This window comes from Sinobaca sp. TMA16-18, assembly GCF_059510535.1.
This window is the reverse complement of the sequence record NZ_JCAKFM010000011.1, coordinates 1-57,671: the sequence shown is the minus strand read 5'-3', so window position 1 is coordinate 57,671 and position 57,671 is coordinate 1. Positions and strand designations below refer to the sequence as shown.

General features: G+C 43.1%; 51 protein-coding genes, 16 tRNA genes and 1 rRNA gene (1 of these 68 running past the window's edge). 19 read left to right on the top strand and 49 right to left on the bottom strand.

Annotated features, from left to right (window positions below; translation table 11 throughout):
• The 7 genes from AC5W14_RS15675 to AC5W14_RS15645 all read right to left on the bottom strand — a co-directional run.
• Positions 1 to 920: the 5' portion of a zinc-dependent alcohol dehydrogenase gene (locus tag AC5W14_RS15675; protein WP_496058878.1), read on the bottom strand. Its footprint begins 79 nt before the window's first position; only the first 920 of its 999 coding nucleotides appear in the window; it begins with the start codon at positions 918 to 920; its stop codon lies off the left edge, out of view.
• Between the two features lie 18 nt (positions 921 to 938).
• The gene (locus tag AC5W14_RS15670) at positions 939 to 1,682 is read right to left on the bottom strand and encodes an SDR family NAD(P)-dependent oxidoreductase (RefSeq protein WP_496058879.1); all 744 of its coding nucleotides are present in this window, start codon (positions 1,680 to 1,682) and stop codon (positions 939 to 941) included.
• 63 nt (positions 1,683 to 1,745) lie between these two features.
• Complete coding sequence (locus AC5W14_RS15665) at positions 1,746 to 2,264, bottom strand: TRAP transporter small permease (RefSeq protein ID WP_496058880.1); 519 nt, start codon at positions 2,262 to 2,264, stop codon at positions 1,746 to 1,748.
• A gap of 31 nt (positions 2,265 to 2,295) precedes the next feature.
• Positions 2,296 to 3,630, bottom strand: a complete 1,335-nt coding sequence (locus tag AC5W14_RS15660) for a TRAP transporter large permease (RefSeq protein ID WP_496194959.1) — start codon at positions 3,628 to 3,630, stop codon at positions 2,296 to 2,298.
• A gap of 49 nt (positions 3,631 to 3,679) precedes the next feature.
• Positions 3,680 to 4,819: a type 2 periplasmic-binding domain-containing protein gene (locus AC5W14_RS15655; protein WP_496194958.1), complete on the bottom strand. Its 1,140-nt coding sequence runs from the start codon at positions 4,817 to 4,819 to the stop codon at positions 3,680 to 3,682.
• A 123-nt stretch (positions 4,820 to 4,942) separates the two neighbouring features.
• Positions 4,943 to 5,425, bottom strand: coding sequence for a 2,4'-dihydroxyacetophenone dioxygenase family protein (locus tag AC5W14_RS15650; protein WP_496058883.1), 483 nt, complete (start codon positions 5,423 to 5,425; stop codon positions 4,943 to 4,945).
• Positions 5,426 to 5,831: 406 nt separating this feature from the next.
• Positions 5,832 to 7,529, bottom strand: a complete 1,698-nt coding sequence (locus AC5W14_RS15645) for a sigma-54 interaction domain-containing protein (protein ID WP_496058884.1) — start codon at positions 7,527 to 7,529, stop codon at positions 5,832 to 5,834.
• A gap of 684 nt (positions 7,530 to 8,213) precedes the next feature.
• On the opposite strand from AC5W14_RS15645, the gene AC5W14_RS15640 reads away from it, so the two are divergent.
• Positions 8,214 to 8,654 (top strand): Ohr family peroxiredoxin, encoded by a 441-nt coding sequence (locus AC5W14_RS15640; protein WP_496194957.1) that lies wholly within the window; start codon positions 8,214 to 8,216, stop codon positions 8,652 to 8,654.
• Between the two features lie 791 nt (positions 8,655 to 9,445).
• Here the strand turns inward: AC5W14_RS15640 and AC5W14_RS15635 are convergent.
• Positions 9,446 to 10,540 (bottom strand): citrate synthase/methylcitrate synthase, encoded by a 1,095-nt coding sequence (locus AC5W14_RS15635; RefSeq protein ID WP_496058887.1) that lies wholly within the window; start codon positions 10,538 to 10,540, stop codon positions 9,446 to 9,448.
• Positions 10,541 to 10,660: 120 nt separating this feature from the next.
• On the opposite strand from AC5W14_RS15635, the gene AC5W14_RS15630 reads away from it, so the two are divergent.
• A complete protein-coding gene (locus AC5W14_RS15630; RefSeq protein ID WP_496194956.1) occupies positions 10,661 to 11,536 on the top strand; it encodes a LysR family transcriptional regulator in 876 nt (291 codons plus the stop codon).
• Between the two features lie 106 nt (positions 11,537 to 11,642).
• On the opposite strand, the gene AC5W14_RS15625 is transcribed toward AC5W14_RS15630, so the two are convergent.
• The 3 genes from AC5W14_RS15625 to AC5W14_RS15615 all read right to left on the bottom strand — a co-directional run bounded on the left by AC5W14_RS15625 (position 11,643) and on the right by AC5W14_RS15615 (position 14,818).
• Positions 11,643 to 13,133 (bottom strand): coproporphyrinogen III oxidase, encoded by a 1,491-nt coding sequence (locus AC5W14_RS15625; RefSeq protein WP_496058954.1) that lies wholly within the window; start codon positions 13,131 to 13,133, stop codon positions 11,643 to 11,645.
• 102 nt (positions 13,134 to 13,235) lie between these two features.
• Positions 13,236 to 13,601: a YlbF/YmcA family competence regulator gene (locus AC5W14_RS15620; RefSeq protein WP_496058889.1), complete on the bottom strand. Its 366-nt coding sequence runs from the start codon at positions 13,599 to 13,601 to the stop codon at positions 13,236 to 13,238.
• A 77-nt stretch (positions 13,602 to 13,678) separates the two neighbouring features.
• Positions 13,679 to 14,818 (bottom strand): DUF445 domain-containing protein, encoded by a 1,140-nt coding sequence (locus AC5W14_RS15615; protein ID WP_496058890.1) that lies wholly within the window; start codon positions 14,816 to 14,818, stop codon positions 13,679 to 13,681.
• Between the two features lie 147 nt (positions 14,819 to 14,965).
• On the opposite strand from AC5W14_RS15615, the gene AC5W14_RS15610 reads away from it, so the two are divergent.
• Entirely contained in the window at positions 14,966 to 15,193 is a 228-nt protein-coding gene (locus tag AC5W14_RS15610; RefSeq protein ID WP_496058891.1) for a DUF5342 family protein, read from the top strand.
• Between the two features lie 47 nt (positions 15,194 to 15,240).
• On the opposite strand, the gene AC5W14_RS15605 is transcribed toward AC5W14_RS15610, so the two are convergent.
• Both AC5W14_RS15605 and AC5W14_RS15600 read right to left on the bottom strand, forming a co-directional pair.
• Positions 15,241 to 16,404 carry an iron-containing alcohol dehydrogenase gene (locus AC5W14_RS15605; protein ID WP_496058892.1) on the bottom strand — a complete coding sequence of 388 codons (1,164 nt, stop codon included), beginning with the start codon at positions 16,402 to 16,404 and terminating at the stop codon, positions 15,241 to 15,243.
• 110 nt (positions 16,405 to 16,514) lie between these two features.
• Positions 16,515 to 16,961 (bottom strand): DUF948 domain-containing protein, encoded by a 447-nt coding sequence (locus tag AC5W14_RS15600; RefSeq protein ID WP_496058893.1) that lies wholly within the window; start codon positions 16,959 to 16,961, stop codon positions 16,515 to 16,517.
• Between the two features lie 898 nt (positions 16,962 to 17,859).
• Here AC5W14_RS15600 and AC5W14_RS15595 point away from each other — a divergent pair.
• Complete coding sequence (locus AC5W14_RS15595; protein WP_496194955.1) at positions 17,860 to 18,645, top strand: 3D domain-containing protein; 786 nt, start codon at positions 17,860 to 17,862, stop codon at positions 18,643 to 18,645.
• Positions 18,646 to 18,845: 200 nt separating this feature from the next.
• Here AC5W14_RS15595 and AC5W14_RS15590 read toward each other — a convergent pair whose 3' ends face one another.
• From AC5W14_RS15590 to AC5W14_RS15575, 4 genes are all read right to left on the bottom strand, one after another.
• Positions 18,846 to 19,769, bottom strand: a complete 924-nt coding sequence (locus tag AC5W14_RS15590; protein WP_496058895.1) for an aldo/keto reductase — start codon at positions 19,767 to 19,769, stop codon at positions 18,846 to 18,848.
• Positions 19,770 to 19,923: 154 nt separating this feature from the next.
• Positions 19,924 to 21,642 (bottom strand): assimilatory sulfite reductase (NADPH) hemoprotein subunit, encoded by a 1,719-nt coding sequence (gene cysI / locus AC5W14_RS15585; protein ID WP_496194954.1) that lies wholly within the window; start codon positions 21,640 to 21,642, stop codon positions 19,924 to 19,926.
• A gap of 25 nt (positions 21,643 to 21,667) precedes the next feature.
• Positions 21,668 to 23,503 (bottom strand): assimilatory sulfite reductase (NADPH) flavoprotein subunit, encoded by a 1,836-nt coding sequence (locus AC5W14_RS15580; RefSeq protein ID WP_496058897.1) that lies wholly within the window; start codon positions 23,501 to 23,503, stop codon positions 21,668 to 21,670.
• A gap of 391 nt (positions 23,504 to 23,894) precedes the next feature.
• On the bottom strand, positions 23,895 to 25,838 hold the full coding sequence (locus AC5W14_RS15575; RefSeq protein WP_496194953.1) for an AMP-binding protein: 1,944 nt from the start codon (positions 25,836 to 25,838) through the stop codon (positions 23,895 to 23,897).
• 214 nt (positions 25,839 to 26,052) lie between these two features.
• On the opposite strand from AC5W14_RS15575, the gene AC5W14_RS15570 reads away from it, so the two are divergent.
• The 6 genes from AC5W14_RS15570 to AC5W14_RS15545 all read left to right on the top strand — a co-directional run bounded on the left by AC5W14_RS15570 (position 26,053) and on the right by AC5W14_RS15545 (position 30,405).
• Entirely contained in the window at positions 26,053 to 26,673 is a 621-nt protein-coding gene (locus AC5W14_RS15570) for an NAD(P)-dependent oxidoreductase (protein ID WP_496058899.1), read from the top strand.
• A 120-nt stretch (positions 26,674 to 26,793) separates the two neighbouring features.
• Positions 26,794 to 27,318: a LemA family protein gene (locus tag AC5W14_RS15565; RefSeq protein ID WP_496058900.1), complete on the top strand. Its 525-nt coding sequence runs from the start codon at positions 26,794 to 26,796 to the stop codon at positions 27,316 to 27,318.
• Between the two features lie 348 nt (positions 27,319 to 27,666).
• Entirely contained in the window at positions 27,667 to 28,899 is a 1,233-nt protein-coding gene (locus AC5W14_RS15560) for an aminopeptidase (protein ID WP_496058901.1), read from the top strand.
• Between the two features lie 15 nt (positions 28,900 to 28,914).
• Positions 28,915 to 29,733, top strand: a complete 819-nt coding sequence (gene pdxK / locus AC5W14_RS15555) for a pyridoxine/pyridoxal/pyridoxamine kinase (RefSeq protein WP_496058902.1) — start codon at positions 28,915 to 28,917, stop codon at positions 29,731 to 29,733.
• A gap of 149 nt (positions 29,734 to 29,882) precedes the next feature.
• Positions 29,883 to 30,113, top strand: coding sequence for a hypothetical protein (locus AC5W14_RS15550; protein ID WP_496058903.1), 231 nt, complete (start codon positions 29,883 to 29,885; stop codon positions 30,111 to 30,113).
• Between the two features lie 25 nt (positions 30,114 to 30,138).
• Positions 30,139 to 30,405 (top strand): acylphosphatase, encoded by a 267-nt coding sequence (locus AC5W14_RS15545; RefSeq protein WP_496058904.1) that lies wholly within the window; start codon positions 30,139 to 30,141, stop codon positions 30,403 to 30,405.
• Between the two features lie 41 nt (positions 30,406 to 30,446).
• On the opposite strand, the gene AC5W14_RS15540 is transcribed toward AC5W14_RS15545, so the two are convergent.
• The 3 genes from AC5W14_RS15540 to AC5W14_RS15530 form a co-directional block, all read right to left on the bottom strand.
• Positions 30,447 to 32,186 (bottom strand): phospho-sugar mutase, encoded by a 1,740-nt coding sequence (locus AC5W14_RS15540; protein WP_496058905.1) that lies wholly within the window; start codon positions 32,184 to 32,186, stop codon positions 30,447 to 30,449.
• Between the two features lie 180 nt (positions 32,187 to 32,366).
• On the bottom strand, positions 32,367 to 33,995 hold the full coding sequence (locus AC5W14_RS15535; protein ID WP_496194961.1) for a glycerol-3-phosphate dehydrogenase/oxidase: 1,629 nt from the start codon (positions 33,993 to 33,995) through the stop codon (positions 32,367 to 32,369).
• A 229-nt stretch (positions 33,996 to 34,224) separates the two neighbouring features.
• On the bottom strand, positions 34,225 to 34,779 hold the full coding sequence (locus tag AC5W14_RS15530; protein ID WP_496058906.1) for a glycerol-3-phosphate responsive antiterminator: 555 nt from the start codon (positions 34,777 to 34,779) through the stop codon (positions 34,225 to 34,227).
• 172 nt (positions 34,780 to 34,951) lie between these two features.
• Between AC5W14_RS15530 and glgB the strand changes: the two genes are divergently transcribed.
• The 5 genes from glgB to AC5W14_RS15505 are packed head-to-tail and all read left to right on the top strand — an operon-like array spanning position 34,952 to position 43,022.
• On the top strand, positions 34,952 to 36,868 hold the full coding sequence (gene glgB, locus AC5W14_RS15525; RefSeq protein ID WP_496194952.1) for a 1,4-alpha-glucan branching protein GlgB: 1,917 nt from the start codon (positions 34,952 to 34,954) through the stop codon (positions 36,866 to 36,868).
• The gene (locus tag AC5W14_RS15520; RefSeq protein ID WP_496058908.1) at positions 36,861 to 38,015 is read left to right on the top strand and encodes a glucose-1-phosphate adenylyltransferase; all 1,155 of its coding nucleotides are present in this window, start codon (positions 36,861 to 36,863) and stop codon (positions 38,013 to 38,015) included. The genes glgB and AC5W14_RS15520 overlap by 8 nt, the downstream gene beginning before the upstream one ends.
• Before the next feature lie 17 nt (positions 38,016 to 38,032).
• On the top strand, positions 38,033 to 39,139 hold the full coding sequence (gene glgD / locus AC5W14_RS15515) for a glucose-1-phosphate adenylyltransferase subunit GlgD (protein WP_496058909.1): 1,107 nt from the start codon (positions 38,033 to 38,035) through the stop codon (positions 39,137 to 39,139).
• Between the two features lie 13 nt (positions 39,140 to 39,152).
• Positions 39,153 to 40,562, top strand: coding sequence for a glycogen synthase (locus tag AC5W14_RS15510; RefSeq protein ID WP_496194951.1), 1,410 nt, complete (start codon positions 39,153 to 39,155; stop codon positions 40,560 to 40,562).
• 21 nt (positions 40,563 to 40,583) lie between these two features.
• Positions 40,584 to 43,022 carry a glycogen/starch/alpha-glucan phosphorylase gene (locus tag AC5W14_RS15505; protein WP_496194950.1) on the top strand — a complete coding sequence of 813 codons (2,439 nt, stop codon included), beginning with the start codon at positions 40,584 to 40,586 and terminating at the stop codon, positions 43,020 to 43,022.
• Positions 43,023 to 43,082: 60 nt separating this feature from the next.
• Here AC5W14_RS15505 and AC5W14_RS15500 read toward each other — a convergent pair whose 3' ends face one another.
• From AC5W14_RS15500 to AC5W14_RS15490, 3 genes are read right to left on the bottom strand one after another with little or no spacing between them, the layout of a single operon-like run.
• Positions 43,083 to 44,051, bottom strand: coding sequence for a Gfo/Idh/MocA family protein (locus AC5W14_RS15500; RefSeq protein ID WP_496058912.1), 969 nt, complete (start codon positions 44,049 to 44,051; stop codon positions 43,083 to 43,085).
• Positions 44,048 to 44,716 (bottom strand): hypothetical protein, encoded by a 669-nt coding sequence (locus AC5W14_RS15495; RefSeq protein ID WP_496194949.1) that lies wholly within the window; start codon positions 44,714 to 44,716, stop codon positions 44,048 to 44,050. Before AC5W14_RS15495 ends, AC5W14_RS15500 begins: the two co-directional genes overlap by 4 nt.
• A gap of 21 nt (positions 44,717 to 44,737) precedes the next feature.
• On the bottom strand, positions 44,738 to 45,667 hold the full coding sequence (locus tag AC5W14_RS15490; RefSeq protein WP_496058914.1) for a bile acid:sodium symporter family protein: 930 nt from the start codon (positions 45,665 to 45,667) through the stop codon (positions 44,738 to 44,740).
• Between the two features lie 150 nt (positions 45,668 to 45,817).
• Here AC5W14_RS15490 and msrA point away from each other — a divergent pair, with 150 nt between their 5' ends.
• Positions 45,818 to 46,351 (top strand): peptide-methionine (S)-S-oxide reductase MsrA, encoded by a 534-nt coding sequence (gene msrA, locus AC5W14_RS15485; RefSeq protein WP_496058915.1) that lies wholly within the window; start codon positions 45,818 to 45,820, stop codon positions 46,349 to 46,351.
• Between the two features lie 55 nt (positions 46,352 to 46,406).
• Here the strand turns inward: msrA and AC5W14_RS15480 are convergent, their stop codons facing one another.
• The 3 genes from AC5W14_RS15480 to lepB form a co-directional block, all read right to left on the bottom strand.
• Entirely contained in the window at positions 46,407 to 46,916 is a 510-nt protein-coding gene (locus AC5W14_RS15480) for a small multi-drug export protein (protein ID WP_496058916.1), read from the bottom strand.
• Between the two features lie 2 nt (positions 46,917 to 46,918).
• A complete protein-coding gene (locus tag AC5W14_RS15475; RefSeq protein WP_496058917.1) occupies positions 46,919 to 47,509 on the bottom strand; it encodes a TetR/AcrR family transcriptional regulator in 591 nt (196 codons plus the stop codon).
• A gap of 153 nt (positions 47,510 to 47,662) precedes the next feature.
• Complete coding sequence (lepB, locus tag AC5W14_RS15470; RefSeq protein ID WP_496058918.1) at positions 47,663 to 48,217, bottom strand: signal peptidase I; 555 nt, start codon at positions 48,215 to 48,217, stop codon at positions 47,663 to 47,665.
• Between the two features lie 214 nt (positions 48,218 to 48,431).
• On the opposite strand from lepB, the gene AC5W14_RS15465 reads away from it, so the two are divergent.
• Both AC5W14_RS15465 and AC5W14_RS15460 read left to right on the top strand, forming a co-directional pair.
• The gene (locus AC5W14_RS15465; protein WP_496058919.1) at positions 48,432 to 49,337 is read left to right on the top strand and encodes a protease complex subunit PrcB family protein; all 906 of its coding nucleotides are present in this window, start codon (positions 48,432 to 48,434) and stop codon (positions 49,335 to 49,337) included.
• Positions 49,338 to 49,426: 89 nt separating this feature from the next.
• Positions 49,427 to 51,277 (top strand): transglycosylase domain-containing protein, encoded by a 1,851-nt coding sequence (locus AC5W14_RS15460; RefSeq protein ID WP_496194948.1) that lies wholly within the window; start codon positions 49,427 to 49,429, stop codon positions 51,275 to 51,277.
• Between the two features lie 78 nt (positions 51,278 to 51,355).
• On the opposite strand, the gene AC5W14_RS15455 is transcribed toward AC5W14_RS15460, so the two are convergent.
• The 5 genes from AC5W14_RS15455 to queG all read right to left on the bottom strand — a co-directional run bounded on the left by AC5W14_RS15455 (position 51,356) and on the right by queG (position 54,749).
• A complete protein-coding gene (locus tag AC5W14_RS15455; RefSeq protein ID WP_496194947.1) occupies positions 51,356 to 51,916 on the bottom strand; it encodes a DUF5366 family protein in 561 nt (186 codons plus the stop codon).
• Between the two features lie 54 nt (positions 51,917 to 51,970).
• Complete coding sequence (locus AC5W14_RS15450) at positions 51,971 to 52,276, bottom strand: antibiotic biosynthesis monooxygenase family protein (protein WP_252314490.1); 306 nt, start codon at positions 52,274 to 52,276, stop codon at positions 51,971 to 51,973.
• 288 nt (positions 52,277 to 52,564) lie between these two features.
• Entirely contained in the window at positions 52,565 to 53,038 is a 474-nt protein-coding gene (trmL, locus tag AC5W14_RS15445) for a tRNA (uridine(34)/cytosine(34)/5-carboxymethylaminomethyluridine(34)-2'-O)-methyltransferase TrmL (RefSeq protein WP_496058922.1), read from the bottom strand.
• A 23-nt stretch (positions 53,039 to 53,061) separates the two neighbouring features.
• Positions 53,062 to 53,601: a methylated-DNA--[protein]-cysteine S-methyltransferase gene (locus AC5W14_RS15440; RefSeq protein WP_496058923.1), complete on the bottom strand. Its 540-nt coding sequence runs from the start codon at positions 53,599 to 53,601 to the stop codon at positions 53,062 to 53,064.
• Positions 53,602 to 53,621: 20 nt separating this feature from the next.
• Positions 53,622 to 54,749, bottom strand: a complete 1,128-nt coding sequence (gene queG / locus AC5W14_RS15435) for a tRNA epoxyqueuosine(34) reductase QueG (protein WP_496194946.1) — start codon at positions 54,747 to 54,749, stop codon at positions 53,622 to 53,624.
• 72 nt (positions 54,750 to 54,821) lie between these two features.
• Between queG and AC5W14_RS15430 the strand changes: the two genes are divergently transcribed.
• Positions 54,822 to 55,529: a B3/B4 domain-containing protein gene (locus tag AC5W14_RS15430; RefSeq protein ID WP_496058925.1), complete on the top strand. Its 708-nt coding sequence runs from the start codon at positions 54,822 to 54,824 to the stop codon at positions 55,527 to 55,529.
• A 40-nt stretch (positions 55,530 to 55,569) separates the two neighbouring features.
• Here the strand turns inward: AC5W14_RS15430 and AC5W14_RS15425 are convergent, their stop codons facing one another.
• The 18 genes from AC5W14_RS15425 to rrf all read right to left on the bottom strand — a co-directional run bounded on the left by AC5W14_RS15425 (position 55,570) and on the right by rrf (position 57,664).
• Entirely contained in the window at positions 55,570 to 55,836 is a 267-nt protein-coding gene (locus AC5W14_RS15425; RefSeq protein ID WP_496058926.1) for a hypothetical protein, read from the bottom strand.
• A 176-nt stretch (positions 55,837 to 56,012) separates the two neighbouring features.
• Positions 56,013 to 56,097, bottom strand: a tRNA-Leu gene (locus AC5W14_RS15420).
• Between the two features lie 21 nt (positions 56,098 to 56,118).
• Positions 56,119 to 56,208, bottom strand: a tRNA-Leu gene (locus AC5W14_RS15415).
• Between the two features lie 25 nt (positions 56,209 to 56,233).
• Positions 56,234 to 56,308: transfer RNA gene (locus tag AC5W14_RS15410), tRNA-Cys, on the bottom strand.
• A 44-nt stretch (positions 56,309 to 56,352) separates the two neighbouring features.
• Positions 56,353 to 56,427, bottom strand: a tRNA-Gly gene (locus tag AC5W14_RS15405).
• Between the two features lie 5 nt (positions 56,428 to 56,432).
• A tRNA-Gln gene (locus AC5W14_RS15400) sits at positions 56,433 to 56,507 on the bottom strand.
• Between the two features lie 9 nt (positions 56,508 to 56,516).
• Positions 56,517 to 56,592, bottom strand: a tRNA-His gene (locus AC5W14_RS15395).
• 12 nt (positions 56,593 to 56,604) lie between these two features.
• Positions 56,605 to 56,679 (bottom strand) — tRNA-Trp (locus AC5W14_RS15390).
• A gap of 20 nt (positions 56,680 to 56,699) precedes the next feature.
• Positions 56,700 to 56,785 (bottom strand) — tRNA-Tyr (locus AC5W14_RS15385).
• Positions 56,786 to 56,788: 3 nt separating this feature from the next.
• Positions 56,789 to 56,864 (bottom strand) — tRNA-Thr (locus AC5W14_RS15380).
• Between the two features lie 10 nt (positions 56,865 to 56,874).
• Positions 56,875 to 56,950: transfer RNA gene (locus AC5W14_RS15375), tRNA-Phe, on the bottom strand.
• A 73-nt stretch (positions 56,951 to 57,023) separates the two neighbouring features.
• Positions 57,024 to 57,100 (bottom strand) — tRNA-Asp (locus AC5W14_RS15370).
• 4 nt (positions 57,101 to 57,104) lie between these two features.
• Positions 57,105 to 57,181, bottom strand: a tRNA-Met gene (locus AC5W14_RS15365).
• Positions 57,182 to 57,194: 13 nt separating this feature from the next.
• Positions 57,195 to 57,270 (bottom strand) — tRNA-Val (locus tag AC5W14_RS15360).
• A 5-nt stretch (positions 57,271 to 57,275) separates the two neighbouring features.
• A tRNA-Glu gene (locus AC5W14_RS15355) sits at positions 57,276 to 57,350 on the bottom strand.
• A 17-nt stretch (positions 57,351 to 57,367) separates the two neighbouring features.
• Positions 57,368 to 57,460 (bottom strand) — tRNA-Ser (locus AC5W14_RS15350).
• A gap of 2 nt (positions 57,461 to 57,462) precedes the next feature.
• A tRNA-Asn gene (locus tag AC5W14_RS15345) sits at positions 57,463 to 57,537 on the bottom strand.
• Between the two features lie 10 nt (positions 57,538 to 57,547).
• Positions 57,548 to 57,664 (bottom strand): 5S ribosomal RNA (gene rrf, locus AC5W14_RS15340).
• Positions 57,665 to 57,671 lie beyond the last annotated feature (7 nt).

Genomic DNA, 57,671 nt, shown 5'->3' with positions numbered 1-57,671 from the left:
AAAGAAACCATATTCCGTAAAACATCTTTATAGTGAATCAATATTTTACCAGCATCATTATAGTCTTCTGGATCACAACCATAACTTGCAATCAAAGGCCATTCATTACGGACCAGGTCTGTTAAAAATAAAGTGGTTTCTTGTTCATAGAGCGCAACCACTACCACACTTCCACCTTTTTTTAGATGTTGATAGCCACTTTTTAAAGCAGCAGATGAACCAGAACACTCAAAAATATAATCAACTTTTATATCCAGCTCTTCTTTATCTGCAATATGAGGTTTTATACCAAAACCTGACGCTTTAGCTAAACGATGCGTATAATCACTTTCCAAACCTGATAAAATAACATCTGCTTTCTTATGAGCACATACAATGCTTGTAAAAAAACCTATTATACCCGGCCCTTGAACAAGAACTTTTTTCCCTTTTTCTAAACCATGTAATTTTTTCACTGCATGAACCGCGATAGCCATCGGTTCAATGAGAGAAGCAATATCCATTGGTAACTCTTCTTCTATTTCCTGCACATACAATGCCTTTACTTTTGCATACTGAGCCATGCCGCCATTCAAATGCAGACCCATAACCTTAATTTTAGAACAAATAGAATGTCGATTTAATTTACAATTTTCACACTCTCCACAATAATGCATAGATTCTACAATCACTTTTTTATTAAGCAGTTTCTGATTGTATTCACCATGGATTTTTACTACTTTCCCTGAAATTTCATGTCCTAATATTGTACTCTGTTTGACATGTTCGTATCCTTTGGATTGTTTAACAGCATGGATATCACTTCCGCAAACTCCACAATAAGCTACCTCTATTAACACTTCGTCTTCTGACAAAATCGGCATTTCTTTTTCTGTCAGTTGAATTTGACCAGGCACTTGTGATCTTAAAATTGCTTTCATTTAGTAGTCTCCTTTACTTTATGAAGCTGTCCATCCACCATCCACATAAATCGTCTGACCTGTGATATAGTCTGAAGCTCCTGACGATAAGAAAACGGCAAGACCATCTAAATCTTCCGGATAACCAGTTCTTCCAGCAGGTATACGTGAAAGAGTTTTATTTTTCCACTCCTCATCTTTAAATAAGACTTCTGTTAGTTCTGTATTAAAATAGCCTGGAGCGATCGTATTCACCTGGATATATGGAGCCCATTCGAGAGCCATGGCTTTTGTAAGTTGATTGATTCCACCTTTAGAGGCACAATAAGGGCCCATATCGGGAAGCGCAATTCCACTGGTTAAAGAACCCATATTAATAATTTTCCCTTTTTTTCTTTTCAGCATTTGAATGGCGACAAACTTAGAAGTGAAGAAACTTCCTTTTAAATTAATGTCGATAACTTTATTCCAATCCTGTTCATTAATATCTACCATTGGTTTACGAACGTTAATACCTGCACAGTTGATCAAAATTCCAATATCCTCATATTTATTTACGACTGTTTCAATTTGTTGAATATCAGAAACATCAAGGTATTCAAACGTCATAGAAAGATTTTCTTTCTTAAATTCCTCATGTAACATTGTTATTTTTTCTTCACTTTCAATTCCACATATTACAACGTTAGCCCCTGATCTTGCGAGAGCAAGAGCCATACTTTTACCAAGATTTCCCGCTCCCCCTGTAATAAAAGCTGTTTCATTTTTTAAGTCCAGTAACATTTAAGCATCACCTCTCCGTTTAAATGCAGGTTAATTCTTTTCCTTTTTATTAGTATTTCTTTTTCACTCTTCATATTCTGCAAAAAATGTATACTCCCCATTTGTTTGAATCATTTGTTTTACCATTCTAATCAAGTAAAACGACAATAAACCAAATGCTATAGTTACTAGAAAAAACATGGGATAAAGCGGATAACTGTTCACTCCTGCCAAAAAAGTTATATTGGTCGTCCATCCTCGGATGCCGTATAAAAAGCTATAAATTGTTATTGCAATATAGGCTGCTATTTCAACAATCAAGATAATAACAATTATTTTCAGGCGATTCGTTATTTTCCATTTACTTACAAACATATCAAGTCGCGGGAAAATACCAGAGAAGAATGCGTAGGGCATGCCGCAAAAAAAGGCGAGCGGCATTAAATAATTTTGAACATATAAATAACTTCCCGAAATAGACACTTCAAATATATTTTTCAGTATAATATCTACGACTGTCAAAAGCATCATAAATAGAATACTCGCTCCACTTATATACATGCCGATTGTTAATATCTTAGGCTGCTTGTATTTTGTTTCCAATCACTTCACCCCTTTTACTCTTAAAAATAATTTACATCCTATTCGGTAACCAGGTAACAAGTTCAGGAAACCATAGCAAGATTGGAATGACGAATACAGTAATGATCAATGCATAAATAGTTCCGTAATAAAATACTTTTTGTACAGGAAGTTTCGCTACCCCCGCCACGCTGTAAACGCTTAACCCTACAGGTGGTGTCAGTAATCCAGCAGCACAAACAATTGTCAGTAATACACCAAATATAATGGGATCAAATCCTGCTTCTGTCACAATAGGAAGAGAGATACTGACCGTAATTAAAATAACTGCTGTGCCTTCTATGATCATAAACAAAAAGAAGTAAATAGTAAGCAAAACTAACATCAATAAAATAGGAGTATCAAGCAAAGGATCAATCCAATTAATAATATGTGTTGGTACAAGAGTTAAAGTAACAAATTTTCCAAATATACTTGCACCGAGGATAATGAATAGCACCATTGCGGTAATGTTAATAGTTCCTTCGATAGCTTCTTTAAAGAAACTAAGACTAATACGCTTTAAAAGAGCTACCATGATTAAGCTTAAAAATGCTCCAACCGCGCCTGCTTCTGTCGGTGTGAAGATTCCAAAAAAGATACCTAGAAAAATAGCTGCGATGATGATCACTAAACTTCCCACTGAAATTACATAATTCTTTACATTGGCTTCTACTTCAGGCTCTATACTTTCGCCTAGTTGGGAATATTCTTCTTTAACCTCTTCTGCATCATCATTGGATGTGAAATGGAAAAGCACGAAGATGGAAATAAATAAAAGTATCACAACTATAAAAACGGGGACAGTCATCGCGATAAATAGTTCGCCAATAGAAGTTTGTGTAGCTGCACCATATACAATCAAAATAATAGATGGTGGAATAATCGTGGATAAAGAACCTGCCATCGCTACAGTCGCTGCCCCAAAATATTTATTAAATCCATGTTTTCTGAGTTCTGGAAGAGAAATTTGAGCCAAAGCAGCACTAATGGCTGTAGGAGATCCGGATAAAGCTCCAAGAAATCCACCTAAAAGCATAGTGAAAGCTCCCAATACACTCCCTCTTTCTTTTGATAACCGAAACACAAGTTGATATAAAAGCCCAATTATCTTCGCTCGAACAATAAACTGAGCCATTAAGATAAATAAAGGGATTGTCGTTAATGAATAAGTTGCGATGCTATAAAAACTAGAATCTTGTATAACTGCTGGAAAAGAGGCAAAGCCGTCTAATAATATAATACCTGCTATCCCGGAAATAATTAACACCGTTCCTATGTGCATTCCGAGTACTAGTAATATAATAAACAGTGCGAGTATAACAAAAAAAGTCAAAGTACCGTCCATAGTTCCACCCCATTTATAGTGCGATTCAACTACTCTTTTAAATACCTACTCATTCCATTTCTTCAATTTCATCAGGAACACTGCCGCCGTGTTTTATGATCAAATCTCTCCATAATAAAGCTGTTTCTCTACCTGGAAAACCTTTTTCTTCATTTATTTCTATCCAATCTTCCCAGGTTTTTACGATAGCATCATCAACAGCTTCCTGTATTTCTTCCGGTTGTTCTTCCATTGCTTCTACCATTCCACCGTTTTCTTCCATACTACTTAACGCGTCCTCTCTTCGAACATCGTAAATATCATATGTTTCTTCTGCAGCCAGAAGCTTACTTGCTTGTTCATCCATAACATTTTGTACATCTTCAGGCAGTTCCTGCCATGTTTGTTGAGTCATCCCGAACGTATGGCTGTAATGGCCCAAGTTCACTCCTTCAGTCACCGTATAATTAAATAAGCCTCCAATTCCGTAACTTGGCCAATCTGGAATAGAAAAATATAAGCCATCAATTGATCCACGCGATAACGCATCATAAATTTCAGTGGCAGGAATTGAAACACTATTAATGCCTAAATTTTCAGAGAATATTTCTGATACACGACCCGAACTTCTAAATGTTACATTGGTAAATTCCCCTACTGTTTCGGGTTGACTAATGTCTGCATAACTGAACTTATAGCCTTCCGTAGTAGGACTTGTCCATTGTTTTAGATCTTTGCTTCCATGTTCCATTTCGTAGAAACTTTTTCCATTTTCAAAGGTATAATCCCCTAATACCAATTCTTCATATGCTTTTGTTGCGATGTTGACATCCGATTCTAGTAAAGGGAGCATGCTTACTTCTGATAGGGGAAATCGAATAGGGTCATAAAGTTGGAACATAGGAAGCGCAATATCGACTAAACCAGAGTCTAATGCTTCATACTCACGTCCTGCACTAACAAGACTACCTCCATAATGAGTTTCAAATTCTACCTGTCCATTCGTTTCTTCTTCTACTGCTTCCATCCAAGGTTTAAAATAAGCTTCATTAATTATGTGTGTACTTCCCACCCCGGAACCTACACGAAGCGTAATCGGTTCTTCTTCGGCCGGATTTTCAGAGGACGCTGGATTTGCTGAACTACAACCTGCCACAAATATCATTGCACCTGGTATAGCTATTAGGCATTTCCATGTAGAAAATTTCATGGGATCACCTTCCTTCAATATATAGTAACCGCTTACATGTAATAAAAATGCAGGAGATAGGCAGAACCTAAGCTCCTGCTGATTAAATAACTAATAAAATATTCTAATCCTATGCTAAATCTTTTAGAATGTTAAATCTTTAACTGGTATATTATGCTCTTCACAGTATTCATAATACTTTTTCATCCGGTGAAACATGTCATCTTGAAGAGTAATGTTTCCCTCTTCATCGTAGTATTCAATGACTCCACTTAGGTGAAAAAGGGTAATCATATCTTCATCCTCACCAACTGTTAATGTGTGAATATCACCTGGAGGTTCATAAATGAGGGATCCTTTCTCAGCCACCCAATCTCGTTCAAGGTACCACCATTTCCCCTGCAGGGTATAGGCCAGTACAGTCCCTCCGGTATGCTTATGACGAGCATTACCTTTACCTGCAGCAAATTTAGAAATGTGAATCCAATGTCCGGTTGTTAAGTCAAAGCGAAGAGGTTTGAACCATACTCCATCTTCTTCTTTGAAAGTTGGGACCCAAGGAATATCATTCGTATCGATAGCTTGATCCTCTAAATTATACTTCTCTGTAAACGTATTCAAATCCATGTTTATCCCTCCAAATTAATTTAGAAAAATTTGATAATGCGCTTTTATGAACGCATTACTTATATACATTTGCAACTTCCGTGCCAAAATGAAATCATCTATTAAATTATTAATTATAGAGTTCTTCTATACATTGATACATCAGGGTTTTTTTAATTATTTCATTATGATTTATTCTAAAACGAGAACCTAATTCTTTTTTTATTATAATAATCGGGTAATTAAAAACAAAAAAAGTAGTGCAAAAATGCACTACTGGTGCATTTTTGCACTTATCGAAATGCAATATTAAAATGAACAAAACACGCTTCTTTTGGATATTTATACTATGATATAAACACATTATTTAAATTTTAAGCAAAAATTAAAAATTCAGTTCGTAAATAAATGTGCGTTTTTGCACTTTTTAATCAGAAGGTATATTTAGTTTTTTCATCTTCCTCATAAGTGTGGTTCGATGAATATTTAAGCTTTCAGCCACTAGATTTTTATTACCGAGTTCGTCCCATTTTCTTTGAATAACTTCTTTTTCAAGCCTATCCACAAGCCCTTGAAGACCTTGGTCTTTTGGAATGACTTGCATAGTATGTTGTTTGATACTTTCAGGTAAAAAATCGCTTGTAATCCATTGATTTTCAGATAGTATAACCATTTGTTCGATTAAATGCTGCAGCTCTCTAACATTTCCCGGCCAATGATAGCTTTCTAAATAATAGTAAGCGTCGTTAGAAAAAACAATAGTGCGGTTATACTGCCTGTTATACTTCAATAAGTAATGTTCAATAAGAGGCTTAATATCTTCTTTTGATTCGCGAAGAGGCGGAATAGTAATCGGTACAACTGACAAACGATAATACAGGTCTTCTCTGAATAAATTTTGTTCTACTAATTGTTCTATTTTTTTATTCGATGCTGCGATCACGCGAACATCGACATGTTTATAGTCTACATCCCCCACACGCCTCACTTTTTTGTCTTGTAAAAAAGTGAGAATTTTAACCTGAAGCTGCAAAGGTAATTCACTAATTTCATCCAAAAAAATCATACCTTTATCCGCAGACTCAATTAACCCTGCTTTTCCACCTTTTGAGGCCCCAGTAAAAGATCCATGAGCATAACCAAAGAGTTCCGATTCAATAAGGCTTTCAGGTATCGCTCCACAGTTCACTTCAACATAGGGGCCGCTACGCTCAGTGTTTAGTTCATAAATTGCTTTAGCTACTAAGTTTTTTCCACTTCCAGTTTCTCCTGTAATCAGCACCGTTGAATTAATATTAGCCACGCGGACTATTCTTTTTTTAGTATCTTGCATAAGTGGACTATTACCAATCAAGTAAGGAACGTCAAGTATTCTGGATCGGAGTCGATTTAACTCCTTTTTTTGATCATCATTAATTTTTTCTTGTTCTTTCAAGGAAGTTTTTAATTGGTTCAAATCAGTCATATCATACACAGAATTAATTACCATCGTAATATTTCCTACGTTATTATAAAAAGGATTACCGGTTACCAACCATGTACTTTTTTGTTCTTTCGTTTTTTGTAATACCGATTGTTTTGTTCGATTAATCAACACTTCTAATGTGACGGAACTATCAAAGTAACCCTCAAAAACTAATTCTGAAATGTGTCTCCCTTCTACTTCTTCTTTTTGAATTCCTGTCATTTCAGAGTATTTATCGTTCACAAATAAAGTAAATCCTTTCCCATCTGAAATATAAATACCATCATTAATAGTACTGACAATAGCTGCAAATTCTTTAGAATAAATGGGCTCAAATATGTTACCATTTTCTGTTTTTGATTCAATTGTTTCGAATATGTAATACGAACTGCCAAATTGAAGTTTTTTTATTTTTCTATTGAATGATTGACCTTCTTTTAGCAGGTTACATTGTTTAAAATTTACACCCTCTTGCAATATTTCATTTACAAAAGAAAAAACTTCAGGTGAATTGGACCCTTTACTTATATTAAAAAGCCGGTCGGCTTCTTGGTTATACGAAACTAATTGACCGTCTATATTAAAAAGCATAACAGCATCTTCGATATGATCGATAAATACATTTAACTTTGTAACTTCAAAAACCTTTTTTAATTTCAATATTTATCCCCCTCCTTCATTTGTTTCACAAGTTTATAATATGGATCTATAGTAATAATGTTCCATACGTATTCCCTCTCATTTTCTATTCCTTTTAAAAAGTATACCGTCTCTGTTCGTAAAAATGTAGGCAAAACAAAAAACGCCTGTAAAGTTATTTATAACCTTTATGAACGTTCATAACAATTCATCTCAATCCTATTTTAACGTTCCTAAAAGTGTCTTTTAAGAATAGTTTTATGTATTTGATTTATCTTAGTTTTAACTCGGCCAGTTTAACAAGAAGTTTCTTTTATCGAATAACCTACCGTCGCAAGCTTTCTATTCATTAATGCTTGCGACTCTCAGCGAGACCTATGTCTTCTCGAATGTTTAAGACGAGCTGTCTACAAAAGAATGTGTGGCACCGGACTGGACAGAAAGATAAATTATCATTTTCTTTTGTTACTTTGATTTACAACACATCCTGATTGGCGAGCAATCGATTGACAGCACCTAAACCCGGTATTCCCGCATCCGCCAAAATTGTAAAAGTGATATTTTGAATTCGATTCAAATAATTTAGAGCTTATTTTCATTTCACCACATAATTAAAATGCGGAATATTCAGATAATATTATAGAAATCAGCTGACAAAAGGAGTATAATAAATGCGAATTAAAAAATTATAAGGAGATGTAGAAAATGGCTAGTTCTGGTTTGCTATTTGACGCAGCGGCAACCAATGTCGGCGGTCCGGAGGGAATTAGTTATTTAGCAGATGGTTCATTTTCAACTAAAGTATCCCCTCCATCAAAACTAGGCGGAACAGGGGAAGGATATACTCCTGCTCACTTTTTGGCGCTTGGTTACAGTACTAGTTTCAATTTTACCTTAGTCAGAATAATGGGGATGGAGGAAGTCACTGGAGAGCCAATGACCACTACGACTGTTGAACTTCATCCGGATCCAACAGACAATGGCTACAAAGTGGCATTTCGATTGGATGTAGCGATTAAAGGAATGGAAAAGGCGGAAGTGCAAGCCCTGGCAGACAAAACGTATGCAGTGTGTCCTTTTTCAAAAGCGATGAAAAACAATGTTGAAGTAACTGTAAACGCGGTTGTCTACGAATCCCTTACGTAAACAAATAGCACCTCATGAAAATTGCTCAGAAAGATTGTGAGGGTGTTCAGTAATTCCTATTCGATACTTGCAAAACATGAATTAGGATGGCCAAATTATTTGATTTAATTAATTGGCAGGCAAGAAAGAAGACCAGTAACTGAATAATGCTTTTGCGTAAATATAGTCTTGAAGGGCTGCTGGAATAATTGAAGGTGTTCAGTAAACCCTTTTACTTTATGGGTGAAGTGTTTTATATATTACACCTCGAAAGTTAGAATTAAAAATCTAACTTTTGGGGTGTTTTTTATGGATAAATATAGCGAAGAATTTAAATGGGACATTGTTAACGAGTATTTGGCTGGCTGCTATCCCACGACCAGCTAAAAATGCGGAATTCCCGGTCATTCGCAAATTGAACGCTTAGTCCCTCCTTTAAAGTTAAGAAAGCTCTCTAGCTGCGGTCTTTTTTTAAAAGGAAGATCAATACACACTGGACGACGAAAAGGTACATTTAAAAGGATTAAAATCAATGACTGCGGCAATAAAAGAACAACATTTAAAATTATCTATGTTGGATTCTGTCCATGTGTATAAAGGAAGTAATCCTGGAGAAAGTCTACAAAACTCAACAGAGATTAAAACTACTTATTTTTTAGTTCCCCTTCACTTAAACAATTTAGGATACGTAATCTCGGTTATCCGAACCTCTTCCTATACAAAGGGAAAGAAGATGTGCTTTCATCAGCCTCTTCTCTCCCTTTTTAATTTTTTAAAAAAATGAGCGAAATACCGCTTCACTTTCTTCCAACTTATTCGGGCACATGACCCGTATAGTGCGTCTGGGGCCGGTAAATGCGATTGTTCTCAGCCTGCTCCAGAACATTAGCACTCCAACCAACTATTCTGCTGGCAGTAAAAGTTGCAGTAAATAGTTCATCCGGCAGCTGCACAGCCCGGAGTACAGCTGCTGCGTAAAATTCTACATTTGTATAGAGCTTTCTTCCTGGTTTGTATTCTTCCAGCAAACGGATCGCTTTTTCTTCCACTTCGTGTGCAAGCTCCAGCCATGCATCCTCTTGGACGAGAGAAGAGGTTACTTCTTTCAAAGCTTCTGCACGTGGATCCTGCGTTTTATAAACACGGTGCCCAAATCCCATTAATTTATTTCCCTGCTCCAACTGTGCCCGCAGCCAGGATTCTACATTACTTTTCCCCCCTATTTTACTGAGCATTTCTGTGACTTCGCTCGGGGCTCCACCATGCAGAGGACCTTTCATCGCTCCCACTGCCCCGGTAATCGCAGACACCATATCCGATTCTGTGGAGGTGATCACCCGGGAAGTAAAGGTGGAAGCATTCATGCCGTGCTCCATCGTTAAAATTAAATAGGCATTCATGGCTTGAATATGGGTTTCCTCCGGGATCCTGCCATGCAGCATGTATAGATAATTTGCAGTATGCCCCAGCGTTTCTTTCGGTTCAATAATTTGACCGTCTTTCAGCCAGCGATAGCGTGTTGCGATAATTACAGGCACTGCCGCCGTTAACTTTACTGCCTGTGCAGCTGTTGGGGGCCATGTAAAAGAGGCGTCTCCCAAAAAAGAAATACATGTACGAATGACGCTCATCATCGGCATATTTGCAGGAAGCAGCTGAATTAATTCGATCAAACTGTGGGATAGCTTTCGCTGCTGTTGAAACTCTGCTTTTAAAGCTTCTGTTTCTTCTTTCTTTGGCAGTATGCCCTGCCACAAAAGATAAGCGATATCTTCAAACTCGTAATGCAGGCAAAGTTCCCGAATATCATAGCCTCTGTAAATAAGCCGCCCGCTCTCTCCGTCAACAAGACTAATGGCCGTATCTGCCGTTACTACTCCTTCTAATCCTTGATTTTTGACATCCATTTTATTACACTCCTTTTCCTGCTTCTATCTTTAGTGTAAAGAGTATTTACAATTAATAAAAATAAGTATTTTTGCGATTATTGATAACATATTATAATTAATAAAAGGAGTGATAATCTGGTGAATATACAATGGCTGCGTACCTTTTTAACTGCTGCAAAAGAAGAAAATTACCATCAAACCGCGGAATTGCTGTTTATGTCCCAACCAGCCGTGTCCATGCAAATGAAACAACTGGAGAAAGAACTCGGTGTTTTCTTATTTGAAAGAACGGGCAGAAATGTCCGCCTCACTTCGTATGGCAGGTATTTTTATCCGAAAGCCGTACAGATTATTAAAGAACTGGACGAGGGATTTTTGCAAATGCAGCGAATCAAGCAGGGTTATCATCAAACGCTTACAGTTGCTGTATCTCCGCTTGTCGCAACAACTTATCTTCCTTATTGGCTGAAGGTTTATGTTAAAAAGGAAAAGCAGGTAGAAGTGGTGATTCGCGTTATGGAATCGGAATTTATTGCAGAAGAAATAAATAAAGGACTGTCAGATATCGGTTTATCCAGAATGGACAGTCACTTTAAAGAGGTAACCGCATCGCGGATTTCTGAGGAGCCACTAAAAATCGTAGCGCCGCATGACGGCGGTGAAGAAGAAAGCAGTCCGCCAATTGAATTTGGATCGCTGATCGAAGAAAAGGTGCTGCTTACAGATAATCATCCAGAATACTGGGAACCAATTCTCAGGCAGCTCCATTTTGCGTATCCTGCCTTAAGAACGATGCAGGTTTCTCAGGTCCATGTGGCAAAGCGATTTATCGAAGAAGACATTGGATTTTCTATTTTACCTCGGTCAGCAGTGAGGCGGGAGCTGGCAGAAGGAAGGATGCTTGAAATCGATGCACCGGAATTAGTGCTGCCAAAGGTCTTCAACTATATTCTTACCAAATACCCGCAGGAACAGGCAATTACGTTCCACGAAACAATTAAAAGGCTGGTGTAGTGTAATCTTTCTTCGACGATAAAGCTTAAGAAATAATTGTCCTATGTCTACTGAATTTTATAATAAAAATATAAAGACTGTCCCTTTTGAAAAGGAACAGTCTTTTTTATGCTTTCTGGGAAGTAGGAAACAGCCCGGAAAGGGTATCTAATTTCTTCGACGTGTATTCTCCGTAGGACTGAATATAGGAAATCGGGTCTTTCGGGTTGGCAAATCGCGTGATGCGTCCGGTTTCCGGATCCACCCATTTGCTTGCCGCGCCGCAGCCGAGTCCGATGATGGTCTGCAGCTCTTCCATAATAATAATATTGTACAGGCTCTCTTTTCCTTTAAAGGAATACCCGACGTTTTCCAGGTTGCCCAGGATATTCTTCTGCCGGTACAAGTAGTACGGCTCGTAGCTGTGCTCAGCCATCCACTGCGAAGACAGATTCATCATCTGCTCCACTTCCGCCGGCTCCGCTACTTTGTATTTGTTTTTCTGGCGCGTCATTTCCGATGCTTTTTTAAAGGAAAGCGTATGAACGGTCACAGATTCCGGCAGCAGCTTTTCTGTCTCTGCGAGGCTGTGGGCCATCTCTTCCATGCCTTCATTCGGAAGGCCGATAATTAAGTCCATATTAATATTATTCATGCCGTGGACTTTAGCCAGTTTATATTTATCAATTGTCTCTTCCACCGAATGATGGCGGCCGATCGCTTTAAGCGTTTCATTAGTAAAAGACTGCGGATTAATGCTGATCCGGTCAATGTTCCACTTTTTTAATACGTCCAGTTTTTCCGGAGTGATCGTGTCCGGCCGGCCCGCTTCTACCGTAATTTCCCTAATGTTCTCAATATCCGGGATTACTTCATACATATGGCCATACAATGCATCCATCTCTTCAGCAGAAATGCTTGTTGGCGTACCGCCGCCAAAATAAATCGTGTCGACCGGTACATTATTCTCCTTAAGCCATCTGCCCGTTTCCTCCATTTCATAATGGAGTCCTTCCAGAAAGGTAACAACCGATCCGTTTCGGCCATTCATCGCATAGGCGGGAAAGGTACAGTACGCACATTTTGTCGGACAAAACGGAATGCCTATATAAATACTGACGCCTTTGGAAAGCTCATAAATATCCGGGAGCACTTCCTGCTGCTTGAGCGCAATATTGGTTAAAAGCTCCGCCTTCTCCAGCGTAACGATATAGTCTTTTAACAGCCAGTGCTTAATATCTTCCGGTCCCGCTCCCCCCTGATGCCACTGATGCCAGAGTTTGGTAGGCCGCATTCCGGTTAACAGTCCCCACGGCTGTTCGGTGCAGTACCAATTATTTAAAAGCTGAACCGTCACATGAAGCTTTCTTCGTTTCATTTCTTTACTGTCGGGAGCCTCCTGCGTGAAAGCAGACGATGGATAATAAGTATAGGAGGCCTCTGTGCCTTCCCCGCTGAGGGTTCCTCTCATCTGATTCCGTCCCGAAGAAAAAGACAGCGTCATCGCCGTATCTTCATTCTGCTCTTCAGTCACCTTGAGCTGTTTGCCGTAAAGATCTACGGTGTGTTGGAAATTCTGTTTTTCTTTTTCTTCCACACCTTTAATATATAGTAGCACCATACTGTTCTGCTCCTTTGTTAACCAATTTGCCCGGCATGGTTGTAATGTCTGATTTTTTATTTGAAAAAAACCCCTCCGAAAAGGGGTTTTTCTTTCATACTATTGAACGTTTTCTGGATCGTCCGGGTTTCCGTAAAGCTCTTCCAACGGCTCTGTAATAATTTTGTTTACATCTCCGATGACTGTGCTTACTTTCTGCTCCTGCTCCATCAACAATGAGATAACCTCATGCTGCTGAACCATTTCAAACTGCTTTTGAGCCTGCGTGATCTCTTCTTCAGTTGGCTGCTGGCCCTGCATCTGCTTTTGCTGCAGTTCAAGCTGAACGTTTCTGAAGTTATCAAGCATACGCTTGGCTACTTCATCTTCTTCTACCTGAACATGAAGATTTTTAAGCTGTTGAAATTCGTCACTATCACGCAAAGAACGGGATAGTTCGTGTGCTTTATCATAAACATTTGACATAACTAATGACCTCCTTTAAAACAATCTTGTACGAGCATAACAGAATCACCTGGGAAATTCACGCATTTCGCCTACATTTATGAAAAAAATAACACGAATAATCCCTGAAATGCACCGATAAACCCGCCAAGCAGGGCTCCCAGATACGTAATCATTTTAAATTCTTTTCCCGATATAGACAGCACCATTGCTTCGAGGCGGCCGACCGAGAAGGTATCAACCCGCTCCCGGATCACATCTTCAAGCTCCAGGTAATCAAATACGCTCAGCAGTTTGTTGGATAATACCGGCTGAATCTGATTCCACAGATCTGGAATCCATTGGTTAATGATCTGCTCTTCATAGGAAGGCCCCCATTCTGCTATCGGCACCTCGAGTCGATCCAGCACGGTCAGCTCACGATTTAACGCTTTGACTGTATAGCGCGCCACCGATTTCGTATTCATCTGGGCTCCTGCCTTCCAAACAGGCTGGTCGAGCAGCTTTTCCCATTCTTTAATAATAAACCCTTTGAAAAACACGGCCGAAGAAGGATCCCGGAAAAACCGGACCAGTTCCGGCTGAAGTTTATCGAGGATTTTATCATTGCCAAACATGGAACTGAGGAAGTTAAATACCGATCCTTTTCCCTGCAGAAATTTCTCAAGCAGCGTTTCCAGCTGCACTCTTCCCGCATCGCTTTCAAAATAACGGGCGCCTTTATCTGCAATTCTGGCGGCAAACGAATCAAAGTAGGACTCCGCTGAAATCTTCCACTCCGGCGGCAGCATCTCATCAATTGACTTCTCCTGGTTGTCATAAATAAACATCTGCAGCTTTTTATCTATCCATTCTTCCGAATAAACAGCCATTTTCCCGCGGGGATCGGTGACTCCGGCGTATTGTTCTAATACGTCCGCGACCGAACGTTCCGAATGCAGCCACCCTTTCGCTTCACGCTGGACAATGCTGATAACCTGCTTTTGAAATCCACTCTCATTGAATTTATCCTGCATGCCTTCCGGGGTCAGAAGATGATCAACCACCATCCGTCCCATCTGCTCGGCCATGTCTTTTCTTCGTTTTGGAATCAATCCCGGTGTAAATGGCACCCGCCAGCTTTTTATATATACAGCCTGATACGGCCGAAACAACATCTTTATTGCCAGGGAGTTGGTAAATCCACCGATGACCGCTCCCATGATAATCATAATAATTAGTAATAGTACTGCATTCATATTTTGTATCTCCTTTGTTTCACTCGCATTACGGGTCAATCATACTTTACCAATCCGCTGCTTTCCAGGCAAGCAATTGCTGTGTATTATGGCGCTGAAAAAGAATATGCTACCATACTAGTATAACGCAGCAAAGGAGAGATACGAATGATCAGCCACTTTCAATGGAAAGAAATAAAAAACAACTGGATTAACCGTGAATGGGCCGTCTCCTTCTATTATAAGGGAGAACACATTAACGGAGCGTATTTTAAAGACGGCAGTATCGATCTTCCCCTCGATTCTTTTCCCCTGGAAGAACAGGATCGAATAAAATCGCAGATTCATGACCTGATGCTGTACCACGTATATGAGGATCACCATCCCGAAATGTAAAAAAGCCCTCCGTACGGCTCTGCCGTTTGGAGGGCTTTTCTGCTGTATTATAAGGAAGCCTGCAGAATAGCTTTTACATCATCCTGCTGAAGGGATTTAAAATTACCAAATTCACCGTTAATCATTGCTTTACCGGTGATAACATCCAGCTTGGAGTCATCAATATCATAGTAGGATAACCGCTCCGGTGCTCCGATACTGCTCCAGAATTCACGAAGCTTTTGAATACCTTCCATAGCAGTCTCTTCATCCGTTTTACCGGATGGGTCTACATCGAATACCCTGACGGCAAGCTGGCTGAACCTGGCGGGATTAACCTGTACATTATGCTTCATCCAGTTGGGGAACAAAATAGCCAGTCCTCCCGCATGTGGAATGTCGTACACGGCAGAAACGGCATGCTCTATATTGTGCGACGCCCAGTCTCCGTTGTAGCCCATCTGCAGCATACCGTTCAGCGCTATCGTACCGGAATAAAGAATGGTTTCGCGGTGCTCATAGCTCTGCAGATCTTTCATTAACTGCGGTGCTGCCTCTTTCACTGTTATGAGGACAGATTCACACATTCTGTCCTGAAGCGGCGTATGCGACGCATTATTGAAATACTGCTCCATAACATGCGTCATCATATCTACAATGCCGTATACGGTCTGATCTTCCGGTACGCTCTTTGTGTAAGTCGGATCGAGTATCGAGAAATCAGGGAACACAGCCGGGCTGCCCCATCCATACTTTTCCTGGGTTTCCCAGTTGGTAATAACGGAGCCTGCATTCATTTCTGAGCCTGTCGCAGCAAGCGTCAGAACAGTACCGAATGGAAGAGCTTCTTTAGCGTAGGCTTTCTTTGTTACAAGATCCCATGCCGGGCCATCATATTTTGTACCGGCTGCAATCAGCTTCGTACAGTCAATAACACTTCCTCCGCCGGCGGCAAGAAGGACATCTATGCCTTCCCGTTTGCAGATCTCAATCCCTTTTTCAGCTGTTGTGAGCTTCGGATTTGGCTCTACTCCGGATAATTCGAAAATTTCAGCGCTCATTTGATGCAGCTCTTGAACAATTTCATCGTACAAACCGCTTTTCTTTATACTTCCTCCGCCATATACAAGCAGCACCTTTTTTCCATGCTTAGGCAGCTCGGTCTGCAGCTTCTCCAGCTGGTTCTTGCCAAAAATTAATTTAGTTGGGTTGTAAAAAGAAAAATTATTCATAAAATCCTCCTCTAAGTTAGTAAGACTTACTTATTATAACCAGCATTACCTGAAAAAAGACAGGAAGCAGACTTCCTGTCTTTACTAAACCGGCAAAAGAAGCAGGGTAATTATTCTGCTGATGTGGAAAGACCGGCTTTTAATGCATCTCTTTTTTGGAACAAATAGTAGCCTGCCAATGCAGATTCATAAACCGCGCCTAGATTGTTTCTTGATTCTACATCTGTTCCCTGAGCACTTCCGCCTTTTAAAGACATGGTCATATCTACTAAAGAGGAAGATTCATTTCTGGCTCTTTCACCAGCGTTTGCCACAATATAAACGATCGGGGCATACGAGGCAATCTGCTTGTTTACTTCCGTTAATGCATCATTAGCCTGGTTGAAAATGTCATTAACCTGCGCCCCGCCCTGTTCAACCTGTTCAGGCAGCTTATTCACACTTTCGTTAATGCCTTTCAAAGTCGATGCCACATTCAGCAGTACTTTCATAAGTACTAAAACTAAAATAGCAAAGACAATACCAACTATTAATACGATAATTCCTGCTATATTCATTGCTCATTCCTCCTTTATGTATTTTTATATACTCTATTATATGTACCACCAAACAGGGGCGGATAAAACACTAATCTGCTCCGGTACATTTATATAGAAGAAAAACGACCCTGTTCCAGCGATTGAGCGCTGAGACAGAGCCGTTTTTATTTTGCTTTCCCTGTAAAAGGAAAAGCTTCCGTTCACTAAAGTAACCTTTCCGTGTGCAGAAGTCCCCCGACTGCTCAACACGGACATAAAGAGTGGTCATTTCACCTTTTCAGGTCCCGCAACCTGTAAAAGATGATTTCATTTTCACAGATATAATAATGTAGTACGCTGCGGATAATGAAATTTGCGCATGGTCCCGCAACCTTGCAGCAAATTACAAATATGATCCGGCTGAAAGTATACCGATATACTTCATCAAGCCCGAAAAATATTCACTGCAGCGTGTTCTCTCTTATTGTACCCCGTTTCTAATGCTTTTACATCCCTCTTTTTCATTATTTCTCATATTATTTTTATATTATGTCTCTCGAGATGAAGTCCTAGCGGCAAGAGTCGTTATGCCTGCAAAACAATAGCGGAATTATTACCCTTTTATGAGTCAATACTAACAAAAAAACTCGTTTTTTTTGTAACATCAACCAATTTTTCGTCTCAAAACATGTTATTTATTGATTTTTCTAAATATATCATTACGATTACAAGATTTTTTTATTTTTTGTAAACTATCTTTGAAAAACCCTATTCTTGAGCATATAGGGAGAATAGTATGAGTCATTTATAATGATGACAGGAATTTAACATTTATTTCAGTTGTATTTCATTATCGAAAAACGTATTGTAACCTGTGCTTTTTTTAGATATATTCGAACTCGGCAAGTAACCCAAACAAAACATAAGGAGTGTTTCGATGAAATTTTCAAGTCCCCGTTTAAAAACAGGTATAGTAACAGCAGCAGTAGGTACTCTATTATTTATTTCTTCTCCCGCAGACAGTGAGGCCGCTTCAACAAATTCTTACATTCAGCAAGGGCAGTCCAATGAAGCCGTTGTAGAACTTCAGGAAGACCTTCAGAGCCTTGGATTGTATGACTATAAAGTAGATGGCATTTTTGGTTCTATTACTGCTAACGGCGTAAAAGAACTTCAGTCAAGCGCTGACATCAACGTTGATGGAGTAGTTGGACCTGACACACGCTCTGCTTTAGAAAGCTCTCTTGGATCTGGATCTGACGTTGTCGCTCCCGCAAGCACAACTAAGTCCAGCGAAGCAGAAGCTCCTAAAGAAGAAGCCCCTAAAAAAGAAGAAGCTCCTTCCGAGTCCACTTCAAGTGAATCCGCTCCTAAAGAAAAAGAAGCTGTAGCATCAGCTAACACTTCTTCTGAGCAGACTTCTTCTCCTGAAGGCCAGTCTATGACTATGGAAGCTACTGCTTACACTGCAGGCTGCGCAGGATGCTCCGGTATTACTGCTAACGGCACAGACCTTCGTAACAGCCCTAACAAAAAAGTTATCGCTGTAGATCCTAGCGTTATCCCACTTGGTTCTAAAGTACACGTTGAAGGCTACGGAACAGCTATCGCAGCTGACACCGGCGGCGCTATCAAAGGCAACCGCATTGACCTTCACGTACCAACTAAGTCTGATGCATTTTCATTCGGCCGTCAGAGCGTTAAGGTAACAGTATTGAACTAATAAAGATTTAGATAAAAAGCACCAGCCTCCCGGGAGGCTGGTGCTTTTTTTAGATTGTTTTGCAATGTCGGTTCACCTATGGCTGGTCTGTCGAACACATCTACCGATATCACTTTTTTGAATAAGCATACGTATTTATTGTCTTCTTCAATAGCTTGAAAAAAGCACCAGCCTCCTGAGAGACTGATGCTTTTTTTTCATTATGGCAGTTCATTTCCTGCAGCCAGATAGATATCGTACCATTCCTGTCTCGTAAGCATGACCTCTGAGGCCTCCGCTATGCCGGTGAGACGTTCTGTATTCATCGTGCCCGCAATTGTCTGTATTTGCGCCGGATGTCTTAAAATCCATGCTACAGCCGCAGCTGACGGAGTAATGCTGTAACGCTCTCCTATTTTCTGAAGAGTTTTGTTCAGTTCAGGAAATTTATCATTATCTACAAAGACGCCTTCCATCATCCCATATTGAAATGGAGACCATGCCTGGATGGTCATATCATGTAATCTGCTGTAATCAAGAACACTATTATCATGGGAAATAGATGCCGGATTAGTCATATTTACATTCAGTCCCGCATCGATGATGCCCGAATGCATAATACTAAACTGAAGCTGATTTGCAATTAAATCCTGTTTTACATATTTTTTTAATAGTTCAATCTGCATCGGATTTTGATTACTCACGCCGAAATAGTTTACTTTTCCGCTTTGCTCCAATTCATCAAACGCCTCTGCCACTTCCTCCGGCTCCACTAAAGCGTCCGGCCGGTGCAGCATCAGAACGTCTATATAATCGGTTTTTAACCGGGTTAAACTTTGTTCTACTGACTCAATAATATGTTCTTTGGAAAAATCAAAGGAACGTCCGCGGATGCCGCATTTTGTCTGAATAATCATCTTTTCACGCAGGTCGTCCTTCATTCCTGCTGCTTCTGCAAAAACGGCGTCCGACTTCCTATCTTCATCTCCGTATATATCTGCATGATCAAAAAAATTAATCCCCGCTTCCATTGCGTTCTTGATCACTTTTTCTGCATCATGTATGGACAATTCTTTCATGCGCATACATCCTAAACCGATGTTAGGTACTTCCAGGCTGCTCGTTCCAAGATTAAATCGTTTCATTCATAAAAACCCCTTTGTCATTTACCTGCCGTTTGTCTTATTCCCTTTAACCGAAAAATCAACCCTCTCTTAAAAAGGGCTGCCGTTATGCAGAACGCCCTCACCAGTTAGCGGTAAGGGCGTTCCTGTTTAATAAATATTCCGCTGTTGCATGTTACCGGTGAAAATTCGTACCGGAAGTTACTTCTTCCACATATCCGGCGCGAATAACAAAATCGCCGAAATGTTCGTTGTCTTCACGCTCTTTGGCATACTGTTCAAACAGTGGACGAAGACTATCCAGAATTTCTTCTTCGCCGATATTTTCTTTATACATTTTGCTCAGACGTTCTCCGGAAAAGCCCGCGCCGAGATACATATTATATTTTCCCGGTGCTTTTCCGATAAAGCCGATTTCTCCAAGGGCTGCGCGTGAACAGCCGTTAGGACAGCCGGCCATACGGATAATGATTTCTTTTTCACTGAGGCCGGACTGATCAAGCAGTTCTTCGAGCTTATCCACCAATGAAGGCAGGTAGCGCTCTGATTCAGCCATTGCCAGTCCACACGTAGGAAACGCTACACACGCCATCGAGTTTCTGCGCAGGGCGGACTGATTCTCCCCGTCTGTCAAACCGTATTTTTCTACGATTTCCAGCACTTTCTTTTTCTTTTGGGTGGTAATGTTGCTGATAATTAAATTTTGGTTGGCACTCAGCCTGAATTCTCCTGCCCGAAGCTCGGCAATTTCCCGGAGTCCTGTCATTAACTTATAGTCTTCGGTATCTTTAATACGGCCATTTTGAATAAATAAATTCAAATGCCATCTGCCATTATGGCCTTTGCTCCAGCCATAACGATCTCCGCTGCTTTCAAATTCGTAAGAACGGGCTTCTTCGAGTTCCCAGCCGAGACGGTTGTGAAGCTCTTCTACGATGTTTTCCAGCCCGAGGCGGTCAATTGTATATTTAAACCGTGCATATTTTCTTACGCTTCGGTCGCCGTAATCCCTTTGAATCGTGATTACTTTCTCGGCGAGATCAACAACCTTTTCCGGCGTACAGAAACCAACGACTCTTCCAAGCTGCGGATACGTTGCTGTATCGCCGTGTGTCATTCCCATGCCGCCGCCTAAAGCAACATTAAAGCCGGCAAGCGCGCCGTTTTCAATGACGGCAATCAGGCCGATATCCTGCGAAAAGACGTCTACATCGTTTGATGGTGGAACTGCAATTCCGATTTTAAACTTACGGGGAAGATATGTTTCGCCATACATAGGCTCTGCATTTTCTTCTGAATCACTGTCCATAATTTTTTCTTCATCCAGCCACATTTCATAATACGCCCTGGTTTTTGGAAGCAGATCATCACTCAGGCGTTTGGACCATTCATACACTTCCTCGTGAACCTGGGACTGAAATGGATTCGGGGTGCACATTACATTTCTGTTCACGTCTCCACAGGCTGCCACCGTATCCATTAATGATTCATTAATCGACTGGATCGTTTTTTTCATGTTCCACTTTAAAATGCCATGAATCTGAAACGTCTGACGTGTTGTCAGCTTAAGAGTCTCATTTCCATATTGATAGGCAAGCTTATCCATCATCAGCCACTGCTCAGGTGTCGCTACTCCACCAGGCAGGCGGACCCGGAGCATAAATTGATATGCCGCTTCCAGTTTTGAACGCTGGCGCTCTTTTCGAAGATCACGGTCATCCTGAAGATAACTGCCGTGAAATTTCATCAGGCGGTTGTCATCGTCTGGAATCCCTGCACTGATTCTGTCCTCCAGCGTTTCTACGAGCGTTCCGCGCAGGTAATTACTTTCGGTCTTTATTCGTTCTACATCACTCGGCGGACCATCAACCGGAGCTAATTTATTGTTAGCCATGAATTATAACTCTCCTTTATATGCCTTAATACACGTCACGCTGGTATCTTTTTTGCTGCTGCATTTCTGCAACATATTCATCGGCCTGCATTTCACTCATGCCGCCTTCCTGCTTAAGAATCTGCAGAAGGGTCTGATGAACGTCGTGAGCCATGTTTTTTTCGTCTCCACAAATATATAACACTGCACCCTGGTCTATCCACTCATAGAACTCTTTACTTTTTTCAAGCATACGGTGCTGCACATAGATTTTCTCCTCTGTATCGCGGGAAAAAGCTACATCCATTTTGGCAAGCGTGCCGTTTTTCAGCCATTTCTGCCAGTCGGTCTGGTAGAGGAAATCACTGACAAAATACTGTTCGCCAAAAAACATCCAGCTGTTTCCTTCGATGCCCAGCTCTTCCCGCTCTTCCATAAAGGAACGAAACGGAGCAGCTCCTGTACCGGGTCCTACCATTATGATAGGTGTATCGGTGCTTTCCGGAAGCTTGAAATTCGGATTGCGCTGAACATACACAGAGAATTCATCGCCCAGATCGGAGCGCTCGGCCGTCTGGCCGGAGCAGACCCCGGTGCGGTCTCTGCCGTGAGAATCGTAGCAGACTTTACCAATCGTTAAATGCACTTCCTCCGGATTTGCAGAAGGACCGCTTGCGATCGAATACAGACGCGGCGGAATTTTACGCAGAATAGCTGCAAATTCCGAAGCTGACGCCTCCCATGGTGCAAAATCACGAAGCAGGTCAAGAAGATCCCTGCCGTAAATATACTCTTTCAGCTTGCTTTCGTTCCCTTCCTGCGTAAGTTTCTGCAGTTCAGGATTGCTGGAAAGGCCGGCAATTTTTTCTACCATCGGCTTTGTAAGCACTGTAATTTCGTAATAAGTAATAAGCGCATCCCGGAGCGAACTGACTTTTCCCTGCTTGTTCAGCTGAATGGTTTCATCCGGATTCCATCCCATTTCCTGTATAACCTGATCGGCAAGCACCGGATCATTTTCAGGGAAAATACCGAGGCTGTCGCCGGGTTCATATTCAAGATTGGACCCCTCAAGCGACAGCTCAAGATGGCGGGTTTCCTTATTGGACCCGCGGCCGTTTAAATTCAGGCTTTCAAGAAGCTCTGCTTTAAATGGATTTGTGCGGGAATAGGCTGTCTGCTCCGTTCCAGCAGGACTTTCCTGAGTTTGTACAGCTGTCGGCTCAGATGCTGCCGCCTGGTTTTCATTCAAAGCGGTGATGACACCTTCCATCCACTCGGCGGCCTGTTCATCAAAATCAACATCACAGTCTACACGCTCAATAAGCTGCTTGCCCCCAAGCTCGGCCAGTTTCGTATCAAACTCTTTTCCAGTCTGGCAGAAAAATTCATATGAGCTGTCTCCAAGAGACAGGACTGAATACTGCAGATCCTGAAGCTGAGGCGCCTTCCGTCCATTTAGAAATTCATAGAAGGAAACGGCGTTATCAGGCGGATCGCCTTCTCCATGCGTACTTACAATCACAAGAAGATTTTTCACTTTTTTCAACGTGTTGGCTTTAAAGTCATTCATTGAAGAAAGTGTAACTTCATATTGCTGGTTTTCTAATTTTTTAGACATTTCTTCTGCTAAAGATTGTCCATTTCCTGTCTGGGAACCAAATAAGATGGTTACTTCTTTGGAGACCGGCTCTGCTGCAGGCGCAGGGGCCTGGGATGTCTGCGGCGCTTCCGCTGCTGCCGTTCCCGCTGATGCTGATTGGGAAGCGGCCAGATATCCGCTCAGCCACGTTTTCTGTTCTTCCGTAAGTGATGGAAGAACTTTGTTTAAAAGCTCTGTTTGTTCTTGGTTAAAAGGACTATTTATTACCTGAAGCTGCAAAGAGATCCACCTCACAAAGATATTTTTATATGTTAACTGCTTTTCTATAATAAACAGCAGCGACACTCATTATAACAATTTTCAATAAACAACGGAGAAAGTATCTGATTTTTCTGCAGGATGTTTTCCTTTTGACAAACGGCTTCCAGAAAAAATAAAGACTCTTTACATAGAAAGAGCCTTCTTGCACAGGCATCTATTCTCTTTATTTATCAGCAAACTGTTTTTCTAATAAAACACATTGGTTATATCGGAATTAAGATAATTATACTAAATAGTACGGAAAATTCAAGGTCTAGGAAGAAAGTTTATCGGAGGGAAATACGAAATCATCATAATTGTCACGAGAAAACCGGCAGCTTCTAAAAAAGAAACTGCCGGCCCCCAATGTTTACATTTCTGCTGCTTTTTCTTTAATGTCTTCAAGGGACTGCGGATTTTCAAGAGCGGATAAATCACCTGTTTCTTCATTTAAGAAGGCGGACCGAACCGCTCTTCTCATTATTTTGCCGTTTCTCGTTTTCGGAAGGTCCTCCACGATGAAAATGGCTGAAGGCACAAGTGACCTTCCCATGCTGCTCTCGCAGCGCTTTCCTGCCTCTTCAGTAATTCTTTTATCCGGGAGGTTGCCTTTATTTAATACGATAAAACAAACGAGCGCTTCGCCTTTCTGCTCATCAGGGACACCGATAGCAGCTGCTTCTTTGACCGCATAATGTTCCACGAGAATAGATTCTACTTCACCCGGCCCTACTCTTTTACCGGCAATTGTCATCACATCGTCCGATCTTCCTGTGATAGTCCAGTAGCCCTCTTCCGTTTTCACAGCCCAATCTCCATGTACCCAAATATCTTTCCACCTTTTCCAGTAAGCTTCTTCATATCTTTTTGGTTCTTTCCAAAATCCGGCGGTCATGCCAACCCATGGCTTTTTGACGACAAGCTCTCCTACCTCATCTACCACAGATTGTCCATCGTCATTGAATACATCCGCTGCCATCCCGGGAATGGCACTGTTAAATGTGGCCGGACCAATCGGCTTTACTAACAAATTACCTAATATACCGCCTGATGTCTCTGTGCCCCCGGAGTAATTAATAATAGGAATTCTGCTTCTGCCGGCAGTCCGGAACAGCCATTTCCATGGTTCCGGGTTCCATGGCTCTCCGGTGGATCCTATCACTCTAAGAGAGGACAGGTCTTTTCTTTCTGTCCATTCTTTTCCATGCTGCATTAAAGAACGAATGAGCGTCGGTGAGACTCCTAAATGGCTAATACCCGCTGACTCTGTCAATTTCCACAATCGATCCGGTTCCGGATAATCAGGAGCTCCTTCATACATCATTACACAGGCGCCATTTAGTAAAGCACCGTACACAAGAAACGGCCCCATCATCCACCCCATATCTGTGTACCAGCAGAAGGTATCTCCTTTTTTCACATCCATGCAGATTCCTGCATCAAAAGCCGCTTTTATAGGAAAACCTCCATGGGTGTGCACGGTACCTTTAGGCTTTCCGGTAGTGCCCGACGTATACAGGAGCATAAATGGCTCGTCGCTTTTCGCTTTGTGAACTTTCTCAAGCGGGGGATGATTCATTATTTCTTTCCAGGTTATATCTATCGTATCCCTGGTTTCTATTTCGCCTTCCCGTTCTACGATGATCAATGTTTTCCCGAACTCGGATAAATCAATGGCCCGGTCCGCCTCTTTTTTCATCAAAACCGGACGGCCTTTTCTCGTATAGCCGGAGGCGGCGATCAATACCGTGGAACCGGCAGCATCCATTCTTGCCGCTACAGCGTCCGCCCCGTATCCGGAAAAAACAGGGGAAAAAACAGCACCTATCTGCGACAGTGCCATCATGGAAATGACGGTTTCGGGAATCATCGGCATATACAGAGTAACGACATCGCCTTTGTTTATTCCCGATTGTTTAAATCCATTTGCTGCGCGCTTAATATCGGTCGTCAGCTCCTCAAATGTATACTGTTCCTGTTCTCCGCCTTCCCCTTCCCATTTCAGGGCCGTTTCTTGTTTTACATCTTCCTTTTCAGCCCATTTGAACACAGCATTGTGGGAAGCGTTCAGCTTTCCTTTTACGTACCAGTGCGGCCATTTCCATCCGTCAGAAAGGTCCAGTGCATACCTGTAATGCTGGAACCATTCAATATCCAGCTCCTTTTCAGCCTGGCTCCAAAACCAGCTTATATCCAGAATAGACGCTTTATAAAAAGCATCGTAGTCTGTATAACCGAGTTTTCTCATCCATTTGTGCAGCCTTGTCGCTTTTATTTGAATATCTGTCGGAAACCACCAGTCTTGATTATTCACACTGCATCACCCTTTTGATAGATTGGAATAGAAAAAGACTTCATTGTATAATTTTAGTTTACCATTGTTTCCTTTCTGATTTGGTACCGTTCTCATTTATAAAAGAAGAAATATAGAATGCATATGCCTCCTATATTTTCGAGGCTTTTATGTTTCTTCTGCTCTCATCAAGGGAAAATAGAATAGTACTAAGCTGTTAGAAAGTAGGTATAGTATGAAAATCGCACTTCTTGGAGGAACCGGCAGAGTCGGCCGTTATATTCTGGATATGCTGCTAAAGGAAAATATTGAGGTCGTTATGCTCGCACGTTCACCGGAAAAAATAACCTTATCTTCTCCACTTTTAAAGATAATCAAAGGAGATGTGCTTCATAAAGAAGATGTCGAACAAACGATTCAAGGCACCGAGGCTGTCATCAGCGCTCTTGGAACAGACAAGCAGGACACGCTGCAGCGGAGCATGCCTCATATTATTCAGGCTATGGAAAAAAATAATATAAACAGGCTTCTTACGATAGGCACAGCAGGTATTCTCGATGCACGTTCAGAGCCGGGCACTTACCGCTTCGCTTCCTCTGAATCCAAACGACGGAGTACAACGGCCGCGGAGGATCATGCCAAAGTTTATGAGATGCTTGAAGCCTCAGGCCTCAATTGGACTATTATCTGCCCCACTTACCTGCCGGACGGAGAGGAACATGGCAAAATCCGTGCAGAAGAAGACTTTCTTCCCAAAGATGGCTATAAGATCACAACAGCTGATACAGCAGCTTTTACCGTTCATCTTCTTCTCCACCCTTCTTATGAGAGAAAACGGGTGGGTATTACGTATTAACGGGGAAACCACCTCCTAATATATGGCAAGTGTGTTTTTTCCCCCTTTATTCATGGTATAATAGATTAGTGCTTTTGCAGGCAGAATACTGCCGCAGGCTATAAAGGAGGTTGATGGAATGTGACCTTTTTTGGGACCGTTCTCGGAATATTTATCGTTATCGCTTTAGCAAGCTGGATAATCGGATATAATGCATTAATCAAATACTTAAACTGGGTGGAAGAATCCTGGGAGCAGGTGGAAGTGCAGATTAAACGTCAGTTCGACCTTATTCCTGAACTGGTGGATACCGCCCAGCCCTATATGCGCAATGAGCAGGCTCTTCTGGAAAAGCTGTTGGAACTTCGCAGCGGGCTTGACTCCAGGAAACAGTCCAGAACAGAGATTGTCGATGCTGACGAAGCATTATCTGCCTCCCTGCGCAGTGTATTTGATAAAAAAAAGGATAATGAAGGATTACAGGAAAATGAAGATTTTAAAAGGCTGGAAGCTCTTTTTATGGAATCCGAAGCAAAGCTTGATAAAGCAAAGCGGGTATACAACAATACCGTTACAAAATACAATATTAAAATCCAGTCCATCCCTACCCGGTTCGTAGCGGATGCTCATAATTTCCATTCCAGAGAAACTGTTCATATCCCTTAAAAGCGCTGCCAGGCAGCGCTTTTTTATTATCAATTCTGTAAAAAGAACAACATATTCCTAGTGTTATACTATTTCATAAAAACGACTGTGAGACCCTCTATAACGATATAGATTAGTACAGACAGCCTGAGACTCTGTTTCAGCTGTGATATATTTTCTGATACGATAGGGATGGATTAAAAACGCGGCCGTTGTATTTTTACAGCAGTCCTATTTTTCTATTTTTGAATACGTACAATACCTTTTGGCGATTGGAGCTGTTCCAATCGTTCTTTTTTTTGTTCATCTTATGATACAATTTTGACAGACTTTCAATATAATAATTCCAGCCGCAAAGGAGACAGCAGCATGACTGACTTTAATACGAAACTACAGAACTATGCATCTTTATCTATCAAAAAAGGAGTAAATCTTCAAAAAGGGCAGATTCTTGTTATTGCCGCTCCTATTCATGCCTATGAGTTTGTCAGGCTTTTGGCTGAAAAAGCCTATGAAGCAGGCGCTCACAACGTTCACGTGGAGTGGTCTGATGAAGAGCTTGCCAAGCTCAAGCTCGATCACGCCCCATTGGAAGCAATCAAAGAATTTCCGTGGTGGCAGTCCAAATCACGGGAGGAGCTGGCAGAGCGCGGTGCCGCATTTATTACTGTCAAGTCTTCTGATCCAGACTTATTAAAAGACGCAGATGCAGAAAAAGTAGCCGCTGCCAATAAAGCTGCCGGCGAAGCAATGAAGCAGTTTCGTAATTACATCCAGTCTGATAAAGTAAGCTGGCTTGTAACTGCTGCTCCTTCTCCGGGATGGGCCGGAAAAGTGTTCCCTGATTCCACTAAAGCAGATGCCGTACAGCAGCTGTGGGAAGCCATTTTCAAAGCCGTCCGTGCCGATCTTGATAATCCGGTTCTTGCCTGGGAAGAACACGATAAAAAACTGCAGGCTAAATCAGCTATTCTGAACAGCAAAAAATACAAGCAGCTGCATTATACAGCTCCCGGTACAGACTTAACGATTGATCTGCCGGACCATCATATCTGGGCCGGCGGCGGCGGACCGAACACAGAAGGCGTTCATTTCATCGCCAACATGCCAACCGAAGAAGTATTTACCGTGCCGCATAAAGATGGCGTAAACGGGTATGTGAAGAATACCAAGCCTTTAAATTACAGCGGTAATGTCATTGATGACTTTACAATCCATTTCAAAGATGGAAAAGTAGTTGATTTCACCGCTGGTCAAGGGGAGGCGACGCTCCGCAACCTTATTGAAACAGATGAAGGGTCCAGCCGCTTAGGAGAAGTTGCTCTTGTGCCCCACAGCTCCCCTATTTCGCAAAGCGGTATTCTTTTTTACAATACTCTTTTTGATGAAAATGCTTCAAACCATTTAGCATTGGGCAGCGCCTACGCTTTTTGTGTAGAAGGCGGAACAGAAATGAACGAGGAAGAAAAGCAGCAGGCCGGCTTAAACAGCAGCCTGACCCACGTTGACTTCATGATAGGCAGCAACAACATGAATATCGAAGGCATTCTGCCGGACGGCACAAAAGAATCTGTATTTCAACAAGGTGAATGGGCTATTTAAGAAAGGATGATAACAATGAGTTTAAATAAAGTACTCAGCATTGCAGGCTCTGATACGAGCGGCGGCGCCGGAATCCAGGCAGACCTGAAAACATTTCAGGAACTTGAGGTATACGGAATGACCGCATTAACTACAATTGTCGCACAGGACCCTGACAGGGATTGGTTTCATGCCATTTATCCTCAGGACCTCACAGCCCTGGAGGCACAGCTGCAGACTACGCTTAAAGGAATCGGCGTGGATGCGGCGAAAACAGGTATGCTTGGTTCAAAAGAAGTCATTGAGCTGGTTGCAGAAAAAGTAGAAGAGTTTAAAGTAGAAAAGCTAGTAGTCGATCCGGTTATGGTCTGTAAAGGCTCCGACGAAGCGCTCAATCCGGAGCTGGATCAATACCTGCGCGACACGCTTGTGCCTAAAGCACTCGTCGTTACACCCAACTTGTTTGAAGCATCGTCCATTGCCGGCACAGAGCCGCTGAAAACCATTGAAGATATGAAGCAGGCGGCAGCCATTATTTACGAACAAGGACCGGCTTTTGTTATCATAAAAGGCGGCGGCGAAATCGGCGGCACCAGCTCTACAGATGTTTTTTATGATGGGAAAACATTCGAACTGCTGGAATCACCCAAAATAGATACTACGTATACCCACGGAGCCGGCTGCACTTTTTCCGCGGCCATTACAGCGGAAATTGCAAAAGGCGTTCCGGTAAGAGAAGCCATAGCGTTGGCCAAACAGTTCATTCATGCGGCTATTACAGATTCATTTCCTCTTAACAGCTATGTTGGACCCGTGAACCATACAGCATACCGACACCATTCTGCCAGAAAATAAAAAGCAGAAAAACTTTCTTTCCCCCGTCGAAACCGTCCGGTTTCAACGGGGGATTTTTCGTTAAGGCAAACAAAGCTGCCTGAATGTTTTCTTCCTGGCTGTCTCTCATGCTATAATGCTAAAGATATAAAGATACAAAGGAGAAAAAAATGGAATTAGTAAAATGCAGACGAACCGTATGGAAAGCATTACACCATGACTATATAGAACCGCAGGATGGAACCATTTTATTCCAGGAAGGATACGTGTATCCCGTGTTTCAGGACAGCTCCGGCACCTGGCTGTCTACCGATGAAGAAGGCGTACCTCACGTCATCTCAGAAACGGAAGAGGCCTTAGAGTCAGACCCGTGGTTTGAAGTTCATTTCATTAAGGTATAACAGTGGATAAAGGAGGAATGCGGCAGTGAAACAGCATGTTATCGTACACGGTCTTGTACAAGGCGTCGGTTTCCGCCAGCACACAAAAATGGAAGCAGATAAACTTTCTATTTATGGGTGGGTTCGCAACAAAACTGATAATACCGTTGAAATTGCGGCGGAAGGCGACGAAAAAGCGATGAGGTCTTTTTTGACTTCCGTTGAAAAAGGGCCGCGTTTTTCGAAAGTGGACAAAATCGAAGTTCATTCGATCGACAAAGTCGATCATAAACAAAATTTCAAAGTAAAATAAAAAGACTGTCCCAAACGCTTTTGGGACAGTCTTTTTTGCTATTATTGAATCATCTGGTGAACGATGGACATAACATCCATTTTACGCTGAAGCAGTGACTCCTCTGCTTCCTTTACATCTTCTTTTACAACGCCGAAATAAAATTTAACTTTTGGCTCGGTGCCTGACGGTCTTGCACAAAACCAGGAATCATCTTCAAATTTAAATTTAAGCACATTGGAGACCGGCAGTTCAATTTTTTCTTTTCTGCCGTCCGTTAGAAATGTTCTCTCCCCCGTATGGTAGTCTTCCATGGAAGTGACTTTCTGTCCGCTGATGGTTTCCGGAGGATTGGAGCGGAAATGATGCATAATTTCCTCGATTTTTTCTACTCCCGCTTTTCCCTTCAGCGTCAAAGAATCCAGATCTTCCAAATAACAGCCGTATTTCTGATACAGCTCCTGAAGGGCCTGGTAAATCGTTCTGCCATTCTTTTTATGCCAGAGCGCCATTTCCGCAATGATTAAAGCGGATTGTACCGCGTCTTTATCCCTGACAAAGTCAGCAATTAAATAGCCGAAAGATTCTTCATAGCCAAACTGGAAAACATACTCGCCGCTTTCTTCAAACTGTTTGATTTTTTCTCCGATGAATTTAAACCCGGTGAGCGTATCCATTGTCTCCACACCGTAATGAGAAGCGATAACACGCCCGAGCTCTGAAGTCACGATCGTTTTCATGACGATTCCATTTTCAGGAAGAATCCCTTTTTCTTTCCGCTGGGAAAGCAGGAAATCCAAAATAAGCGCTCCTGTCTGGTTTCCGGAAAGAACCTGATAATGATTGTCTTTCGCTTTAACAGCAATGCCAATCCGGTCGGCATCCGGGTCTGTTGCTACGAGCAGATCCGCTCCTAATTTATCTCCCTGCTCCACAGCCAGTTCAAAGGCCGCTTTTTCTTCCGGGTTGGGGCTTTTCACTGTAGAAAATTCAGGATCCGGCTCTGCCTGTTCAGCCACGACATGAACATTGGAGAAGCCGCTGGATTTAAAGATACGCGTTACAGGTATATGTGCGGTGCCATGAAGAGGAGAGAAAACGATGGACAGCTCTCCCCCGTCTTTTTTTACGGTTTCGGGATCCAGCAGGATCGTCTCCAAATGCTGATTGTAAGGAAGATCTATTTCTTCGCCAATCACTTTCAGCAGGCCGTTTTGTTCGAGTGTGCTCTGTTCTGCTGTTGCAATTTCCAGTTCATTTTCAACACTGTTCACAAAATCCACCAGCTCTTCTGCCGGCTCCGGTGGAAACTGGCCGCCGTCTTTTCCATAAACTTTAAACCCGTTATATATAGGAGGGTTGTGACTTGCCGTAACGACGACTCCTGCGAAAGCATGCAGGTACCTTACCGCAAAGGAAAGTTCCGGGGTCGGCCTCAGGTCTTCAAATATGTATGCCTGAATGCCATGTGCACCAAGCGTGCGCGCCGTTTCCATTGCGAATAAACCGGACCGGTGCCTGGAATCATACGCTATCGCGACTCCTCTTGCTTTGGCTTCTTCTCCCCGGCTTTCAATAAAACGGGCCAGGCCTTCCGCGGCGCGGCGGATCGTATATACATTCATTCTATTTGTGCCCGGACCCATTTCTCCGCGCATGCCGCCTGTACCAAATTCAAGGTATTTGTAAAAACTGTCTTCCAGCTGCGTTTCTTCTCCGGAAAGCTCTTTCAACTCATCATCCAGTTCTTTTTCCAATGATGGAAAAGACGACCATCTATCCCAATTCTTTTTCCAGTCCATTACGCATGACCTCTTTTCTGTTTGTATGTTCTTATTATAGTAAATATAGGCACGTTCTACCATGATTATTAAAAAATGACTGTTCTGACAAAGGGTTTGTTACCTGTATACCCTTATTTCCCTTCCTTTATCCTATAAAAAAACAGCAGAAGCCTGATTGCTTCTGCTGTTCGTAAACGATTAAGAAAGAACGGCGCTTTCTGTTTCTACTTCTTCTTCTGTATGCTTGGCATAACGGATTTCCCTTTCCAATTCTTCCACAAATGAGGATGCCTGAGACTCGCTCCAGCCTGCTTTTTTCTTCATAAAAGCAAGAACCGGCTCTTTCCATTTGTCTACTTCATTCATTCCGAAGAACAATAAAGCTGCTCGTCTGTTAAAGAAGTCAAGCGGAGTTACCGCCATCTCTTCTTCAAGAGCGTAAAGAACCTGGCCGCCTAGTTTTAATGGAAGGCCTGCCTGTTCAATTTCCTTTTTATGCTTTTGAATATAGGAAAATACGTTAGCCGCATTAGATCCGTAAAATTCAATAACCTGTTCTGCTTCTTCTTTGGATAAACCAACTTTTTCGCCAAGGTACGCCTGCGTTTTTACATACGTGCCAAAACCGGATGATCCATCTACTGCACCGCCGGACAAATGAATATGCTCTGTCGGGCATGGCGCATGGATATTCATTCGTTCAGCCACAATATTCACGGCTTTTTCCGCCATTTTCCGGTACCCTGTCAGCTTGCCTCCAGCAATTGAGATAAGACCGGTTTCGGAAAGAAACACTTCATCTTTTCTCGAAATTTCAGAAGCTGATTTTCCTTCTTCGTAGATAAGCGGGCGCAGTCCGGCCCAGCTGGACTCTACGTCCTCTTTCGTAAGCTTTAACTCTGGAAACATGTAGTTGGAGATATCCAGCACATAGCTCCTGTCTTCTTCCGTCATGCGCGGAGAAGCGATGTCTGCTTCATAGACGGTGTCTGTCGTTCCCACATATGTTTTGTTATCCCTTGGGATAGCAAATGCCATGCGTCCGTCCGGCGTATCGAAATAAGTTGCCTGACGGAGTGGAAAACGGGTTCTGTCGAACACAAGATGAATACCCTTTGTCAGGCGGAGATGCTTGCCAAAATTGGAACCGTCTTTTTTACGAAGCGTATCGACCCACGGTCCTGCTGCATTAATAATATGTTTCGCATAAATAGTGTATTCTTTATTGTTTACAGTATCTGTCACTTTTACTGCAACAGCTTTTCCATTTTCGTACACAAAGTCTTCCACCCTTGCATAGTTCACCGGATTGGCTCCGAAATCGACGGAACGTTTAATGGCTTCCAGCGTCAGCCTGGCATCGTCTGTGCGGTATTCCACGTATACGCCGCCGCCTTTTAACCCTTCTTTTCTAAGCAGCGGTTCTTTTCCCAGCGTTTTGTCCCGGTTCAGCATATAGCGCTGCTCTTCTTTTTTTACTTTAGCCAGCGTGTCATACACTTTCAGTCCAAATGCCATCGATGTTTTGCCAAAAGAACCATTTTCCACTAACGGCAGCAGCATCCACTGCGGTTCGGTTACATGCGGCGCATTCTCGTATACAATTGCCCGCTCTGTGCCAACCTCTGCGACCAGCCCTACCTCGTACTGCTTGAGGTATCTCAATCCTCCATGCACAAGCTTTGTGGAGCGGCTGGAAGTTCCTGCTGCAAAATCCTGCATTTCCACTAATCCCGTTTTCATGCCTCTTGCTGCTGCGTCCAGGGAAATCCCTGCTCCTGTAATACCTCCGCCTATCACTAAAACGTCCATCGTTTCGCGGCTCATCTGCTCTAACCTGTTCTCTCTCGATACAGTTGAAAATGCCTGGTTATTCAAGGTTATGCCCTCCTGTAGTGCCGTGCCGCGCTTTTATTGGGTATAAAAAAACCGCAATATGTCCATACAGTTGTCCTGTATAGAAATATTGCGGTCTCTCCTGCGGCTCCGACCTGATTTTAACTTAAGCCTATTGTACACCCCGACTGGAATTATTGTAAAGAGAAAAGCTTCCTTTTTATACAGAATGACCCCAAAGTTCTTTTCGGTTCGTCGTTACGGCTGTTGCCCCCGCGTCCAGAGCATTGGTTACTTCTTGTTCCGTACGGATAAGTCCGCCGGCTACTACAGGAATACCGGAACGCTCGCGTACTTCTTTAACCATGCCCGGAATGACGCCCGGCAGGACTTCTATGACATCCGGCTTGACGTCTTCTATTAAACGAAAGCTTGTATCAAGAGCCAGTGAATCCAGCAGAAACAAACGCTGCATTGCCAACACCTTATGTTTTTTTGCTGTAATAAGCATTTGTTTTCTTGTTGAAATTAAACCATAGGGCTTAATATGCTGACAGAGAAACTGTGCTGCATATTCATCATGCGCCAGCCCCTGCACCAGATCGGCGTGCAGAATCACCTTCTTATTCTCGGATTTAGCCAGCTGCACCATGCTTTTCAGCTGTGCGATATGGGTGTTGAGCAGCACAATATGGATACCTTCTTTTTTTAAAAGACCATCAAACTCTTTAGCTGTCCGTGCTGCGGGAAGAACTTTTTCTGTTCCAAAAAACATAAACACCGCTCCTTTCTCTTTTAACATTTCATTATTCTTATATAAAGTTGAAAAAAAATAAATAATTTCCTTTAATAAAGGGAATACCACTGTAACAGCGAATAAGTATTATATATGCATCTGCTGTTAAAATGAAACTTTTACGTCAAACGAATTTAGGTGAGCTATGCAAATGAATATGTACGGCATTACAGAAGAACAACTTTATCTTTTTCATGAAGGAACACTTTACCACAGCCATCATGTGTTTGGCTGCCGGCATATCACCTTTAAGGGAGAAAAAGGCTGGCGCTTCACCGTCTGGGCTCCGCATGCCAAAGAAGTGCATATAGCATGCGAAGAAAATTTCTGGACAGGAGAAGGCTTTGAACTGCATCGTATTGATAGTCTTGGAGTATGGTCCGGTTTTTTTCCGGAATGGAAAGCACAAGCTACATATAAATACTCCATTACTACAGAAGACGGCAGGATTCTTTTAAAGGCTGATCCTTATGCCGTGTTTTCCGAAATAAGGCCCAATACGGCTTCCGTTTCCATACCAGAGTCAACATACCGCTGGAATGACGAAGCTTATCTGCAAAAACGGGCAGACACGAATTTTTTTAAGTCGCAGCTATCCGTTTATGAAATGCATGCGGGTACCTGGAAACAGCATCCGGACGGAACATTTTATTCTTACCGGGAGCTTGCCAACCATATTATACCCTACCTTCTAAAAATGGAATACACTCATGTGGAGCTTCTCCCCATATCCGAGCACCCTTTTGACCAGTCCTGGGGCTATCAGGTTACGGGATATTTCTCCATTACAAGCCGTTATGGAACACCCGATGACTTTAAGTATTTCGTTGATTCCTGCCATGCTTCCGGCATTGGCGTTATCATGGACTGGGTACCGGGCCATTTTTGCAAAGATTCCCACGGCCTCCGGCAGTTCGATGGTCAACCGCTGTATGAATACAATGACCAGGCAATAGCTGAAAAAACGAACTGGGGAACACTGGTATTTGATTATACGAAGCCGGAAGTTCGTTCTTTTTTAATCTCTAATGCCATATTTTGGCTGGAAGACCTGCATCTGGATGGCATCCGGGTTGATGCTGTGGCCAGCATGATTTATTACAACCTCGAAAAAACAGAAATGGACGCAAAGGTTTATAATATATATGGAGAAGGTATAAATTTAGAAGCGGTGGATTTTTTGAAACAGCTCAATACCGCCGTTTCTGATATACTGCCGGACACATTAATGATAGCTGAAGAAAGTACGGCCTGGCAGATGATAACACATCCTGTTCAGGAAGGCGGCCTCGGTTTTGATTTCAAATGGAACATGGGATGGATGAATGATACGTTAACATATATGAAATTACACTGGACTGAAAGAAAGCATTATCATCATCTGCTGACTTTTTCGGGAGTTTATGCGTTTTCCGAACGCTTTATCCTTCCGCTCTCCCATGACGAAGTCGTCCATGAAAAGAAATCGCTCCTCGGCAAGATGCCGGGAAACCAGGAGGAACAATTTTCGCAGCTTCGCCTTCTCTATGGATACATGGCATCCCATCCTGGGAAAACGCTTCTTTTTATGGGAGGCGAGATGGGTGCTTACGATGAGTGGCGTGACAAAGAAGAGCTTGCATGGAATCTTTTAACATATCCGATGCACGACGCTCTTCGATTTTACGTCGCCTCGCTGCAGGCCTTTGTCGGCAGTCATCCGGCCCTGTATAAATGGGATCATCAACCGGAAGGGTTTACCTGGGTTGACGCCGATAACAACGATCATAGCATTCTTCTTTTTACCCGGCAGTGCGAGGAAGAGGAACTGCTGGTATTATGTAATTTCTCTGGAATAAAATTCCCTCACTTCCGGATCGGTGTTTCCGAATCCGGCCTGTATCAGGAAGTATTCAACAGCGATGAAGAGAAGTTCGGAGGAAGCGGGTATACAAACAGACTCTATCTCCCCTCTTCCCCCAAACCTCTTCACGGGAGGCCTCATTCCATTGACACAGTAGTACCACCATTTTCTACACTGTATTTTAAGAAAAGAAAGGCAATTAAAAGGAGGAAACATAATGGGTAAAGAAATTATTGGAATGCTGCTTGCGGGCGGCGAAGGAAAGCGTCTCGGCCAGTTAACAAAGGATACAGCAAAGCCCGCTGTCCCATTTGGAGGAAAATATAGAATTATTGATTTTACCTTAAGCAACTGCACACACTCCAACATAGATACGGTCGGGGTGTTGACCCAATATCAGCCGATGGACTTAAACCGCCATCTCGGCTCCGGAAGTCCGTGGGAACTTGATAGAAAGTATGGAGGCATCTCCATCCTTCCTCCCTTTACCGTGCAGGCAGGCGGCGGCTGGTATTCCGGTACTGCAGACGCTATTTACCAGAATATGCAGTTTATCGATCAGTACGATCCTGAATATATACTCGTTATCTCGGGAGACCACATTTATAAAATGAATTATGATGCTATGCTGACCGCCCATAAAAAAGAAAATGCCGATGCTACTATATCGGTTATTGAAGTTCCGTGGGATGAAGCTTCACGATTTGGAATTATGAATACAAATGAACAAATGGAAGTAATTGAATTCCAGGAAAAGCCAAGTGAACCAAAAAATAACCTGGCTTCCATGGGTATTTATATATTCACCTGGGCTTCCCTGCGTGACTACTTGATTAAAGACGCAGAAAATTCTGAATCAAGTCATGATTTCGGCAAAGATATTATTCCGAGAATGCTTGAGGATGAGCGGAAATTAAAAGCGTTCTCCTTCCATGGCTACTGGAAAGATGTTGGAACGATCAAAAGCTACTGGGAAGCGAACATGGACCTGCTTGATCAAAACTCAGGCCTCCGCCTTCATGACAGGAGCTGGAGAATCTACACCGTAAACCCTAACCAGCCTCCCCACTATATGGGAAAGGAATCGACCGTTTCCAATTCTCTTATTAATGAAGGCTGCCATGTACTTGGCCACATTCAACGCTCCGTGCTTTTCCAGGGAGTCCGTGTGGAGGCAGGCTCAACGGTAAAAGACTCAGTCATTATGCCGGAAGTGAAAATCGGCAGAAATGTCACACTAGAAAAAGTTATCGTCCGGCCCGGGACCGTTATTCCCGACAACTGTGTTATTACATTCGACAAGGCAGAAGATAGTATGGTCGTTGACAGCGATACTTCATTTAAACAATACCTGCCAAGCAATCAACGATAATAATAGGAGGCTAGACTATGGCTAAAATGATGGGTGTTATAAATTTAGATTCAGAATACAGTAACCTTAATGAGTTAACATATTTTAGAAGCGGGGCTGCTGTTCCCTTTGCCGGAAGATACCGGCTGATTGACTTTACTCTTTCCAACATGAGTAATGCAAACATTCATGATATTGCTATTTTTGCACGTGAAAAGTACAGGTCTCTTATGGATCACCTGGGCACGGGTTCTGACTGGGACCTTGACAGAAAGCGCGGCGGGCTTTTCATCCTGCCTCCGGACTGGAACGACCCATCTGATATTTCCCGCGGCGATCTACAGCATTTTCATAATAACCGTGACTTTTTTGAAAGAAGTTCAGCCGAATATGTTTTCTTAAGCGGCAGCCAATGCATTATGAACCTTCCTATTTCGGAAGCACTTGATCTGCATATTTCTTCAGGAGCAGATGTTACGTTGATTTCGGCCAGCTTGTCTGATGAAGACAGAGAAGATAACAGCTATCTTAAACTACAGACAGATGAAAATGGAGCCGTGACTGCTTTTTCGCATGATAGAAGCCTGCCTTCCATTTTTACCGGCATGTACATCATCAAGAAAAGCCTTCTTATGAAACTTGTGGATGAATGCATTAACAACGAAAAAGAAAATTTCTTCCTAAACGGCATTAAAGACAACTTAAATAAATTATCTGTTCAAACGTACCATCATGAAGGCTATACGGCGTTTATCCAGTCGCTGAAAAGCTACTATAAACAAAATATGCGCCTTTTGAATACCGACCATTACGAGACGCTGTTCTTTGAAAACCAGCGGATCTATACGAAAGTAAAAGATGAGCCGCCAACCAAATACGGCGAAGATGCTGAAGTAAATCACTCTCTCGTAGCCAATGGGTGTACAATAGAAGGAGAAGTCTCAAACAGCATTCTCTTTCGCGGAGTAACGGTAGAAAAAGGGGCCGTTGTGAAGGACTCTATTATTCTCCAACGCTGCCATATTAAAGCCGATTCCACGATAGATTATTCTATTATTGATAAAGACAGCACTATTGCCAGCGGAACGACGCTCAAAGGTATTGAAGACCGTCCGTATGTCATAGCTAAACGTTCAGTTATATAAGGAGAGAAGTCAGATGAACCTTTTATTTGCCGCTTCTGAATCACAACCATTTTTTAAAACAGGGGGCCTCGCCGATGTGGTGGGTGCCCTCCCTCATGCTTTAAAAGAAACAAGCGATGATCACGTTCAAGTGATTCTGCCGTATTACAATCAGTTTATGAAAGACCATTTTGCTGACAGGCTCGAGCTTGTTAAAACCGACATAACGATTCATTTAGGCTGGCGCCAGCAGCGTGCAGATTTACTTAAATTAAACGAAAAAGGAATTACGTATTACTTCCTTAAAAACAATTACTATTTTGATCGTGCTAATATATACAGCTATTATGACGACGGCGAACGATTCGTGTTTTTCTCCAAAGCTGTCATTGCTTCTCTTCCCCACCTGGAAGAAGAACCTGACATTATTCACTGCCATGACTGGCAGACAGGACTGGTTCCCGCTTTTTTGAAAGCATACGGACTACACTACAAAACAGTGTTTACAATCCACAACCTGCAGTACCAGGGCATTCTGCAGAATTCCGCGTTTGACGACCTTATTAATTTAAGCGGAGAGCACTATTTCGGCATGGAATGGAATGGATTGATCAACTGCCTGAAAGCGGCGGTTCATCACAGTGATTTAATTACGACTGTAAGCCCTACCTACGCCGAGGAAATTAAAAGCCCGTTTTTCGGAGAAGGAATGCATTCTCTGCTGATGGATAAATCAGATATTCTGCACGGGGTTCTAAATGGTATTGATACCGCTTCCTATGATCCTGCAAATGATTCTTATATTCCTCACCCCTACCAGCATTCGCCGGAAGGAAAGCGAAAAAACAAAGAAAGTCTTCAGTCTGAGCTCGGACTACCCGTGAATGGCGATATTCCTATTATCGCTATGGTAACCAGACTGGCAGACCAAAAAGGCCTTCCGCTCGTAGCTGACGTTTTTCCGGAATTAATGGAGCGGAATATTCAATTTGTGCTGCTTGGCACAGGAGATCCAGGCCTGGAGCAGTATTTCCGGGATATTTCCACTCATTACCCGGAGCAGGCTTCGATCAGAACCTATTTTGATGAAGGCCTGGCCCGGAGAATGTATGCAGGAGCCGACTTTCTGCTTATTCCTTCGAGATTTGAACCGTGCGGCTTAAGCCAGCTTATCGCTCTTCGCTACGAGACCGTGTCGATTGTAAGAGAAACCGGCGGCTTGAAAGATACCATTCATCCTTTTAATCCCGAGAGCGGCACCGGGAACGGATTTACCTTCCATCAGTCCGATGCATATGAAATGCTGGGTTGCATCGACCATGCTCTTTCTGTTTACGCAGACAGCAGCCAGTGGTCCAGCCTGCTGGCCAATATTTATAAAGCGGAAGTGGACTGGAAAACGTCTGCCCGTGTTTATCAGAATTTGTACCAGCAGCTTTCATGACAAAAGGAGAAGTGAACCAACATGAATGAACAAAAGCTTCAGGATTCCATCTGTTATACCCTGGAAAAAAAGCTGGGTACAACCAGCAGCGAAGCCACACCAAGAGAAATGTACATCGCGGTAAGTTCTATTGTAAAAGAAAATCTTAACAGCGAATGGCTTCAGACAACAAAGCGCTACAAGGAACAAACTCCCCGCACGGTCTATTATTTTTCAATGGAATTTTTGATGGGACGCTTATTGGAATCCAATCTTTTAAATATGCACTGGCTTGATCCGATGAAAACAGCTATTACCAACCTCGGATTTATTCCGGAAGAAGTATTCGCATGTGAACATGATGCAGGCCTTGGAAACGGCGGGCTCGGACGGCTGGCTGCATGCTTTCTCGACTCTATGGCTTCGCTGCAGATTCCCGGCCACGGCTATGGTATCCGTTACAAGTACGGCCTGTTTGAACAGAAGATTGTCGACGGCAATCAGGTGGAACTGCCCGACTACTGGCTGCGGGAGCCCTACGTCTGGGAAACAAAACGCCCCGACCTGCGTGCGGTCATCTGTTTTGGCGGCCGCGTAGAAACATATGAGGTAGACGGAAAAATGAAAGTTTCTCTTCTCGATGCTGAAAAAGTGGCTGCTATTCCTTATGATGTGCCGATAAAAGGCTATAATAACGAAACGATCAATACGCTGCGCCTTTGGAGTGCAGAGCCTTTGGAAGACGAAACGGCTTTCTATGCAGGAGATAAACAAAGCTATTATGATCACTTAGAATCCAAGCGCTCTATCGAAAGAATATCTGAATTTCTCTATCCAGACGATTCCAATATGGAGGGAAAGACGCTCCGCCTGAAGCAGCAGTATTTTCTAGTTTCCTCCGGCCTGCAGACGATTTTGAAGATTTTTAAGCAGCGCACCGGTCAATCCTGCGCCAGTCTTCACGAATATATTAGTATACAAATTAACGATACCCACCCCTCTTTAGTTGTTCCAGAACTGATGCGTCTGCTTATGGATGAAGAAGGACTTGGATGGGATGAAGCCTGGCACGTTACTACCAATACGGTTGCCTATACAAACCACACTATTTTAAGCGAAGCATTGGAAACATGGCCCGTGCCTTTATTTTCCGAGCTGCTTCCGCGTGTTTTTATGATTACAGAAGAAATCAATGAACGTTTCTGCCAGATGGTGTATCATGATCATCCGGAGTACCGCCCGGTCATTCATGAACTGGCCATCATCAGCTACGGACAGGTGCGGATGGCCCATCTCGCAGTGGTCGGCAGCTACAGCGTAAATGGTGTTGCCAAAATGCATACAGAAATTCTTAAAAGATCAGAAATGAAACAATTTTACGGGCTGTACCCCGAAAAATTCAACAATAAAACAAACGGGATTACCCACCGGCGCTGGCTGATCCAGGCCAATCCGGAGTTGACTTCATTAATCAACTCTTCTATTGGTGATGAATGGAAAGAACGCCCTAAAGACCTTATCAAGCTGCTCCGGTACAGCAATGATGCTTCATTTCAGCAGAAGCTGTTTGAAGTAAAGCAATTCAACAAACAAAACCTGGCTCGTTATATCAAACATAAAACCGGTCTTATCATTGATGACCGCTCCATATTTGATGTGCAGATTAAGAGGCTTCACGGCTACAAGCGACAGCTTCTAAATATTCTTTATGTCATAAACCGCTATTTGTATTTAAAAGAGCATCCTCAGGCGGATATCCCGGCCCGTACGTTTATATTTGGAGCAAAGGCAGCACCAAGCTATCATTTTGCCAAACAGGTGATCCGGCTGATTGTTTCCGCTGCTGACCAGATCAATAACGACGCCTCGATTAATGATAAGATCAAAATAGTCTTTCTCGAAAATTACAATGTCAGCCTGGCCGAAATGATCATCCCGGCTTCAGAAGTAAGTCAGCAGATTTCTACGGCCGGAAAAGAGGCCTCCGGCACCGGTAACATGAAGCTTATGATGAACGGGGCCCTAACGCTCGGGACGCTCGACGGCGCTAACGTGGAAATAAAAGATATGGTAGGCGCACACAATATGTTCCTGTTCGGCATGGAAGAATCCGAAATTGAAGAACTTCACCGTACAGGCGGCTACAGCGCAAAGTCCCTCTATCAGAGCGACAAGCGGCTACACCATATGATCAATCAGCTGCATGACGGCTTTTTTGGACAGGATGAGCTCGCCTTTAAAGATATTTATTACCACCTGCTCCGCGATAACGATGAGTATTTCGTTTTGAAAGACTTTGAGAGTTATGTAGAAGCACAGGAAATGATTGATCAGACGTACCAGCAGTGGAATAAATGGCAGGAAATGAGCATCACAAACATTGCTCACTCCGGAAAATTTTCCAGCGACCGTACGATCATGCAGTACGCGTCTGAAATTTGGAATATTACCCCTTATATTCCCGCTCCTGCAAAGAAATAAATCCGTACATCCAAGTTAATGAGACAAAAAAAGATGAGCCGCCGGGGCTCATCTTTTTTGTTATTCCTCGGGGAAACGCAGTCCCCACTGTTCCCGGACTTCGTCCATAATCTTCATCACATCGGACGTCAACTCGAGCGTACCGTCATTTCTGCGATTGATCACCATCTGGTTCATCGCCTCCACTTCGTACTGGAGAGCCTTGGCGGTTTCCCCTGCTTCCATTGTCTCCGTCGTTCCGTCATTATAGACAATATCTGCACGTACCGCACGGGGGAAGTTATCCATTTCAATATACCCTTTTGAGCCGGCAATCAGCCCTTTTTTAGGCATGATCCCACGAAGGGCTAACGATACGACCGCTACTTCCTGCTGCCCGTTTTTCAGTACAATACCTGATTGTTCATCCACGCCTGTAGACGCTGTCGTACCAAGCGTGGTAATATCATTCGGAAACTCGGTTAAATAGTACCGGGCAAACGTCAAAGCATAGGTGCCAATATCAAGCAGCGCGCCTCCAGCCAGATCTTTGTTGAAAAAACGATCGGTTTCATCAAAGTCTTTAAACATCCCAAGCGTCACATTAATCATATTGACTTTACCAATTCCGCCTTCTTCGATAAATGCTTTTATTTTCTTATGAAGGGGGTTGTGATAAATCGTCATGGCTTCCGCTAAAATAAGATCTCTTGTTTCCGCTTCTTTTTTTAAAATCTGGAGCTGTTTATCATTTACTGTGATTGCTTTTTCGCAGAAAACGTGATGGTTTTTCTCCAGGCTTTTCATTACCCATTCAAAATGATGAGAATGCGGGGTTGCTATATATACTACATCTATATCGTTGTCTTCCAAAAGCTCTTCGTAACTTCCATACGCCTGATCTATTCCGTAGGTATCCGCAAAGGCCTGCGCCCTCTCCATACTTCTTGATGCTACTGCATGTACATTTCCGTTAACTGCTTTAATCGCTTTGGAAAAATTAATGGATATCGTACCTGGTCCTAAAATGCCCCATTTCAACGTTGTCATCTTTTTCTCCTATCTCTTTTATAAGAATACCTGCTTTTTTTCCAGCTCGGCCGGTACAGCAGATACAGCGCCGTTCCAAGTAGGGGGATACTGAATAGCCCCCATTGTTTAGATGTAAGCTGCACATTTCGTTTTTCTGCATCTTTTTTTATCATGTATACTGCCAGCAGCGCGAATAACACAAAATCAATGACCATTGTGTGTACTAAATGATAAGACCAGAAGGCCTCCCACAGTCCACCCGGCTGAAAGCTGCCGGCGGCATAAATAATCAGCGCTGCTGCGAGAAGCACCAGCAGGCCTGCAAATACTTTCGATCCAGTAACTCTTCCGACCGCACCCGGCTTTAGCAGACGCGGAGCTTCTTTTCGAAGAGCGATATAAGGCATGAGCGCAAAAGCGCCGGCTCCAAAAGAAAGCATGACAAACGGCCACGCTTTGATCCGTCCGCCGCCGGGATCGGTAAACAAAAAAGCAGTGAACAGAAGCGGCCATACTCCCAGTGAATTAAATAACGCAATAACCAGCGGATTCATGCTGGTTTGTTCAAATGTAAAAAGAGCCTGCATCTGCTCCATCGTATACTGCTCTTCTGCCGGTGCGAAAAAAATTAAGTACACCACAGATAAAGCCCATAGTAGGAGTATTCCCAATTTAGCGAGCAAGTATGCTTCTCTCCTTTCTTTTTATGCGCGTTTTTTTCTTCCCCACCACGAGACAAGCAGCGGTCCTGAAATATTATGCCAAACGGAAAATATGGCGGCTGGAAGCGCAGCCAGCGGTGTGAAATGTACCGTTGCCAGCTGGCTGGCCAAAGCGGAGTTCTGCATCCCTACTTCAAGCGATACAGCGCGCCGCTGGGCCTGGTTAAGTCCCATAAACATGGCGGCCGTATAGCCCAGCAGCAGACCGAAGCCATTATGAAGAATGACAGCTGCGATAACGAGCGCTCCTGTCTCTATAACATTTTCTCTATTTGCTGCCAATACTCCTGCTACTATAGCTACAATAGCAGCCATTGACACAATTGGAAGGACACGCGTGCCCTTCTCAACTACAGCCGGCAGCAGTTTTCTTGCTGCAATGCCAAGTGTAATTGGAATTAATATAACCTGGACAATCGAAAGAAGCATAGCGCCCGCATCCACAGGCAGCCATGTGTTTGCAAACAGTAAAAGCAGCAGCGGTGTCATGATAACGGCCAATATAGTGGAGACCGATGTCATGGCAACCGAAAGTGCTACATCCCCTTTTGCTAAGTACACCATGACGTTGGAAGCCGTTCCTCCCGGTGAAGCACCAACGAGCACAAGGCCGGCTGCAATCTCCGGCGGCAGCTGCATGGCCAGAGCAATTAAAAAGGCAATGGTCGGCATGATCACAAATTGAGCGATTACGCCCACAATAACCGGAAACGGCTTTTTAGCAATAATACCGAAATCTGCTCCTTTTAGAGTCATTCCCATTCCAAACATAATAATGCCGAGCAGCAGCGTAATGTACGCTGTAATCCCTACAAACACATCCGGCAGAACAAAAGCTGCTCCTGCAGCTGCCAGCACAAACACAGCAAAATATTTGTTTACAAATAAAGTAACCTTATCCATTTCCTTCATCCTCCTGTACTATGTATCAAATGGTAGCAATATTTTGTCATTTTACTCCTCTCCGGCTCTTCCTTCAACCCTTTAGCGCAGGTAAGAGCATTCCACTGTAAAAATATCTTTCGATTGTGCTACAATTTGGCTGAAAAGGAGACGATATGGATGACCAAGACTGTAGATTATGAAAAAGCGACATTTGCTGGAGGATGCTTTTGGTGCATGGTTCAGCCCTTTGATGAACTTGAAGGCATCATCAGTGTCACTTCCGGCTATACAGGCGGACATGTGGACAACCCGTCTTATGAAGAAGTAAAAACAGGAGAAAGCGGTCATTACGAAGCGGTGCAGATCGAATTCAATCCCTCTTTGTTTTCGTATGAAAAGCTGCTCCGGTTATACTGGCCGCAAATTGACCCTACCGACGATGGCGGACAGTTTCAGGACCGCGGTTCCCAATACCGTACTGCTGTTTTTTATCATAATACAGATCAGGAAGCCTCTGCCCGGCAGTCTAAACAAGACATGGAGCAGAGCGGAAAGTTTTCCAGCCCCGTCGTTACGGAAATTAAACCCGCTGCTGTTTTTTATCCAGCAGAAGATTATCACCAGAACTTTTATAAAACCCATGAAAAAGAGTATAAAGAAGATAGAAAACAGTCAGGGCGGGACGAATTTATTCAATCCCACTGGCAGTAATCTCCAGGAACTCCTAAAAAAAGCTGCACTGCCCCTTTAGGCAGTACAGCTTTTTTTATCCAAACCAGCTCATAAGCCAATCTATCCCTGTTACAGAAGCGATTGTCATGGCAATAGTCCATATGGCGAGGCTGGCGTTCATCCACAGTACAATTTGTTTCCGGCCTCCCTGGAAGCCCATCGCCAGGGCCGTGGCTAAATGTATTCCCGTAATTCCCGGTCCGGCCAATGCAATGCCGGGAATTCCGTATTTATCGAAAATACGTTTCATTCTCTTCTGGCGTTTTTCTTTTTTTGCCAGTTTTTTTGGGTCGGCATTTTCCCATTTCGTGTCAGTTTTATCTTTCCGTTTTTGAATAAACCGCTGATACCACTGTCTTTTTCTCATCCAGTCCATACCGTAAATAATAAGCAGCACCGGCAGAGCGTTTCCTAAAAACGACACAATCGCTACCGGAACAGGATGAAGCCCCGCTCCAATGCCTATCGGAATAACTACAATCAGTTCAAGCCACGGGGTTGCAGCCATTACAAATATTCCTAAATACCATCCAATCCATTCCATTACTATCCCACCTGACCGTTGTAACGGATTCCATTCCAGAAAACAAACCATGCCGCTTCTGTTTTCTTTTCTACTGTTTCCGCATCATATATATACATTTCTGTTGCAATTCCGTCCAAAATAACATAAAACGCCTGCAGGTACGTGGTTGTATCTCCCTGCTGGATTTCCTGCTGCGCCATTCCCTCTTTTAAAAGCGTAATAAGCAGGCTGTCGGTTTCTCCTTCGTAAGCTGAAAATTTGTTCAATATGGTTGGCTGCAGATGTCGCGGCGGAAATGTTAACACTCTCATATACAGCATTCCTTTATCTTTAGAACTTAAAAATCGTGCTGTTGATGTTAACACTTCTTTCAGCCGGTATTCGACATTGCTTTTGCTTTTTAACGATATTGAATCTTTTACATAGTCTACGTACGAACGAAATACTTCATCCACGATATCAAGAAATAACGATTCCTTGCTTTCGATGTGATTATATAAGGAAGGTTTTTTCATCCCAAGCTGTTCAGCCAGGTCTGATAAACTCATTCCATCGTAGCCATTATCAGCAAACAGTACTAACGCTTCCTGTTTTACCTTGTCTTTCCTCATTACCCAACACGCCTTTCAAAACTAACGAACGGTAGTTATTGTACCTTCTCCATTAACAGCGCGTCAATTACTTCTTACTGAAGAAAACGGTCTCTTAAAATAGTCGGAATAATAAAAAAAGCACCCTCTTTATTTAAGAAGGTACATTTGTTCTTATCCTATTAACGTGAACTCTTCAATCGGCCAATAGCGTAAATTTGCTTTTCCTACAATTTCCTCTGATTCAATAAATCCAAGCTGACGGCTGTCCATACTATTTAAACGGTTGTCCCCCATTACAAATACAGACCCTTCCGGCACCGTACTCTGTCCTGTGAGCTCTTCTAAAGTGAAATCCTGTGTAAATAACCCCGCTTCGGAAGCTTGTTCTTTGTAAGGCTCAAGGTAAGCTTCATCCTGGGCTTCACCGTTTACGTACAAAACATCATCTTCGAATGCAATGTGATCTCCAGGTACACCAATTACCCTTTTAATATAATCGCTCTGTTCATCTGCGTGAAAGACAATCATATCCGAACGGTCCGGCTCTCCAAACTCATATCCAATTTTATTAATAATCAGACGTTCTCCATTTTCTATTGTAGGCATCATGGACTCTCCATGCACCATGTAATTGGCAAATAAGAACTGTCTTACGATAAGTACGACTAGTATAACGATAATAAATGTTTTGACCCAATCCCATATCTCACGGGCGATATTATTCATTTCTTTTCCTCCGTTTCATATCTATTATAATGTATCATTATTGATTTACAAGAACAATCATTGTCTTCCCGTAAATAGAAGTTGCTAGTTGACGGTCATATAGGATAAAATCAATACTATAACTTAAAATGAAAAATTATGTAACAAATGTGTAACAATTACTAAAGGAATTTTTTTAAAATTTAATTGACACGTAACAATAAGGGGATATTTTATGAAGGTACTATGGGTTCTTTTTTCCATAGTTCTCGCGTTCTCTATTTTTCCAGGTCATGCATCTATGTTTACCCTGGACTCCATGGCTGATGAAGTAAATACCTCCCCGCCGGGATTATCTTATTCTCTAAATGATGAGGAACTTACTATGGCATGGGGGGAAAAAAACTCAACAGGCTATAGATTAAATATTGAACAAACGAATATAAGCGAGAACACACTGCAGATTTATTATTCTCTGCGCTATCCGGATCCAGAGGAATTTAACATTGAGCACTCTGTTTATCCAACGGATACAGCTTCTCTCGACAGCCATGCGGATGAAATTGAAAATGTAGAAATGTATGAAGTAAAAAACAGCAGCACATTCAAAGATGTAAACACACCGGTAAAAATAGCCAGAGACGAGATCTGGACACTCACTTTAAATCAGGCGGTCAACCCTGACTCTCTCACAGAGGAAAACATTTATATTACCGATGAAAACGACGAAAAATTAAATTCCGTTCTTGTGCTTACGACTGATCAGGAAGTTAAGATTATCCCTCCTGCTGAGGAAATGGAACGGGGCGGCATTTACACCCTCTATGTAGAACAAGCACTGGAATCTTCTGCTGCCAATTCCCTTTTGGGTGGATACAAACAGTCCTTTTATATCGACAGCGGCGAATCTGTCTCATGGAGAAGAGATGCTCCGGTCACTATGCAGCCTGTTATTGCCAATCAGGTGCTGGATCTTTCTTTCCAGGGGGCCGGAGCCGAAGAAGCATCTGAAACGGAAGAAGAAATTAACGTTTTCCCTATTGAAATCGACGAAAATAATCAACCTTTTATGATTCGGCGGATTGAAGAAAGTACTTCCCTTTACCCCTCTCCTGCTCTTGATTTACCAGCTTCCAGTTAAACTCTCCAAAAATGGAGGGTTTTTCTTTTTATTTTCGGATTTCTGCCGATATAAAGAAAAAGAACGCTGGAAAGAAAGTAGGAACTCCTTTGAATAACAAAGCCGGGACGCTTTTTATTGTTATGCTTCTCACCATTACTGTTTTTCTGACAGCTGCTATTGCTGCAGAAAGTATCGACTATACCTCTCCTGCTCAAACCCTGGATCACCTCATAGATAGAGATACCTTTCAAATACCATCAAACAGTTTTGTGTATACGTCCAAAAATGACATTCTGGCTGAATGGCATAACGAACAGAACCGCTTGTATAAAAAACAGACCAAAACACCCGAGATAGTGAAACAGGCTTTTCTTTCTACGGAAGACCAGCAGTTTTTTGAGCACAACGGTCTGGATGCTTCTGCCGTGCTGCGCGCGGTGCTGGCTAATGCCAATGCCGGTTCTATTGAAGAAGGAGCGAGCACGATAACCCAGCAGCTGGCAAGGAACCTGTTTCTACATCACGGCCAGACGTATGAACGTAAAATCGCGGAAGTTCTTTATGCTGTAGAATTGGAAAACGAATTTTCGAAAGCGGAAATACTGGAAATGTATATTAATACTATTTACTTTAACCGTGGTATATACGGATTTGAAACTGCCAGCCAATCCTATTTTTCTAAATCAAGCAGTGAACTCAGCCTGGGGGAAACAGCTTTTTTAGCAGCGATTCCCGCTAATCCCACCTACTACGATCCTATTAACAATAAAGAAAATACGATAGAACGCCAGGGATGGATCCTGCAGAAACTGCTCGATATGGGAAACATCTCAGAAGAAGAATACCAACAGGCACTGGATGCCCCTATTACCGTTACAGAGCCCAAAACGAGGGCTTCCGTATCACCGGACTACGAAGAACTCGTAAAAAGTGAATTCCGTGAACTTGTGGCCGAGAAGGAAGGGTACTCGAAAAAAGCAGAAGCGGCAGCGGAAGAGGAAAAACAGGCCGTGTCCGAAGAGCTCGATCAACGCATCGAAGAATTAATTGACAGCGGGATTCATATTTATACTCATTTCGACAGCGATTTTCAAGCCGCCCAGGACAAAGCGGCCGCTTCTGTTCTTCGAGGTACTGCCACAGAAGGCGCTTCTGTGACGATTGACCATGTAAATCATAAAATTATTGCGGCCGTCGGCGGCAGCGATTATCAAAGCGGTGAATTTCACCGGGCTTTTCAAGCTTACAGGCAGCCCGGGTCCACCATTAAACCGCTCCTCGTCTATGCGCCTTATATCGACACGTTTGAAGCTTCCTCCTCATCGAAGGTGGCAACGAATGACATTTGTATTAAAGAATACTGTGTATCACAAGCAGGCTCCACTCAGCCGGCCTCCTTAAAGCAGGCGCTCGCGGCTTCCTACAATACATCCGCCGTCCGGCTTTTTGAGGAGACCGGAATAAATGAATCTTTTTCTTATCTGGATGCGTTTTCGTTTGATAACGTGACCGCTGCCGATCAAACTCCAGCTTCCTCTTTAGGTGGATTCAGCCGGGGGATCAGTCCATTGGAACTTGCCAACGCCTATACTACTTTCTCAAGCAAAGGAGCCTACACTCCGGCACGGACGATATCAAGCGTGCAGGATGAAGAAGGACGGATATTGTATGAATGGAAGGATAAAACAGAACAGGTCTGGTCGGAACAAACAAATCAGGAAATGCGGGTGCTCTTGAAGGAAGTGATGGTATCCGGAACAGGAACAGCGGCAGGGATAAATGCGGATAGTTTTGGTGGGAAAACGGGAACAACAAACGATGAAAAAGACTTGTGGTTTGCCGGGTACAATGAACGCTATACTACTGCGGTCTGGATTGGAGAAGACCAGCCGGCTTCTCTTTCTGCGATAGAAGGAGAAAAGCCGGCCCTCCTATGGTGGAAACAAGTTATGGAATAACTATAAATATCATTTCAGGTGGGCCGCGATACGCGCCCACCTGTCTTTTTGCACCCATTCCAGCCTTGTAAAAATAATTCACAAAACAGGCAGGCTTTCTATAAAACTGTTATACAGACGCAGGCCGGCATAGCCTATAGACAGGAACAGCACGGTCCAGAAGCTACCGTGTAGAAACAGCACCCCAATCAATCCCGGCGCTGAAATTAAATGCCTGGTCCGAAAAAGAAAATAAGTAAAATAGATAATCGCAGCTGTAATAAAAAGACCACCAAGCGCCGCAGCAGAAGAAACCAGAAGAAGTGATACCAGGCCGGCCCCAAGATAAATCCAACTTCCTCCCCTGATTTTCTGCAGTGCTTCCCCTTCCTGATCTTTTGAAAAAAACAGCAGGGATAGCTCGAGTATTGTTCCCGCTACGAGCTTAAATGCTGCAAACAGCATAAAATAGAAAAGCATGCAAAACAGCAGAATACTTATCTTAATGCCTGCTTCCGACATAACTTCCATCATGCCCTGATACAATCCAATATCCTGCAGAAAACTGCTTACCCGCTGTTCTGTATAAACCGCAAACGATAAGCTGAAAAGAAGAATGGCGAACAATGGAAAATGACTTGTTAAATATGTATTTTTCATCAGATGGCAACCTTTTCTTTTAAAAAGCCCGCAGCAGCGCTGCAGGCTTTACTATTATAAATGATGAACGACTTCAAACTCTTTTAATTCGTTTCCAGAAGCCGGGCTCTTCTCTTTGGATTCCCGCTTTTCTTTATGGGCGTTCTTAAACTGATCGCTGTGAAGCCAGTTCTGGTATGCTTCTTTGGATTCCCACTTCGTAAATACAACAAGAGGAGCTTCCTCTTTTTCCTGTTCCAAAAACATGAAATCCAGGCAGCCTTCCACCTCTTTCATATTTTCAGCGCTTTTTCCAAATCGTTCTTTCATCTGGCCGCGCGCAGGTGCCGGCACATTTAATTCGTTCATCACTACATACATGTTTTGACGCCTCCTGTTTTTTTCGAATGATTCTGTATTTATTATAACAACATAAAGAGCGGTAATCCAGATACCATTTCACACACCGGGGTCCGTAGGTTATACTAATAGCATAGACTGATACATAGAAAGGACGATGAAGATGAAACTATTACTGCTGCTTGGCATCTGTGTCATGTTCCTGGCTTCTATTTTCACTGCCGGAGTGGATGAGAAGGCTCACAAAAAGTAAAAATTGACAGCGTTATCAACGTAAAACGACAGACCCTTTTTCAAGGGCCTGTCGTTTTACGTTAACTGCTGAAAATTCTGCTGACGCAGCACTTCATAAATAATAATTGCAGCCGTGTTGGATAAATTAAGCGAACGGATTAAATCGTTCTGTGGTATTTTCAGGCATGTATCCGCATAGCGGTCGATAAGCTCCTGAGGGATACCTTTTGTTTCTTTTCCAAATACAAAGAAAAGATCTTCTTCTGTCCTGCTGTAATCAATAGATGAATAAGTTCTGCTTCCCACGGTTTCGATAAAGTAAAATATTCCCTGCGGAAACGTGTCCGTTAATTCATCAAACGAATCATAATAATGTATTTTAACGTCCGGCCAGTAATCGCAGCCGGCTCTTTTCAGCATTTTGTCCTCTGTTGAAAATCCAAGAGGTCGAATCAGATGGAGATGCGTGCCGGTGCCTGCACAGGTTCTTGCTATATTACCTGTATTGGCTGGAATCTCCGGCTGATAAAGTACGATATGGTTGCTCATTTCATGTTTCCTTTCTGTGATGCCTATCTGATTTCCAACTGTTGTTCCATCCGTTCTTTTTCCATTTCCAGCAGATAGATTTTTTTGTCCATTCCCCCACCGTATCCGACAAGCGCCCCATTGCTTCCTATAATGCGGTGACACGGGATCATGATAGGGATAGGGTTTTTGTTATTGGCGTTGCCTACTGCTCTTACAGCTTTCTCTGAGCCGGCAGCGGCAGCTATCTCTTTATACGATGCCGTTTTTCCGTAAGGCACATCGATTAGGGCTTGCCATACAGCTTTCTGAAACGGTGTTCCTTCTAAATCATACGTAATAGTAAAGTCCGTGCGTTCCCCATTAAAGTATTCTTTGAGCTGGTGGACTGCTTCCTTGAATGCTGGAGCGCTTTCTTCCAATTCAAAATTAACGCCTCGGGATTTTGCCGCCCATACATGAAATAATGACACTGATTCTTCAGCAGCCGCGAACTTTACAGCCATCAACCCTTTATGGGAGGCAAACAACGTCAGCGGACCGATAGGACTGGCCACCTCTGTATAATACAGCATATCTTTCATTCAAGCATCCCCTTTCTGTTTCACTGCAGGCCAAGTGCGGTTTCCAGTTCTGCCAGCACTTCCGCTTCCTGTTCAAGCATATAGGCTTCTTCCAACCCTACTACAGCCTCAGGTGTTGCAATCTGCCCAAGTGTCCATGCACAGGACGAACGGATGACCGGCCTCGGATCACTTTTTATTAATTCAACAAGCTCCGGCACGGCGGATTCTTCTTTAAAGTTCCCCAAAGCAATGACCGCGTTACGCTGAATTGGTTTTTTTCCTCTCCATGAACCGGCAATAGAACCAAAGCGTTCTTTAAACTCTTTGTTGCTCATATGAAGAAGCGAATTCAAGTTCGGCTTGACCGTTTCCGGATCCGGCTCAAATTCTTTCTGGTGATGAAAGTCGACCCCTTTGTTTTTCGGACATACCTGCTGACAGGTGTCACAGCCGTATATCCGGTTGCCTATCTTTTTCCGGTACCTTTCCGGAAGCATATCTTTTGTCTGCGTCAAAAAGGCGATGCACTTATTAGCATCAAGCTGTCCCCCCTGAATCAAGGCATCCGTCGGACAGGCATCGACACATATATTGCAGGAGCCACATTGATCCGTTAATGGAATATCCGGCTCAATCGCAAGCGTTGTCAGCATTTCCCCCAGGTACACATAAGAGCCAAATTCCGGTGTGATAACGGCACAGTTTTTAGCGCTCCAGCCAATACCTGCTCTTTCGGCTACTGCTCTGTCTGAGAGCTCTCCTGTGTCCACCATGGAGCGGCACTGCGCCTGCGGATCCAATTCCTTCACGTACTGCTCCAGCCTCCTGAGGCGCTCTCGTAATACATGATGGTAGTCTTCTCCCCAGGAGGCACGGCAGAATACGCCGCGCCTGTCCCCTTTTTTGCTTTTCGGGGCATTTTTTAATTTGGAAGGATAGGCGAGCGCTATGGAAATGATCGTCCGTCCTTCCTCCATAAGCAAAGAGGGATGGGTTCTTTTTTCTATATCTTTCTCTTCAAAACCAGACTGGTACTGAAGGGCCTGCTGTGTGAGCAGCCTGTCTTTTAAGGTTAGAAAGGGATCGGCGGAAGCAAATCCAATTTTATCAATGCCGATCTCTTTTGCGTAGGATGTTATTTTTTCTTTCAGTGTTTCTTCAGGCAATCGCCGTCTCCCCTTTTTCTTCATTCCATACTATAGTAAACTCATTTTATTAAGACACAAAGGAGTTTTTCAATGCTAACACACGTCCTGCTCGATAAATCTCTACGGAATGCAGTTCCCGGACTGAAAATTGGAGCTATCTACTATAAGGATATCATAGTTGGCGAGTCTCCTAAAATGATTAAAGGCCGGCTGCAGTTCTACCAGGAAACACTTCATACCGAACTGCAGGATCTTCCTCTTATAGAAAAGAAAGGCATCGCAGAGTGGCGCAGCATTTTTAAAGCAGCAGGTACAGATCCATCCAGGTACCGGCCTTCCCACGAGTCTCTCGCCCGATCTGTAAAGAAAAACGGAAACCTTTCTTTTGTCCATTCCGCCGTTGACTTAAACAACTTTTTCTCTATTCAATACATGCTTCCTGCAGGTATTTATGATGCTTCTGCATTAAAAGGAACGGTTACGGTGAAAATCGGAGAGGAATCCGACACATACGAAGGACTGAATGGAAGAAGCAATACATTCAAAGACAAAATTGTCTCTTGCGACGAGGAAGGGGCATTTGGAAGCCCTATTGTTGACTCCCATCGGACGAAAACAACGGAAGAAAGCACAGAGATCCTTCAGCTCTTTTACCTTCCTCCTTCTCTTCCAAAAGAAGAGGCGGAAAAACTTCTTGCAGCTTCTTCCAAAATGTTTCATCAAATCCACAGCGGAAACGCGGATGTGGTTATTTTAGATGCCGAACAGCCTGCTTTTTCTTTCCAGAAAGCGCCATAAATAATAAAAACACAACCATCACTGGTTGTGTTTTTATTATTTAATACCGATGGTGGATGTACAAGTTTATTTCGTCCGGAATAGTAAACCAACTTCTCATGTTTTCTTCAATGTACACTCGATGATTCGCGGGAAGGCGTTCTAAAATAATAGTTTTAAAGTCTTCTTTATCGTTTTGTTCGAAAAAAAACGTGATAAATACTGTCGAGTGAATAGTATGCGTTAATGTATAGTTAATGTGTAAATCCTCACGCGGGTCTATTGTTTTTATAGAAGTCTTCGATTTGATCGGCTTCATAGGTTTCATATGCATTCCCCCTTTTTATGTAAAAGGAAATTAAATAGAAAATTCTTACTATTATGAATATATATGATTTCTTTTAGTATATCATGGAATCAGTTAATATTTTGCATTATTTCCATCTAAAAAGTATAAAAAAACAGCTCCCGGCAGTGGGAGCTGTTTACCTATTATTAAATGAATGGTAGCGGTGGCCGGGATCGAACCGGCACTCTGTTAAGAACACGATTTTGAGTCGTGCGCGTCTGCCAATTCCGCCACACCGCCATATCAGTAAATTGATGAAGTTGGTGCCGAGGGCCGGACTCGAACCGGCACGGAGGTACACCCTCCGCAGGATTTTAAGTCCTGTGTGTCTGCCAATTCCACCACCCCGGCAGGTTGTAAAGATAAAAATGATGTATGGAGGCGACACCCGGATTTGAACCGGGGAATAGGGGTTTTGCAGACCCCTGCCTTACCACTTGGCTATGCCGCCATTTATAAAATGCGGTCTTTTATATGTTGGACTCGCGTTAGAAATGGAGCGGAAAACGGGATTCGAACCCGCGACCCCCACCTTGGCAAGGTGGTGCTCTACCACTGAGCTATTTCCGCATAAATGGCTGGGCTAGCTGGATTCGAACCAGCGCATCACGGAGTCAAAGTCCGATGCCTTACCGCTTGGCCATAGCCCAATACAAAAATGGGGCGGCTGATGGGAATCGAACCCACGAATGCCGGAACCACAATCCGGTGCGTTAACCACTTCGCCACAACCGCCATAATTAATATTGGCAGGGGTAGTAGGAATCGAACCCACATCTGCGGTTTTGGAGACCGCCGTTCTAGCCGTTAAACTATACCCCTATATATATATGAATAAAAAATGGTGGAGGGGGACGGACTCGAACCGCCGAACCCAGAGGGAGCAGATTTACAGTCTGCCGCGTTTGGCCAACTTCGCTACCCCTCCACATGGTGCCGGCCAAAGGACTTGAACCCTCAACCTACTGATTACAAGTCAGTTGCTCTACCAATTGAGCTAGACCGGCATAAAAAAAGTGGTGGCTCGAGACGGAATCGAACCGCCGACACGTGGATTTTCAGTCCACTGCTCTACCGACTGAGCTATCGAGCCATGCATATATTTTCTCTATGAACAGTTTATACTGCATCACTAGAAAAATACAACTACTTCTTTAAAAATAAAATGGCGGTCCGGACGGGACTCGAACCCGCGACCTCCTGCGTGACAGGCAGGCATTCTAACCAACTGAACTACCGGACCATTTTGGTTGCGGGGGGAGGATTTGAACCTCCGACCTCCGGGTTATGAGCCCGACGAGCTACCAGACTGCTCTACCCCGCGATGTTGTAAATAATGGTGGAGGATGACAGGATCGAACTGCCGACCCCCTGCTTGTAAGGCAGGTGCTCTCCCAGCTGAGCTAATCCTCCATTATTGGTGACCCGTACGGGATTCGAACCCGTGATACCGCCGTGAAAGGGCGGTGTCTTAACCACTTGACCAACGGGCCTAAAAGCTATTATGTAATGGCGGAGAGCGAGGGATTCGAACCCTCGAGACGGGTTAACACCGCCTACACGATTTCCAATCGTGCTCCTTCGGCCACTCGGACAGCTCTCCATTGGCTCCACAGGCAGGATTCGAACCTGCGACCGATCGGTTAACAGCCGATAGCTCTACCACTGAGCTACTGTGGAATATTATAAAGCCCGGCAACGTCCTACTTTCACAGGGGGTCGCCCCCCAATTATCATCAGCGCACAAGAGCTTAACTTCCGTGTTCGGCATGGGAACGGGTGGGACCTCTTGGCTATCGTCACCGGACGGGTGG

What these genes read in the sequence shown, in the direction of transcription:
- AC5W14_RS15670 (WP_496058879.1), bottom strand. Translation starts at nt 1,682, where the DNA reads ATGTTACTGGACTTAAAAAATGAAACAGCTTTTATTACAGGGGGAGCG.
- AC5W14_RS15660 (WP_496194959.1), bottom strand. Translation starts at nt 3,630, where the DNA reads ATGGACGGTACTTTGACTTTTTTTGTTATACTCGCACTGTTTATTATA.
- AC5W14_RS15655 (WP_496194958.1), bottom strand. Translation starts at nt 4,819, where the DNA reads ATGAAATTTTCTACATGGAAATGCCTAATAGCTATACCAGGTGCAATG.
- AC5W14_RS15650 (WP_496058883.1), bottom strand. Translation starts at nt 5,425, where the DNA reads ATGGATTTGAATACGTTTACAGAGAAGTATAATTTAGAGGATCAAGCT.
- AC5W14_RS15640 (WP_496194957.1), top strand. Translation starts at nt 8,214, where the DNA reads ATGGCTAGTTCTGGTTTGCTATTTGACGCAGCGGCAACCAATGTCGGC.
- AC5W14_RS15635 (WP_496058887.1), bottom strand. Translation starts at nt 10,540, where the DNA reads ATGGATGTCAAAAATCAAGGATTAGAAGGAGTAGTAACGGCAGATACG.
- AC5W14_RS15620 (WP_496058889.1), bottom strand. Translation starts at nt 13,601, where the DNA reads ATGTCAAATGTTTATGATAAAGCACACGAACTATCCCGTTCTTTGCGT.
- AC5W14_RS15615 (WP_496058890.1), bottom strand. Translation starts at nt 14,818, where the DNA reads ATGAATGCAGTACTATTACTAATTATTATGATTATCATGGGAGCGGTC.
- AC5W14_RS15610 (WP_496058891.1), top strand. Translation starts at nt 14,966, where the DNA reads ATGATCAGCCACTTTCAATGGAAAGAAATAAAAAACAACTGGATTAAC.
- AC5W14_RS15605 (WP_496058892.1), bottom strand. Translation starts at nt 16,404, where the DNA reads ATGAATAATTTTTCTTTTTACAACCCAACTAAATTAATTTTTGGCAAG.
- AC5W14_RS15600 (WP_496058893.1), bottom strand. Translation starts at nt 16,961, where the DNA reads ATGAATATAGCAGGAATTATCGTATTAATAGTTGGTATTGTCTTTGCT.
- AC5W14_RS15595 (WP_496194955.1), top strand. Translation starts at nt 17,860, where the DNA reads ATGAAATTTTCAAGTCCCCGTTTAAAAACAGGTATAGTAACAGCAGCA.
- AC5W14_RS15590 (WP_496058895.1), bottom strand. Translation starts at nt 19,769, where the DNA reads ATGAAACGATTTAATCTTGGAACGAGCAGCCTGGAAGTACCTAACATC.
- cysI (WP_496194954.1), bottom strand. Translation starts at nt 21,642, where the DNA reads ATGGCTAACAATAAATTAGCTCCGGTTGATGGTCCGCCGAGTGATGTA.
- AC5W14_RS15570 (WP_496058899.1), top strand. Translation starts at nt 26,053, where the DNA reads ATGAAAATCGCACTTCTTGGAGGAACCGGCAGAGTCGGCCGTTATATT.
- AC5W14_RS15560 (WP_496058901.1), top strand. Translation starts at nt 27,667, where the DNA reads ATGACTGACTTTAATACGAAACTACAGAACTATGCATCTTTATCTATC.
- pdxK (WP_496058902.1), top strand. Translation starts at nt 28,915, where the DNA reads ATGAGTTTAAATAAAGTACTCAGCATTGCAGGCTCTGATACGAGCGGC.
- AC5W14_RS15550 (WP_496058903.1), top strand. Translation starts at nt 29,883, where the DNA reads ATGGAATTAGTAAAATGCAGACGAACCGTATGGAAAGCATTACACCAT.
- AC5W14_RS15540 (WP_496058905.1), bottom strand. Translation starts at nt 32,186, where the DNA reads ATGGACTGGAAAAAGAATTGGGATAGATGGTCGTCTTTTCCATCATTG.
- AC5W14_RS15535 (WP_496194961.1), bottom strand. Translation starts at nt 33,995, where the DNA reads ATGAGCCGCGAAACGATGGACGTTTTAGTGATAGGCGGAGGTATTACA.
- AC5W14_RS15530 (WP_496058906.1), bottom strand. Translation starts at nt 34,779, where the DNA reads ATGTTTTTTGGAACAGAAAAAGTTCTTCCCGCAGCACGGACAGCTAAA.
- glgB (WP_496194952.1), top strand. Translation starts at nt 34,952, where the DNA reads ATGAATATGTACGGCATTACAGAAGAACAACTTTATCTTTTTCATGAA.
- AC5W14_RS15520 (WP_496058908.1), top strand. Translation starts at nt 36,861, where the DNA reads ATGGGTAAAGAAATTATTGGAATGCTGCTTGCGGGCGGCGAAGGAAAG.
- glgD (WP_496058909.1), top strand. Translation starts at nt 38,033, where the DNA reads ATGGCTAAAATGATGGGTGTTATAAATTTAGATTCAGAATACAGTAAC.
- AC5W14_RS15510 (WP_496194951.1), top strand. Translation starts at nt 39,153, where the DNA reads ATGAACCTTTTATTTGCCGCTTCTGAATCACAACCATTTTTTAAAACA.
- AC5W14_RS15505 (WP_496194950.1), top strand. Translation starts at nt 40,584, where the DNA reads ATGAATGAACAAAAGCTTCAGGATTCCATCTGTTATACCCTGGAAAAA.
- AC5W14_RS15500 (WP_496058912.1), bottom strand. Translation starts at nt 44,051, where the DNA reads ATGACAACGTTGAAATGGGGCATTTTAGGACCAGGTACGATATCCATT.
- AC5W14_RS15490 (WP_496058914.1), bottom strand. Translation starts at nt 45,667, where the DNA reads ATGAAGGAAATGGATAAGGTTACTTTATTTGTAAACAAATATTTTGCT.
- msrA (WP_496058915.1), top strand. Translation starts at nt 45,818, where the DNA reads ATGACCAAGACTGTAGATTATGAAAAAGCGACATTTGCTGGAGGATGC.
- AC5W14_RS15480 (WP_496058916.1), bottom strand. Translation starts at nt 46,916, where the DNA reads ATGGAATGGATTGGATGGTATTTAGGAATATTTGTAATGGCTGCAACC.
- AC5W14_RS15475 (WP_496058917.1), bottom strand. Translation starts at nt 47,509, where the DNA reads ATGAGGAAAGACAAGGTAAAACAGGAAGCGTTAGTACTGTTTGCTGAT.
- lepB (WP_496058918.1), bottom strand. Translation starts at nt 48,217, where the DNA reads ATGAATAATATCGCCCGTGAGATATGGGATTGGGTCAAAACATTTATT.
- AC5W14_RS15465 (WP_496058919.1), top strand. Translation starts at nt 48,432, where the DNA reads ATGAAGGTACTATGGGTTCTTTTTTCCATAGTTCTCGCGTTCTCTATT.
- AC5W14_RS15455 (WP_496194947.1), bottom strand. Translation starts at nt 51,916, where the DNA reads ATGAAAAATACATATTTAACAAGTCATTTTCCATTGTTCGCCATTCTT.
- AC5W14_RS15450 (WP_252314490.1), bottom strand. Translation starts at nt 52,276, where the DNA reads ATGTATGTAGTGATGAACGAATTAAATGTGCCGGCACCTGCGCGCGGC.
- trmL (WP_496058922.1), bottom strand. Translation starts at nt 53,038, where the DNA reads ATGAGCAACCATATCGTACTTTATCAGCCGGAGATTCCAGCCAATACA.
- AC5W14_RS15440 (WP_496058923.1), bottom strand. Translation starts at nt 53,601, where the DNA reads ATGAAAGATATGCTGTATTATACAGAGGTGGCCAGTCCTATCGGTCCG.
- AC5W14_RS15430 (WP_496058925.1), top strand. Translation starts at nt 54,822, where the DNA reads ATGCTAACACACGTCCTGCTCGATAAATCTCTACGGAATGCAGTTCCC.
- AC5W14_RS15425 (WP_496058926.1), bottom strand. Translation starts at nt 55,836, where the DNA reads ATGAAACCTATGAAGCCGATCAAATCGAAGACTTCTATAAAAACAATA.